General features: G+C 57.4%; 49 protein-coding genes, 1 tRNA gene, 1 pseudogene and 1 riboswitch. Of the genes and pseudogenes, 27 read left to right on the top strand and 24 right to left on the bottom strand.

Translation table 11 applies throughout. The features are described from left to right. On the top strand, window positions 1–330 hold a 330-nt coding region (locus tag AC2FLD_RS20590), incomplete at its 5' end, for a hypothetical protein (protein ID WP_496673498.1). A gap of 63 nt (window positions 331–393) precedes the next feature. On the opposite strand, the gene AC2FLD_RS20585 is transcribed toward AC2FLD_RS20590, so the two are convergent. Genes AC2FLD_RS20585 through AC2FLD_RS20575 form a run of 3 tightly spaced genes read right to left on the bottom strand, consistent with a single transcriptional unit; the run spans window position 394 to window position 5015 of the window. Beyond that, complete coding sequence (locus AC2FLD_RS20585) at window positions 394–2037, bottom strand: sulfatase-like hydrolase/transferase (protein ID WP_496673495.1); 1644 nt, start codon at window positions 2035–2037, stop codon at window positions 394–396. Between the two features lie 58 nt (window positions 2038–2095). Next, window positions 2096–3127 (bottom strand): TAXI family TRAP transporter solute-binding subunit, encoded by a 1032-nt coding sequence (locus AC2FLD_RS20580; RefSeq protein ID WP_496673492.1) that lies wholly within the window; start codon window positions 3125–3127, stop codon window positions 2096–2098. 19 nt (window positions 3128–3146) lie between these two features. Further along, entirely contained in the window at window positions 3147–5015 is a 1869-nt protein-coding gene (locus AC2FLD_RS20575) for a TRAP transporter permease (protein WP_496673489.1), read from the bottom strand. Between the two features lie 127 nt (window positions 5016–5142). Between AC2FLD_RS20575 and AC2FLD_RS20570 the strand changes: the two genes are divergently transcribed. Further along, window positions 5143–5925 carry a helix-turn-helix domain-containing protein gene (locus AC2FLD_RS20570; RefSeq protein WP_496673486.1) on the top strand — a complete coding sequence of 261 codons (783 nt, stop codon included), beginning with the start codon at window positions 5143–5145 and terminating at the stop codon, window positions 5923–5925. Window positions 5926–6324: 399 nt separating this feature from the next. Here AC2FLD_RS20570 and AC2FLD_RS20565 read toward each other — a convergent pair whose 3' ends face one another. Together AC2FLD_RS20565 and AC2FLD_RS20560 are read right to left on the bottom strand one after the other, a co-directional pair. Beyond that, window positions 6325–7086 (bottom strand): FG-GAP repeat domain-containing protein, encoded by a 762-nt coding sequence (locus AC2FLD_RS20565; RefSeq protein ID WP_050602628.1) that lies wholly within the window; start codon window positions 7084–7086, stop codon window positions 6325–6327. Beyond that, window positions 7086–7409 (bottom strand): 2Fe-2S iron-sulfur cluster-binding protein, encoded by a 324-nt coding sequence (locus AC2FLD_RS20560; protein WP_050602627.1) that lies wholly within the window; start codon window positions 7407–7409, stop codon window positions 7086–7088. Before AC2FLD_RS20560 ends, AC2FLD_RS20565 begins: the two co-directional genes overlap by 1 nt. Before the next feature lie 127 nt (window positions 7410–7536). Here AC2FLD_RS20560 and AC2FLD_RS20555 point away from each other — a divergent pair, with 127 nt between their 5' ends. From AC2FLD_RS20555 to AC2FLD_RS20545, 3 genes are all read left to right on the top strand, one after another. Continuing rightward, window positions 7537–7911 carry an OB-fold nucleic acid binding domain-containing protein gene (locus AC2FLD_RS20555; protein ID WP_050602626.1) on the top strand — a complete coding sequence of 125 codons (375 nt, stop codon included), beginning with the start codon at window positions 7537–7539 and terminating at the stop codon, window positions 7909–7911. A gap of 85 nt (window positions 7912–7996) precedes the next feature. Then, window positions 7997–9025: a VOC family protein gene (locus AC2FLD_RS20550; RefSeq protein WP_496673484.1), complete on the top strand. Its 1029-nt coding sequence runs from the start codon at window positions 7997–7999 to the stop codon at window positions 9023–9025. A 262-nt stretch (window positions 9026–9287) separates the two neighbouring features. After that, a complete protein-coding gene (locus AC2FLD_RS20545) occupies window positions 9288–9779 on the top strand; it encodes a hypothetical protein (RefSeq protein ID WP_496673482.1) in 492 nt (163 codons plus the stop codon). 316 nt (window positions 9780–10095) lie between these two features. Here the strand turns inward: AC2FLD_RS20545 and AC2FLD_RS20540 are convergent, their stop codons facing one another. The 3 genes from AC2FLD_RS20540 to AC2FLD_RS20530 are packed head-to-tail and all read right to left on the bottom strand — an operon-like array spanning window position 10096 to window position 11719. Continuing rightward, on the bottom strand, window positions 10096–10785 hold the full coding sequence (locus tag AC2FLD_RS20540; protein ID WP_496673479.1) for a glutathione S-transferase N-terminal domain-containing protein: 690 nt from the start codon (window positions 10783–10785) through the stop codon (window positions 10096–10098). A gap of 23 nt (window positions 10786–10808) precedes the next feature. Then, window positions 10809–11405: an alpha/beta hydrolase gene (locus AC2FLD_RS20535; protein WP_496673476.1), complete on the bottom strand. Its 597-nt coding sequence runs from the start codon at window positions 11403–11405 to the stop codon at window positions 10809–10811. After that, a complete protein-coding gene (locus AC2FLD_RS20530; RefSeq protein ID WP_496673474.1) occupies window positions 11405–11719 on the bottom strand; it encodes a hypothetical protein in 315 nt (104 codons plus the stop codon). Before AC2FLD_RS20530 ends, AC2FLD_RS20535 begins: the two co-directional genes overlap by 1 nt. A gap of 137 nt (window positions 11720–11856) precedes the next feature. Beyond that, window positions 11857–11934, top strand: a riboswitch (SAM riboswitch). A 61-nt stretch (window positions 11935–11995) separates the two neighbouring features. Here AC2FLD_RS20530 and metZ point away from each other — a divergent pair. The 5 genes from metZ (at window position 11996) to AC2FLD_RS20505 (ending at window position 18677) form a co-directional block, all read left to right on the top strand. After that, the gene (gene metZ / locus AC2FLD_RS20525) at window positions 11996–13186 is read left to right on the top strand and encodes an O-succinylhomoserine sulfhydrylase (RefSeq protein WP_496673471.1); all 1191 of its coding nucleotides are present in this window, start codon (window positions 11996–11998) and stop codon (window positions 13184–13186) included. Window positions 13187–13437: 251 nt separating this feature from the next. Beyond that, window positions 13438–14541 carry a GTP cyclohydrolase FolE2 gene (folE2, locus tag AC2FLD_RS20520; RefSeq protein ID WP_496673468.1) on the top strand — a complete coding sequence of 368 codons (1104 nt, stop codon included), beginning with the start codon at window positions 13438–13440 and terminating at the stop codon, window positions 14539–14541. A gap of 285 nt (window positions 14542–14826) precedes the next feature. After that, window positions 14827–15603 carry a hypothetical protein gene (locus tag AC2FLD_RS20515; RefSeq protein WP_496673465.1) on the top strand — a complete coding sequence of 259 codons (777 nt, stop codon included), beginning with the start codon at window positions 14827–14829 and terminating at the stop codon, window positions 15601–15603. Between the two features lie 51 nt (window positions 15604–15654). Continuing rightward, a complete protein-coding gene (locus AC2FLD_RS20510) occupies window positions 15655–17103 on the top strand; it encodes a TrkH family potassium uptake protein (RefSeq protein ID WP_050602620.1) in 1449 nt (482 codons plus the stop codon). Next, on the top strand, window positions 17103–18677 hold the full coding sequence (locus AC2FLD_RS20505; RefSeq protein ID WP_496673462.1) for a thiamine pyrophosphate-binding protein: 1575 nt from the start codon (window positions 17103–17105) through the stop codon (window positions 18675–18677). Before AC2FLD_RS20510 ends, AC2FLD_RS20505 begins: the two co-directional genes overlap by 1 nt. Window positions 18678–18730: 53 nt before the next feature. Here the strand turns inward: AC2FLD_RS20505 and AC2FLD_RS20500 are convergent, their stop codons facing one another. Next, window positions 18731–20470 carry a serine protease gene (locus AC2FLD_RS20500; RefSeq protein ID WP_496673459.1) on the bottom strand — a complete coding sequence of 580 codons (1740 nt, stop codon included), beginning with the start codon at window positions 20468–20470 and terminating at the stop codon, window positions 18731–18733. A gap of 207 nt (window positions 20471–20677) precedes the next feature. Between AC2FLD_RS20500 and AC2FLD_RS20495 the strand changes: the two genes are divergently transcribed. Beyond that, entirely contained in the window at window positions 20678–21607 is a 930-nt protein-coding gene (locus tag AC2FLD_RS20495) for a glycine--tRNA ligase subunit alpha (protein ID WP_496673456.1), read from the top strand. Window positions 21608–21615: 8 nt separating this feature from the next. Here AC2FLD_RS20495 and AC2FLD_RS20490 read toward each other — a convergent pair whose 3' ends face one another. Next, window positions 21616–22248, bottom strand: a complete 633-nt coding sequence (locus tag AC2FLD_RS20490; RefSeq protein ID WP_496673453.1) for a MarC family protein — start codon at window positions 22246–22248, stop codon at window positions 21616–21618. A 91-nt stretch (window positions 22249–22339) separates the two neighbouring features. Here AC2FLD_RS20490 and AC2FLD_RS20485 point away from each other — a divergent pair, with 91 nt between their 5' ends. From AC2FLD_RS20485 to glmM, 9 genes are all read left to right on the top strand, one after another. Then, window positions 22340–22864, top strand: coding sequence for a DUF6446 family protein (locus AC2FLD_RS20485; protein WP_496673451.1), 525 nt, complete (start codon window positions 22340–22342; stop codon window positions 22862–22864). Window positions 22865–22874: 10 nt separating this feature from the next. Continuing rightward, entirely contained in the window at window positions 22875–24083 is a 1209-nt protein-coding gene (gene gltS, locus AC2FLD_RS20480; protein ID WP_496673448.1) for a sodium/glutamate symporter, read from the top strand. Between the two features lie 9 nt (window positions 24084–24092). Then, window positions 24093–26312 (top strand): glycine--tRNA ligase subunit beta, encoded by a 2220-nt coding sequence (gene glyS / locus AC2FLD_RS20475; RefSeq protein WP_496673445.1) that lies wholly within the window; start codon window positions 24093–24095, stop codon window positions 26310–26312. A gap of 90 nt (window positions 26313–26402) precedes the next feature. Next, complete coding sequence (locus AC2FLD_RS20470; RefSeq protein WP_050602613.1) at window positions 26403–28943, top strand: putative PEP-binding protein; 2541 nt, start codon at window positions 26403–26405, stop codon at window positions 28941–28943. A 154-nt stretch (window positions 28944–29097) separates the two neighbouring features. Then, window positions 29098–29772, top strand: a complete 675-nt coding sequence (locus AC2FLD_RS20465; protein WP_496673442.1) for a cell wall hydrolase — start codon at window positions 29098–29100, stop codon at window positions 29770–29772. A 73-nt stretch (window positions 29773–29845) separates the two neighbouring features. Then, window positions 29846–31219, top strand: a complete 1374-nt coding sequence (locus AC2FLD_RS20460) for a multicopper oxidase family protein (protein WP_496673439.1) — start codon at window positions 29846–29848, stop codon at window positions 31217–31219. A 101-nt stretch (window positions 31220–31320) separates the two neighbouring features. Continuing rightward, a complete protein-coding gene (locus tag AC2FLD_RS20455) occupies window positions 31321–32241 on the top strand; it encodes a dihydroneopterin aldolase (protein WP_050602611.1) in 921 nt (306 codons plus the stop codon). Then, complete coding sequence (folP, locus tag AC2FLD_RS20450) at window positions 32238–33236, top strand: dihydropteroate synthase (RefSeq protein WP_496673436.1); 999 nt, start codon at window positions 32238–32240, stop codon at window positions 33234–33236. The genes AC2FLD_RS20455 and folP overlap by 4 nt, the downstream gene beginning before the upstream one ends. 33 nt (window positions 33237–33269) lie before the next feature. Continuing rightward, the gene (gene glmM, locus AC2FLD_RS20445) at window positions 33270–34613 is read left to right on the top strand and encodes a phosphoglucosamine mutase (protein ID WP_496673433.1); all 1344 of its coding nucleotides are present in this window, start codon (window positions 33270–33272) and stop codon (window positions 34611–34613) included. Here the strand turns inward: glmM and AC2FLD_RS20440 are convergent. Continuing rightward, window positions 34610–35512, bottom strand: a complete 903-nt coding sequence (locus tag AC2FLD_RS20440; RefSeq protein WP_496673430.1) for a DMT family transporter — start codon at window positions 35510–35512, stop codon at window positions 34610–34612. The two genes, glmM and AC2FLD_RS20440, sit on opposite strands and share 4 nt — an antisense overlap. 134 nt (window positions 35513–35646) lie before the next feature. Continuing rightward, the gene (gene ilvC / locus AC2FLD_RS20435; RefSeq protein ID WP_050602607.1) at window positions 35647–36669 is read right to left on the bottom strand and encodes a ketol-acid reductoisomerase; all 1023 of its coding nucleotides are present in this window, start codon (window positions 36667–36669) and stop codon (window positions 35647–35649) included. Window positions 36670–36800: 131 nt separating this feature from the next. On the opposite strand from ilvC, the gene AC2FLD_RS20430 reads away from it, so the two are divergent. Both AC2FLD_RS20430 and AC2FLD_RS20425 read left to right on the top strand, forming a co-directional pair. Beyond that, window positions 36801–37256 (top strand): Lrp/AsnC family transcriptional regulator, encoded by a 456-nt coding sequence (locus tag AC2FLD_RS20430; RefSeq protein ID WP_050602606.1) that lies wholly within the window; start codon window positions 36801–36803, stop codon window positions 37254–37256. After that, a complete protein-coding gene (locus AC2FLD_RS20425) occupies window positions 37253–37711 on the top strand; it encodes an Lrp/AsnC family transcriptional regulator (RefSeq protein WP_496673427.1) in 459 nt (152 codons plus the stop codon). Before AC2FLD_RS20430 ends, AC2FLD_RS20425 begins: the two co-directional genes overlap by 4 nt. A 7-nt stretch (window positions 37712–37718) precedes the next feature. Here the strand turns inward: AC2FLD_RS20425 and hutC are convergent, their stop codons facing one another. After that, the gene (gene hutC, locus AC2FLD_RS20420; protein WP_496673424.1) at window positions 37719–38420 is read right to left on the bottom strand and encodes a histidine utilization transcriptional repressor HutC; all 702 of its coding nucleotides are present in this window, start codon (window positions 38418–38420) and stop codon (window positions 37719–37721) included. A 220-nt stretch (window positions 38421–38640) separates the two neighbouring features. On the opposite strand from hutC, the gene AC2FLD_RS20415 reads away from it, so the two are divergent. After that, window positions 38641–39768 (top strand): aminotransferase class V-fold PLP-dependent enzyme, encoded by a 1128-nt coding sequence (locus tag AC2FLD_RS20415; RefSeq protein WP_496673421.1) that lies wholly within the window; start codon window positions 38641–38643, stop codon window positions 39766–39768. Window positions 39769–39780: 12 nt separating this feature from the next. On the opposite strand, the gene AC2FLD_RS20410 is transcribed toward AC2FLD_RS20415, so the two are convergent. The 3 genes from AC2FLD_RS20410 to AC2FLD_RS20400 all read right to left on the bottom strand — a co-directional run bounded on the left by AC2FLD_RS20410 (window position 39781) and on the right by AC2FLD_RS20400 (window position 42031). After that, the gene (locus tag AC2FLD_RS20410) at window positions 39781–40977 is read right to left on the bottom strand and encodes a UbiH/UbiF family hydroxylase (protein ID WP_496673418.1); all 1197 of its coding nucleotides are present in this window, start codon (window positions 40975–40977) and stop codon (window positions 39781–39783) included. A 74-nt stretch (window positions 40978–41051) separates the two neighbouring features. Then, entirely contained in the window at window positions 41052–41300 is a 249-nt protein-coding gene (locus AC2FLD_RS20405; RefSeq protein ID WP_496673416.1) for a hypothetical protein, read from the bottom strand. 86 nt (window positions 41301–41386) lie between these two features. After that, entirely contained in the window at window positions 41387–42031 is a 645-nt protein-coding gene (locus tag AC2FLD_RS20400) for a pyrimidine 5'-nucleotidase (protein WP_496673413.1), read from the bottom strand. A gap of 100 nt (window positions 42032–42131) precedes the next feature. Between AC2FLD_RS20400 and AC2FLD_RS20395 the strand changes: the two genes are divergently transcribed. After that, complete coding sequence (locus AC2FLD_RS20395) at window positions 42132–42779, top strand: GntR family transcriptional regulator (RefSeq protein WP_050602600.1); 648 nt, start codon at window positions 42132–42134, stop codon at window positions 42777–42779. A 3-nt stretch (window positions 42780–42782) separates the two neighbouring features. Here AC2FLD_RS20395 and AC2FLD_RS20390 read toward each other — a convergent pair whose 3' ends face one another. Further along, window positions 42783–44660, bottom strand: a complete 1878-nt coding sequence (locus tag AC2FLD_RS20390) for a glycosyltransferase (protein ID WP_496673410.1) — start codon at window positions 44658–44660, stop codon at window positions 42783–42785. 82 nt (window positions 44661–44742) lie between these two features. Beyond that, complete coding sequence (carA, locus tag AC2FLD_RS20385; RefSeq protein ID WP_496673407.1) at window positions 44743–45909, bottom strand: glutamine-hydrolyzing carbamoyl-phosphate synthase small subunit; 1167 nt, start codon at window positions 45907–45909, stop codon at window positions 44743–44745. Between the two features lie 183 nt (window positions 45910–46092). Between carA and AC2FLD_RS20380 the strand changes: the two genes are divergently transcribed. Next, entirely contained in the window at window positions 46093–46578 is a 486-nt protein-coding gene (locus AC2FLD_RS20380; RefSeq protein WP_496673404.1) for a GatB/YqeY domain-containing protein, read from the top strand. Window positions 46579–46599: 21 nt separating this feature from the next. Here the strand turns inward: AC2FLD_RS20380 and AC2FLD_RS20375 are convergent, their stop codons facing one another. The 3 genes from AC2FLD_RS20375 to ctaD all read right to left on the bottom strand — a co-directional run bounded on the left by AC2FLD_RS20375 (window position 46600) and on the right by ctaD (window position 49516). Beyond that, window positions 46600–47091: a DUF2244 domain-containing protein gene (locus AC2FLD_RS20375; RefSeq protein WP_496673401.1), complete on the bottom strand. Its 492-nt coding sequence runs from the start codon at window positions 47089–47091 to the stop codon at window positions 46600–46602. A 44-nt stretch (window positions 47092–47135) separates the two neighbouring features. After that, complete coding sequence (locus AC2FLD_RS20370; protein WP_496673398.1) at window positions 47136–47735, bottom strand: 2-hydroxychromene-2-carboxylate isomerase; 600 nt, start codon at window positions 47733–47735, stop codon at window positions 47136–47138. 122 nt (window positions 47736–47857) lie between these two features. Beyond that, window positions 47858–49516: a cytochrome c oxidase subunit I gene (ctaD, locus tag AC2FLD_RS20365; RefSeq protein WP_050602595.1), complete on the bottom strand. Its 1659-nt coding sequence runs from the start codon at window positions 49514–49516 to the stop codon at window positions 47858–47860. A gap of 303 nt (window positions 49517–49819) precedes the next feature. Between ctaD and AC2FLD_RS20360 the strand changes: the two genes are divergently transcribed. Beyond that, window positions 49820–50236 carry an HIT family protein gene (locus AC2FLD_RS20360; RefSeq protein ID WP_496673396.1) on the top strand — a complete coding sequence of 139 codons (417 nt, stop codon included), beginning with the start codon at window positions 49820–49822 and terminating at the stop codon, window positions 50234–50236. Between the two features lie 391 nt (window positions 50237–50627). On the opposite strand, the gene lipB is transcribed toward AC2FLD_RS20360, so the two are convergent. Further along, window positions 50628–51284 carry a lipoyl(octanoyl) transferase LipB gene (lipB, locus tag AC2FLD_RS20355; RefSeq protein ID WP_496673393.1) on the bottom strand — a complete coding sequence of 219 codons (657 nt, stop codon included), beginning with the start codon at window positions 51282–51284 and terminating at the stop codon, window positions 50628–50630. A gap of 39 nt (window positions 51285–51323) precedes the next feature. Beyond that, entirely contained in the window at window positions 51324–51983 is a 660-nt protein-coding gene (locus AC2FLD_RS20350; protein WP_496673390.1) for a DsbA family oxidoreductase, read from the bottom strand. 141 nt (window positions 51984–52124) lie between these two features. Here AC2FLD_RS20350 and AC2FLD_RS20345 point away from each other — a divergent pair. Continuing rightward, window positions 52125–52211 (top strand) — tRNA-Leu (locus tag AC2FLD_RS20345). Window positions 52212–52421: 210 nt separating this feature from the next. On the opposite strand, the pseudogene AC2FLD_RS20340 reads toward AC2FLD_RS20345, so the two are convergent. Then, a pseudogene (locus tag AC2FLD_RS20340) lies at window positions 52422–52507 on the bottom strand (IS5/IS1182 family transposase); the annotation flags it as partial.

Raw genomic sequence — 52507 nt, 5'->3', positions numbered from 1 at the left:
GCGCTGAAGACGAAACCGTTGTTGTCCCCTGTTGAGCGTGAGGGCGAGGAAACGGGCGAGAAGCAGAAGTTCGCTGCGATATGCACAGAAGACTGCTTTGAGGGAAAACGTTCCTTTGCCGCACAAGTCCCAATGCCCGTCCCCAACTCGCTATGCACTGAGCGCTGCTGGACTCTGATCGCCGCGATGATTGTGACAACGGTTGCAGCGAACAAACCGTATTTTGGCGGCATCCTGGCGAAGATCGCAAAGGTTACCCCCTGGGCAAGACGATCCGTTGCATTGCTCAGCCTCGCCAACATATCGGCCTTGACCGAAGGGGCGGTCTGATACCGGAACCAAGGCCGAATCGGCGATAGCCTTCGCCACATCAAGTTTGCTCAGATCATTGCCTCAGGACGTCTTGCGAGCGGGATTTACCCCGTTTTCCGCCTGGTCCATGACCTCGCGCAACTCGTTTTCGTTGCGATAGCCAATCAGGATCCCTGCCATGGCTTCGCCCAAACCAGGATTGCGCCCGGCGATCTGCGCGTCTGACATAGTTGTGCGCTGGGATGTCCTCCGGGCCCAGCCAAAGAAAAGTAGCTCCAGCCGTGCCCGCTCCTCTGAAAAAGCCGGGTCGGTGCCCAGATCGGTAAATTCGTCGGGGTCTGTAGCGACGTCAAAAAGCATGGGCCGGAACCCTTCCGCAAATATGTATTTCCATCGTCCGTCGAACAGCATTGTTAACTTGGCATCTTTGACTTCGACCCCAAGACGCCTGCGCACATCGCGCATCGAGTAGTCGTATTCGGACACCGCAAAATCCCGCACGTTGTCTGCCTGTCCGTGTAGTATCGGTAGCAGCGACCGGCCTTCGATGATATGGGGCACCGACGCGCCGCCAAAGTAGTCGAGGATCGTGGGCACGACATCGATCGCCTCGATCAAGGCCGAAGATTTTAGACCGCGGGTCGTGTTGGCCTCAGGGCTGGGATCGACGACGATCAGTGGGATGCGGGCCGAGGCGTCATGAAACAGCTCTTTCTCGCCCATCCAGTGATCACCCAGATAGTCGCCATGGTCGGAAGTGAAGATGATCATCGTATCGTCCGCAATCCCCTGTTCTTCGACAAACTCCATCAGTCGGCCGATCTGATCGTCCAGTTGTTTGATCAGGCCCATATAGGCTGTCAGAACCCGAGTCCGGGCGGTGTCGTCGCAAAAGGCCCGCGAAACGCGCTCTTGCATGAATGCGCCGTAGACGGGATGGGGATCGGCCTTTTCGGCCTCGCTGCGCACCGGGTCCCGATGGGTCTCTGGACCGTACATCTCATGGTAAGGGGGCGGGACGATATAGGGCCAATGTGGTTTGATATAGCTAAGGTGCAGACACCACGGGGTGTCGCCCGCTTCGCGGATGAAATCCATCGCTCGCCCGGTTATATAGGGCGTTTCGCTGTCCTCGTCGGCGGCGCGCGCGGGCTTATCGACGTTGTCAAGGAACCAGCCGCTGAGGATATTTCCCTCTGCGTCCTCGGCGCTGTTGGCGACGCTCTGCCAAGGATTCTCGTCTGGCCAGCCGCGCTCTTTCATGTGGGTGTCATAGGCTGTGTTGCGCGGATATCGGAGGCCGTCCGGATGCAGCCCGTCTTCCCGCTCAAAGGGTTCAAATCCACATTCCGACACCAGCACACCAATCTCGCTGTCAGGCGACAGGCCAAGGCGACGCATCCCCTCGACATCGGCGGTCATGTGTGTTTTGCCGCAAAGTGCGGCGCGAACACCCAATGGGCGCAGGTGATCACCCAGGGTCATCTCGCCGACTTTCAGCGGTATGTTGTTCCAGGTCGACCCGTGAGAACTGGCATAGCGCCCAGTGTAAAACGACATGCGAGATGGGCCGCAAATCGGCGATTGCACATAAGCGCGGTCGAACAACACGCCACGCTTGGCAAGCCCGTCAATATTAGGCGTGTGCAGATGGGGATGCCCAGTGCAGGAGAGGTAATCCCACCGAAGCTGATCGCACATGATAAAAAGAACGTTCTTGGGCATGATACCGGACCACCTGATTATTAGGTCGGGACCTTTCCGCCCCGACAGTTTTTTGGGGTTACATACGAGCGGCGTCGGGGATCGCCACGCCCAGCTCCTCAAGCGCGCGCAGCGCACCTGGGTGCAACGGCATGTTGATATCGGCCACTGCTGCTTCCGGATTGACGGCCTCTAACCATGGCGCACTCTCGCCCATCTCGGCAACTCCAGCGAAGAAAGACTTGGTCATTTCGTAGACCATCGTCTCGTCAGCGTCTTCGTTGGTGACGATTCCGACGGTAACACGCAGCGTGGTCACGTCGCCCTCGTTTTGCTGGTTGTCACCATACACACCGGCAGGAAGAGTGCCCAAGCCAAAGCCGGGACGGTTTGCCAACGCCTTGACACCATCGGTTTCCAATTTGTCTTTCGGGATGCCCAGGAATCGGATCGGATTGGTCACGGCGATTTGCGTCAGTACCGGGCTTGGCGCGTTTGTCGGGTTGCAATAGACATCGAGATTGCCATCCTGGAACGACGCCGCTGCCGCATCCCAGCCGAGCTTCACAGCTTCGTAGTCCGTGCCTTCTTCCAGATCAGCCACCGCTTTGAACAGGCGCTTCATCGTGGCGAAAGCCGCACCTCCCGGAGGGCCGAGGAAGACCCGTTTGCCACGGACCTCGTCCAGCGATTTGATACCCGAGGATTCGTAGACCGCGATATGGTAGACACCCATCGGGAAGTTCAGCACAGCGCGCAGTTTCTTGGACAACGCGGGGGCCTGGTCAAGCTTTGCGAACATTGCTTTCTGATTGGACATTAGCGCATGCAGTGCTGGAGATGTCATACAGAACTGGGTTTCCCCCATTGCCACTTCAAGCACGTGGCGTGTGGCTGCGCCGGTGGCGTTGATTTGGATTTCGTAGTCCGGCAATTCGCGGTTCACGATGTTTGCAAAAGTTGTCATAACCAGGTTCGGGCTGGTGCCCGGTCCGAGTGTCGACATCCGTAACAGCTCCTTGGCCATTGCTGCGCGGGGTAGAAGTGCAAGAGTAGTTGCCGCCGCTGCGTTGGCCAGTACCGCTCGGCGGTTCAGTTTGGTGGCTTTCATGGGTTGGTCCTCCTTGCCGTCATGAAAATTGATTTTTTTTTGTCATCAGACCCAACCGGTCGAAATACATCAAGCCGATGGCGCAAGCCGCGGCGATCCACGAAACGATGGGCCCGAAAAAGATAAGGCCGATTGCGAGGGCAAGCCCAATGGGCGTCATGTATCCCTTGCCTCGGCGGGGATAACAGGCGCGAGAAATCAGGATCGTGGCGAGCAAAACGAACAGGATCGCCTGTACCGATTCCACAACTGTAAACCCGGTGCCCAGCAGCAAAGCCGGTTTGTAGATAAACGCAAACGGGATCACGAAACCCGGCAGCGCCAGCCGCGACGCTTCCAGTGCCGTGCTCATGGGGGCGGACCCCGCGATTGGTGCCGCCGCGAAAGCGGCGAGCGCTACAGGTGGCGTGATTGCTGACAGGACGCCGAAATAGAGCACAAACATATGTGTATGAACGATCGGCACACCCAGCTTTTGCAGGGAAGGTCCCATGACCAGGACGATGATTAGATAAGCTGGAACCGTGGGCATGCCCATGCCCAGAAGCAGGCAAGCGATGGCCATCAGGATCAGCGACAGGATCAATTGGTCTTCGGCGAGGCTTGACAACAGCGAGGCAAAGCGCAGGCCTACTCCGGTGAGGTTGAGCACGCCAATGACGATCCCCACTGCGCCTACGATCACCACAAGCTGGGCCGAAATCAACCCAGCCGACCGGATGAACTTAAGCCAGGCCTGACCGTCGAACAGCAGGTCGGGTCGGATCGCAAAACCCATGGCTGCCGCCATCGCGACACCGACAAAACCGGCATAAGCTGGCGAGGCGCCGCCAACCATTGTCACCACGATCCCGGCCAGAGAGATAGCAAAGATCGCCATCTGTACAAGCTCGCGCCAGTTGAACTGGACTTTCTCGCGGGTCTCGTCGTCGACCAGATCCATGTTGCGTGCAGCGCTCGAGATGGCGACAAAAAGGCCGCCATAATAGAGCAACGCAGGCACGGCGGCAGCGGCACAGATGGTCAGGTAAGGTACGTTTGTTACATCGGCCATGATAAAGGCGACGGCACCCATAATCGGTGGGGTGATCTGCCCCCCGCTTGAGGCGGCTGATTCCACAGCCGCAGCGAACCGTGGCGAAAACCCACGCTTCTTAATGAGCGGAATGGTGATGACGCCAGTACCCACTACATTCGCAACCGCAGAGCCCGAGATCGTGCCAAAAAGCCCGCTGGCGACGGTCGCCGCGGCTGCAGGACCGGACCGCAGTCGCCCGGTTGCGGCCAGCGCAAGGCGCACCAGCACCAAGTCAATGGCCAGAAATTCAAGCAGCGCACCAAACAGAATGAAGATCAGAATGGTCGACACAACTGTGGCCATGGGCCGCCCAAAAACACCGTCGAAAGAGAACCACAATACAGTTAAAAGTTCGTCGGTAGAAATGCCCGCGTGCCTAAGAAAACCAGGTGCCAAATGGCCAAAAGCGCCGTAGGACAGCACGACTCCGGCGACCAGTGCCATGACCAACCCGACAGATCTGCGTGTCAGTTCTACGACCGCAATCAAACCAAAAAGACCCATCCAGATATCCTTGGATGTCAGGAAATACAGCCCGGTTTCGATCTCTTCGGCAGCCCGGAAGTACTGATAGACGCCAAGCGAAAGCGCGACAGCGGTGAGAGTCAAAAAAAAGCGATTCCAGGGACTGTCCGACTTTCCGAAACTCGAAAGGATTACAAGCAGACCGCCGACCAACAGCATGCCGACCCGCAAAAAGGAATCTGAAAAGACGCCGAATACCGAAACGTAAAGGACGACGCTGACCACGATCAGAGACAATAGCAAGATGACATAGTCCGCGAGCGCGGACGTGTTGAGGTTTGGCACGGTGTCCTCCCTTTTGCGTCTACTCCGGCATTCCCCGCTCTCCCTTCGAGGTGCGCGACGCATGGAGAGAAAGTATTGGACAGCTACATTCTTGTCGAATAACCGTTCCACCAGGTGGAACGAAGTAATGGCAAAACTAAACCGCTCAATCAACCGTGGCCTGGCTGTGCTTGAGGTCGTCCATACGTCTGGCACGGTTTCGCTGGCCGTTCTCGCAGCTCAGACAGCCCTGCCCAAACCGACTTTGTTGCGTATTTGTGCAACGCTCGAAGCGCGTCGCTGGTTGTTGCGCCGAAGCAGCGACGGTAATTACCAGCTTGGCTCGGCCTTTCCGCTGGGCGACGGCTCACCGAACCTTACCGACCGCGTTGTTGCGGTCGGTAAGGATGTGATTGTGCAGCTAAGCCGTGAAACGGGGCTGGGCGTTGATTTGGCTGCTGGGATCGGTGGCGGACGGATTGAGATCGTCGACACCACTCGAGTATTCAATATGCATGGTGTTCACCCGGACAGCGTAGGTTTCCGTCCATCGCCTATCCTGTCAGCGTTAGGCACAGCCTTCTTGTTTGCGCTTTCGGGTGCCGATCGAGCGCAGGCGCTACAAGATCTTGCCGACCGGTTGCCCCGTGAAGACCTCCAAGCATTGCCCAGGCTCGCAACAATTCTAAAAAGCATTGAAGAACGAGGATATGCAATCCGAGCGGAAGGGCATTGGGGCCGGGCGGTGGATTACGGTGCATTGCCAGGCGCCGTCGCTGTACCCATTCTCGCCGACAAAAACCCTATCGGCGCCGTTAATCTGGTATGGAACGCCAGTGAGCGTTCGGTGGACGCTGTCGTAAGAGATCACCACGCTCAGCTTCAATCAGCTGCGCGCATTATTGGCCGAAATTATGCCGAACTGGGCTGACAGGGTGTGGGCTTGTGATGCTTCTGCACAGGTCCGCAAAGTTTGCAGTTCCACTACTGACGATTTGAAGCTTTCTGCAATATGCTTGAATGGCCGCAAATTCTGCTGTGTTGCATGGCGGCTTTTCTTGATGCTATGGCGAAAGATCTGCTGCGCGCGTATAGCGCAATTTCATCGCTTCCGGGATGCGCTCGATTCGGACTTTCGCCGCAGCCTATACCGATGTCCACTATGGGCCGATTTTGACGTTCGCGCTTGGGCAATGCCCCTGGGATCACAGTCAGAGGTGAAAACTTCTCGACCACAACTGAAAGTACAACTAACGAACGGGCTAAGGGCGCTGCCCCCTCGCCCTTGCGGCCTCACCCCCAGGATATTTTGGGCTAGATGAAGAGCGGATCAGCAATTCAGGGCTGATGAGAGGTTATCCCGACGTTTGAGCGGGCCAAGGTCGGTCACGTGCCAGCCATCCTTATAGGAAACACTAATGATCCGTGCCCAGTCCGCGCTGGCGACGATCAGTTCGGGATGGTCGTCGCATATGCGTAGCCCGCCGGAAATGAAGTCCTCACCGATCTTGTGATTGGTCAAACCGGGCAGAGCAGCGATTTCGGTCAGGCCACCGTCTTTGAAGCGCCAGATGCGCAGTGTTTTGGCGAGGTGCGGACGGTCGATATAGGCGATTTCGACATGGCCATCGCCATCCAGATCGGCGGCGCCGATTGGGGCGAGCCAGCGGAAACGGGTGCCGATATGGGGCGTGGCGGCGACTTTTTTGCCGCTTGCGTCGTAGATGGAGAGCTGTGCGCCAAGTTGGTCCTGAGATTCGACGACAATCGCCTCGGGCGTGCCGTCCGCACCAATGTCCAAAAGCCGTGGTGCGAGATCTTCAAAAACGCGATCTTCGGATAGGCGAATGGTTACGGTCTTTAGGTTTGAATCGGTATTTTGAACACGGAGTTCCAATGCACCATATTCAACATTGTCGCCCAAGACCCCATGCGCATAGCGTGTGGTTGGTTCTGTAAATTTGGCCGCTTTAATTTGATCGGCAGCTGTTGCTGTGCCAAAGGCCGATGCCCAAAGGCACAGAGCTGTCAGTGCGCCGCGTGCCCGGGTTCGCCACAGGCGGGCGGACAGGCGCGGCGCCTTGGAGATCATCAGATCTGTTTTTCCGGCATCTGCACGACCAGACCGTCCAGCGCGTCGGTGACCTTGATCTGGCACGTCAGGCGAGAGCGGGCCGGGTCGGGCTCATAGGCAAAGTCCAGCATGTCTTCTTCCATGTCATCCTTGGCCGGGATCTTCTCGACCCAGTCGGCGTGGATATAGACATGGCAGGTCGAGCAGGCGCAGGCGCCGCCGCAATCGGCCTCGATGCCGGGAATGTTGTTGTCACGGGCCCCTTCCATGACGGTCAGTCCGTTGGCGACCTCGACAGTGTGTTCGGTACCGCCGTGCTCGACATAGGTGATCTTTGCCATTGCGTGCGTCTTCCTTTTGCGATGTTCGAATTCTTCCTTAGTCAAGGCATTTAGGTCTTTCCAGCCTCATTTGCGACTCCTGAGGCCGTGTCTGGACTTTCTTGGCGTTTGTTCTATTTTTGTTCTCATGCTTGTTACCTCTTTTCATCCTGTGGTTTCCAACCAGAACTGGCCACGTCCGCCATCTTGTTTGCCGTCAAACCAGTTGACTGCACCGCCCGAGGGCGCGCGCGTGGCCGTGGCCGGGCTGGTTATCCTGCGGCAGAGGCCGGGGACGGCCAAGGGGGTGATCTTTCTGACGCTCGAGGATGAGACCGGGATCGTGAATGTGGTGGTGTGGCGCAAAATTTACGAGCAATTCCGCCGCGCGGTGATTTCAGGGCGATTGCTGAAGGTGACGGGCCGGATGCAGCGGGCGCATTCGGTGACTCATGTGATTGCGGAAGAGATCGAAGATATCTCGGGCATGCTGGATGTGCTGGTGCGGGGTGAGGGGCATTAAAGCAATCTGCGTATAGTCTGGCCTCTGGACAGGGCGCTTTGCCGGTCATAGCTCGGACAGGTATCGAAGCGGATAAGAGGGTGCGATGGCAAACGGACATTTTCTGTGGACGGACCTGTCCACCTACGACATGCGTGCTGCCAGAGCGGACTATGCCGAGTTATTCGATTGGTCATTTGGCAAAGAAGATACCTATGACTTTGCCACCATCGGCGGGCAGGAAGTCGCGGCGGTTTTCCCGATGCCGGATCGCTTGGCAAAAATAAACATGCCGTCTTTTTGGATGTCTTATGTCCATGTCGATGATCTGGACGCGAAAGTTGAAAGCGCCCGGACACATGAGGGCGTCATCATCGAGGTAGAACCTCAACCCTTCGGCGACGCAGCGCGTATCGCGCTGGTTCGGGATCCATCTGGCGCAGGCTTTACGATGTATGAAGGGCCGGACATCCAGACCGGAGCGCCGGGAATAGGCAAGGTTATAAGCCGATTTCACCACGTTCCTGACATCACGCTGATCGCACCGTTTTATGCGGACCTGTTTGGGTGGCGCTTTGAGAAAAGCTCAGCAAGCCCATGGCCATGCTATGAAATACGCCATCCCAACGGAGCAGTTATCGCACAGGCCGAAGAGGTGCCCGAGGCCATCCGTGGAAAGTTTCGCTATTGGATGCCGTGTTTTGGTGTCAGGTCGGTTGGTGATACCCTTCGGCAAATCGAGGCGCGGGATGGGCATCATCACAATGACTTGCCAGAGGGGCGCGTTTTGGTGTCAGACCGGCAAGGGGCTCATTTCATGATCCAGAATGCGGGTCAGAATGCCGCTGCGGTCGGTGAAACCCCGCATGCGACCGAAAGAAATAGGACCGATGGAATAGCCTGGAAGTCGCTGGTCGCATTGGCTTGTGTCTGGCTGGCCGTGATCATGGATTTACAGGTGTTCTGGGGTGTCCTGTTTTTGATCTGGACATGGCTGGCGCTAAAATCCGGGCGCGCCGACTTTGTTGAACCAATTGACCGCGCGACTCGACCTTTGATATTTTGGCTGATCACCGGAACATGGATAGTTCTGAGTTCTTGGGTGATACTCGGGTCGGTTTTCGGCGGCTGGTGATCCCCTTCGAGGTTGAAAGGGGACCGGCGATAGATCAGTTGATTTTCAATCGCTTGCACCCATGCGAAAATTTCCGTTCAGGCAGGAAGAAATCCTCATTTTTAACCCACCTAAGTGCATAAAGCGCTTTTCCGCCAATCTGGCGTCCGTTGGTCGACTCTCAGAAGTAGGGCAGGTATCTGAATGCGTCTTTGCGCGTCGGCCTGTGTCCGGGATTAGGTTTGATCATGCAATACTCAACATCTTCTCAGAGTCAGTCGGGATGACCAACGTAACACAACATAAATCGCTCGATGAAACCACCGATCTTGAGGAAAACCACCTCCGTAACCGCCTTGCTGAACTCGTAAAACTCACGCGGTCAAAGGGGTGTGTACACACCGCCAGAATGATCGAAGAGGCGTTAAGCGCATACGTCTTCGAGTGTAAACACCTTGGGGTCGCTGAAGAATACCGTTCAGAGTTGCAGCATCTGAAGGGCACGGAATTTTCACGGTCGATAGGGGACACGGACCGGAAACAGCGTGGGGTTCCGAATTTCAGTTCGAGGCGCTCCAGACTGCCGGATAGTTTCCCCTTCGATGCCACCAGCACATCAGTCGACCCGGTGCGGAAGACAACGTCAAAGCAATCAGCACTTGTCTTGACGACCGGGATGCGTGTTGACCGCAGGAACATAACAAAGTTGCGCAGCGGGCATTGGACAGGCAAACCGATGCGCTTTCCTGCGGAACCTGAATTCCAGTTTCGTTGACAAACTGCGCCGCGCTCAAAGCCTTGAATGGGCTTCATCGTGTTCTAAGGTAGGGAAGCTTTGCTGTAGAGCAGAATCAAATCTGCTATGGCGTGGTTATGAAAGCATCAGGGCCGATGCAGGCCAATATGGCTTTTCGGGGAATGCGCCTGCGTTCAGAACATGAGGCCATGTAAATATCTTCGTGCGTGTCGGCGATGTCCCATCAGACGATAGCGCGTAAGTTTGCAAAAGTACTTCTGTCCTGAAACGCGGTATCAAAGCCTGCGGTTGGCACGTTCATTTCACACGGATCGTTGCCGGTTTCTACTCGCATTCAACGTTTGAACAAAACCCCTTGCGATTGCTTGTCCCGGTGATCCCCACGCAGGTCAGCGTGCAATGCACGGCCAGCCTGGACGCCGGGGCGGGCGCTGACGGTTTCAAGCCATCGGGCGAAATGAGGCGTGTTTTCAAGTACATGCTGCTGCCCTTCCCACAGGCTGGCCCAGCCCCAGATTGACATATCGGCGATGGAGTAAAAATCGCCCGCGACGTACTCGTTCCCTGCCAATCGGCGATCCAGCACGCCGTATAGACGGGCGACCTCGGTGCGGTAGCGGTCCTTGGCATAAGGCAGGTCCTGTGGCGGGTCCAGCTGAGGGGCATATTTCAGAAAGTGATGCGCCTGACCGGCCATGGGGCCGACGCCGCCCATCTGCCACATCAGCCATTCCTCGACCGCAATCCGTTCACGTTCGGTCTTGCCATAAAACCGCCCGGTCTTGCGGGCCAGATACATCAGGATCGCACCGCTTTCGAACACGGAAACGGGCGCACCATCAGGACCATCGGGATCGACGATGGCAGGCATTCGGTTGTTGGGGGCGATCTTCAGAAACTTCGGGTCGAATTGATCGCCCTTGCCGATATTGATCAGGTGAGTGGTGTAAGGCAGTTCCATCTCTTCCAGGGCGATGGAAACTTTCCAGCCGTTTGGCGTGGGCCAGAAATACAGGTCGATCATGGTATCTCCTCAGGTTGCAGAGATCATGAGGCTTTCTGGGCAAACGGCAAGAGGGCTTGAGGCCGAGGAAGAGCAAAAAGCCGTGACCAGCGACGATGCGATCGGGCGGGGACTCCAACGCGCAATGAAGTCAGGCTGAGGACATTCGGATCTCGTAACAAGGCGTTGTAGACCTGCAGGATACCCGGGCGGGTATAGCTGGACCAATGGCATACGCGGCGTTCCGGAACTGTAATCGGAAAGATCAGTTTGGACAGATGATCCAGCGTTGCCGGGCAATCGATCTGCAAGGTGACCGCGTTTACCGCTTCAAGACCATTGCCAATGCTGCGATCCCCTTTTTGGGGTGGTTGAATCAGCAACTCGTATAAGGCGTCGAACAGGTCGTTCTCGCGGTTTATGACATTGATGAATTCGACGTGTTGCCCCGCAGGGGTGGCTAGCGCTTGAATGGTTCGGCTGTGATACGCAGCACCGGTCATCGAAATGATTCGGATCAGCGCTTTGGGAGGAATGTGTTGCAACGCCTCCAGCACCAGTTCAGTACCCATCGAGTGGCCCAGGAAATGGATAGGGCGACTTGGGTTCAGGCTGTGCAGTTCGGTTATGGTTTCAGCCATTACGCGCCCGGCCTCAATGGCACGGCGATGTGCCACCCGAACGCGATGGCCAGACCTTCGTCTTCGAACCCGGCCCCAAAGCCCAGTTGTTGCGGCCCGCTTGGGCTGTACCAGGGCGCGGCCCCGGGTTGCCAAGACAGAATATGCCGGTGAGGGCAGTCGTTCACATCGTCCGGTCGGTATTTGTAGCCGTGGGTCATGATGACAACCGGGCCGTCTGTACCGCTGGCTTGTCGCTGAACCTCCATCACGGGACGGGACCTACCGTGCAGATGGGCCTGATCGTCTACAGCATTGATCCTGATAATTGGCATTGGCTCTGCCTCACACAAGATGTTGTGGTGCCGATCTGTCATAACGCTATGACGTTTTGGTGAATGCTTGGTTACAGAACCGTGACGATGCGCCTGCCGGGGTTGACGAATTTGCGAGTGCGGCGTAAGGGCAACATCACAGACCACGTGGCGATTTGTTACCGGATTGCGGGCCACGCTAAACAACACCGCTAAAAGGTCAGGATGAAAGACCCCTTTCGCTTGGCCGCGTCTGGGGTTTTTTGTTTGCCTCCGCCGGAGGCTGAAAGGAAAGAGATGAGCGAGAACTGGAACAAACGCACCCAAGCCGTCCATGGCGGCATCCGCCGCAGTCAGTATAACGAAGTGAGCGAGGCGATTTTCCTGACGCAGGGCTTTGTTTATGAAAATGCTGAACAGGCCGAGGCCCGGTTTCTGGAATGCGGCCCCGATGAGTTCATCTATGCCCGTTATGGCAACCCCACCGTGTCGATGTTCGAACAGCGCATCGCGGCGCTGGAAGGGGCCGAAGACGCCTTTGCGACGGCATCGGGCATGGCGGCTGTCAACGGTGCGTTGACCTCGATGCTGAAAGCTGGCGACCATATCGTGTCCGCCAAAGCCTTGTTTGGGTCCTGCCTGTACATTGTCGAAAACATCCTGACCCGATTTGGCGTTGATGTGACCTTTGTTGACGGTACTGATCTTGAGCAATGGAAAGCTGCGATCCGGCCCAACACCAAGGCGGTGTTCTTCGAATCCATGTCGAACCCGACACTGGAAGTGATCGATATCGCATCGGTGGCAAAGCTGGCCCATGCCGTTGGCGCCCTTGTCGTGGTGGACAACGTCTTCTCGACACCAGTCTTTTCGCGCGCGATCGAACAGGGAGCTGATGTCGTCATCTATTCGGCGACCAAACACATTGACGGTCAGGGCCGCGCGCTGGGCGGTGTGATCATCGGCACCCGGGATTTCATCCGCGGTACGGTCGAGCCGTACCTGAAGCACACCGGTGGTGCGCTTAGCCCGTTCAACGCCTGGGTCATGCTGAAAGGTCTGGAAACCATGGCTCTGCGCGTAAATGCGCAGGCTGAAAGCGCGCAAAAGATCGCTGAGGCCCTGGAAGGGAACCCAGCGCTGGAGCGTACCATGTATCCCGGCCTGAAAACCCATGCGCAGAATGCGCTGGTGCAGACGCAGCTTGGCGGCAAGGGCGGCACGGTTCTGTCGCTGGACATCAAGGGCGGCAAGGACGCGGCCTTTGCCTTTTTGAACGCGATGACAATCCCTGTGATTTCCAACAATCTGGGCGATGCCAAATCCATCGCAACGCACCCGGCCACAACCACGCACCAACGTCTGAGCGATGAGCAGAAAGACGAGTTGGGCATTGCACCAGGACTGGTTCGTTTTTCTGTTGGTCTGGAAGACGTCAATGATCTTTTGGCCGATATTCAGCAGGCTTTGGAAGCCTCGCAGAAATAACCCGTATTAGCGCGCGCACTTTTTTGTCGGGCTGTTACCTGACATCGGAGTGCCGCTTGAAAATCTATCCGGATGGGTTGCTTCTTGGGCTGCATCCCGCTGATAGAACCAAAAAGGGCGCAAACCGTTTCAAATTGACGGTTTGGCGCCGCTTTTTTCGATCCGGACTGCTATTGCAAACGTATCGAGATAGACTGGAAAAGGAACTTCAGTCGTATATAGTTCGACGATCAATTGAGGAACCGCATTCGATGAACGTTCACCCGCGCGACATTGATGAGACACCTGACCGCGAAAAGGCTGCCGAGGCCCTGAAAGTGCTGCGACAGTGGGCGAAATCGGCTTCCGCGTCCGAGATCAGCCAGTTGGACCCGGCGATCGCGCGTCTGGTGCCGGGGCTGGATGCGGTGAATTATCCTTCGCTCTCGCGCGAGTATCCAGAAGATTTCGCAGTAGATGCCGCTTATCGGGCGTCGTTGCCGGACTTGCAGAATGGTCCATCCAGCCTGATCCGCGGGGCCAAGCAGCAAATCCAGCATGTGGGCATTTCGAATTTCCGCCTGCCGATCCGTTTTCACCGGAAAGAGGGTGATGATCTGTCGCTTGAGACATCGATCACAGGTACCGTCAGTCTGGAGGCCGAGAAGAAGGGCATCAACATGTCCCGGATCATGCGATCGTTCTACAAACATGCGGAACGCACCTTTAGCTTCGAGGTTATGGAAGCAGCACTTGACGACTACATGACTGATCTGGACAGCTTTGATGCCCGCATTCAGATGCGTTTTTCCTACCCGGACAAGGTAGAGAGCCTGCGCTCGGGTCTGGAGGGTTATCAGTACTACGACATTGCGTTGGAACTGGTCGAACAAAACGGTGTGCGTCAGAAGATCATGCATCTGGATTATGTGTACTCCTCGACCTGTCCATGCTCGCTGGAACTAAGTGAACACGCCCGTTCCATGCGCGGGCAACTTGCAACGCCGCATTCACAGCGCTCGGTGGCGCGTATTTCGGTTGTGGTGGATTGCGATGCTGATTGCCTGTGGTTTGAAGACCTGATTGCGCTATGTCGTCGGGCCGTTCCGACCGAAACGCAGGTCATGGTCAAACGCGAGGACGAACAGGCATTTGCCGAGCTGAACGCCGCCAACCCGATTTTCGTCGAAGACGCCGCGCGCCTGTTCTGTGCCGAGCTGTTGGCGGATCACCACGTGGGCGATTTCCGCGTCGTTGCCAGCCACCAAGAGAGTTTGCACAGCCATGACGCCGTGTCGATTCTGACCGAAGGCCCAACGTTTGAAACGCCTAGCTTGGACCCTCGATTGTTCACAACCCTGTTTCATGTTGGGTGAGTTCCCCTTCGTAAGCGGTTAGAATTTAATCAGGGATTGCATCGACCAGCGTTTTTTTGCCGCAATGCAGCAAAAATGCTGCACTTGCGCATTGTTTGCCTGTATATTCGAAGAGAATGCAGCAGACGTACGCCTGCCTTCGGGAAGGTGTGCGTCCCCGAAAGGATACCGAGACGTGACACGCCTTGGACTGCAAGACCCCGACCACCGCGCGGCAAATCTGTGCGGGCGGGGTACCTTACCCCAAAAATTCGGGCTGCATCGTTTTTACAGGAGAAACATGTAATGAATCCGATTACCCATTCGCTGGAGCTTCAGGCTGCGGCGTTCCGAGTGGCAGGCTACGCGATGGCCAACCAGATGAAGATCATGCAGATCGTGGCCCGGTCCGCAATCGAGCTTCCGATGGCCCCTGTTCAAGCGCTGCACCTGGCCGCGCCTGCTCCGGCATCCGTTGCTGAGAAGCCGGTCAAGAAACCGACGGTCAAGGCAAAACCAGTTGCGCCGCGTGTGCAAAAACCGGTGGCAAAAAAGGCTGTTGCTGCGAAAAAACCTGTAAAGAAGACTGTTGCAACTACACCCGAGCCCAAACCGGTAGAGTTTTCTGCCAAGCCGCGTGCTACGGCCTCGGCAAAGGCCGAGCCTGCTGTGAAAACCAAACCTGCACCCGCGCCAAAACCGGCCGCTCAGCCCAAGCCGGTCGCAAAATCAGCTGCAACCGTTGCAACACCCGCAAAAAAGGTTGCACGAAAGCCCGCCCCCCGCGCGGCTTCCACCGTCAAGGCGGCCCCGTCCAAACAAACCCCGGCCCAGCCCGTTGAGCCCGCTGCCAAGGCGCTCGAAGCTCAGCCCAAAACCGTTACACCTGTAGAAAAAGCGGTGTCGACCCGGGCGAAACCAGCGCCCCGCACGCGCAAGGCCGCACCGTCGAAACCTGCGCCTTCTGTCGCTCAGTCAAAACCGGCACCGGCGGTCGAGCAGCCCAATCCGCAGACGCGCAGAACCCGTGCGCCGTCCACCCCCCCCGCGATGCCCGGGGCAGGTACGAAATCCGACGCGTAACTCGGATCATCTGCTTGACACGGTCGGGTTGGCGCGCCAACGCTGCGCGTCATGATGGATCTTCGCCCGGTCGGATATGTGATTGGCTTGCTGGTCGCCATTCTTGGGGCGACCATGCTGTTTCCTATGCTCGCCGACATGATCGAGGGGCGGGGGGAATGGCATGTGTTCCTGGAAAGCGCAATCATCACGATGCTGACCGGGTCAGTTCTGGCGATGAGCTGCTCCAACGGCGTGGGCGAGGGGCTGACCATCCGGCAGACCTTTTTGCTGACAACCGGCGTATGGGTCGCGCTGCCGGTATTTGGTGCAATCCCATTCCTGTTTGGTGAAACCGAACTGCGCTTTGTCGATGCCTATTTCGAGGCGATGTCGGGGCTTACAACAACCGGCTCGACCGTCATAACCGGGCTCGACTCGCTGCCACGGGGACTTTTGTTGTGGCGCGGTATTCTGCAATGGTTGGGGGGCATTGGCATAATCGTGGTTGCGATGGTGTTCCTGCCAGAATTGCGGGTGGGTGGCATGCAAATCTTCCGCTCGGAAGGATTTGAAACCATGGGGAAAATCCTTCCACGCGCGCAAGAGATCGCCGGTCAGATATCCCTGATTTACGTGTTCCTGACCGTTGTGTGCGCGTTGGTCTACGCCGGGCTCGGGATGGGCTTTTTTGATGCCACCGTCCATTCGATGACCACCATCGCGACAGGTGGGTTTGCCAACTACGACGCGTCATTCGCAACCTTCTCGGGGCCAGTGGAATATGCGGCCGCGGTGTTCATGGTATTGGCGGCGCTGCCCTTCGTGCGATATGTTCAGCTCGCCAACGGCCACACCAGTTCTTTGTGGGAGGACAGCCAGATCCGCGTCTTTCTGGCGACTGTTCTGGTGCTGGTCTTGATCATGACCGTCTTTCTGACATCGGTTTTCCCACGCCACTGGGAACAGGCGTTTCGCGAATCCTTGTTTAACATCACCTCGATCATCTCGGGGACCGGATATGCCAGCGTCGACTATATGGGGTGGGGCAGTTTTCCGGTCATGTTGTTTTTCCTGATCGGGCTGATTGGCGGCTGCGCCGGATCCACGGCATGTTCGATCAAGATCTTCCGTTACCAACTGTTGCTGGCGTCGATCAAAACTCAGATCAAGCGGATCAGGTCCCCGCATGGGGTTTTTGTGCCGCTTTATGACGGACGGCCCGTGGGGCGCGATGTTCTGACGTCGGTGATGAGCTTTTTCATGTTCTTCGTCCTGTCGATGGGCGTTTTGTCCTGGGCTTTGGCACTGACTGGTCTTGATTTCATCACGTCCGTGTCCGGGGCAGCGACCGCATTGGCCAATGTGGGTCCCGGCCTGGGCAGCCAGATCGGACCGGCAGGTAATTTCGCAGGTCTCAACGATACGGCCAAATGGCTGCTGACAATCGGAATGCTGGTTGGGCGGCTTGAACTTCTGGCCGTTTACGCAATCTTCACAACTCAATTCTGGAGAAACTGATGCAAAGACCCCTTGGCGCACAGTTGTCGCATATGCTCAAGGATCGTGGCGTGGATATGATTTTCGGCATTCCCGGCGTCCATAATCAGGAAATGTATCGTGGCATCGAAGAGGCCGGTATTACCCATGTACTGGCTCGACACGAGCAAGGGGCCGGGTTCATGGCCGATGGCTATGCGCGGGCAACCGGCAAGCCCGGTGTCGCCTATGTCATCACCGGCCCTGGCCTGTGCAACATCATGACACCGATCGGTCAAGCCTATAGCGATTCCGTCCCGATGTTGGTGTTGTCTTCGTGTCTTGACGAAAAGCAAGCTATGCGCGGTCAGCTGCACCAGATGAAAGATCAGCGCGCTGCGGCCGGGACGGTTGCAGATTGGTCGGTGCAGGCGGACACTGCCGCTGCAGCATACAGTCTGGTAGAACGCGCCTTTGAAGAATTCGAGCTGTCGCGACCGCGGCCCAAACACATTCAGGTGCCGATTGCACAGTTAGAGGCTGATGCTGAACCGGCGCCATTCCCCAACCAGCCTGCGCTGCGCACCAAAGCGTTGCCGCCTGACGTGTCTTCGGTTGTCTCGATGCTGAACCTGTCACGCAAGCCCTTGTTCATCTTGGGTGGAGGGTGCAAATCCAACGACTGGCGACAGATTTTGACGCAGCTGGGGGCTGCCTGCTTTACCACCTATGCCGGGCGTGGGTTGACGGGTGTGAACTATCCGCTGGATTTCGGGCCCATGCTGCCGCGCCCCGGAAGCGCCGAGGTCATTGCCTCGGCAGATCTTGTAATTGCCGTTGGCGCAGAGCTTGGAGAGGTCGATTTGTGGCGACATGAGTTGGGGCACAAGGCGACGCTGATCCGTGTGGATCTGGACCCTGAGGTTCTGTCTGACCGCCACCGTGCCGCAATCAAGCTTCAGACCGACAGTCAGAGCTTTGCCCGCGCCTTGTGGCAGGCGACCGAGAACATGAAGCCAGCGACTGGCTGGTCGCCCGACGAAGTGGCCGAGGCGCGCGCACGCTGGCGCGCCGAGGTGGACGCGGAACGACCCGGAATCGTGCCGATCGCGGACGCATTGCGTGAAGCGATGCCGGCCGACACCATGATTTATTCTGATATGACCCAGTTCGCCTATGTCGCGAAAGAGATTTGGGATGTGGCCTATCCTCATCATTGGCATCATCCAACGGGGTTTGGCACACTTGGTTACGGGTTGCCTGCCGGAATAGGCGGGGCAGTTGCACGGCGTGGAAAGCCAACGGCAGTTATCGCCGGGGATTATGGGTTTCACTACACGATGCAGGAATTGGGTGTCGCGGTTGAGCTGGGTCTGTCTCTGCCGATCATCTTGTGGGACAACGGCAAGCTGAAAGAGATTGAAGACAGCATGGTGCGCAGCCAGATCGCGCCTAATGCCGTGGTGGCTCGAAACCCGGATTTCTGTAAACTCGCCGAGGCCTTTGGTGCGCGTTCCGTGGCACCTGAGACATTGGATGAGATGCAGGGCGCAGCTCGTGCGGCTTTTGACGCGCCGGGCCCAACTCTGATCCACGTGACGCCGGATATTCTGTAACAAAAAGCGCCGCGTGGATGCGCGGCGCCTTGGGCTTTTCAAGTAGGAACGAGTCAATCCCAGCAGTGCACCAGAACCGTCATGCCTGTCGCGCGGCGGTTCAGTTCGTTGGGTGAGATTTGCGTGGTTTCTTCGCTTGACTGACCGGACACGCCAGCCTTCGCTAGGATTTCCGTCAACCGCTCACCGGTGGCCGCCAAACTGACCGAAGCAGGCAGGCTGCGCCCTTCAGACGGTGTGGGCAACAGCATCCCGACAACGTTGCCGCTGTCATTGAAAACCGGGCCGCCCGCATCGCCGGGCTGCGCGTTCAGGGCCAGGCGTTTAACACCTGTCTCGCCATTCAGGCCACGCACATCGGCAACTTGTCCGTATGTCAGTGTCGGGGCACCCAGGGCACCCTGATAAGAAAAACCTGAGACCGCAACGTCAGATTGAAGACTCGGCAGAGCCGGGCTGAAAGCGGCCACGCTCATGGGGGCCAGTGCATTGGATGGGCGCAGAACCGCGACTCCTACTTCGTCATCGGCCATGGCAAGCTGCACCTCCTGATCCCCGTCCAGAGTGATCCGGGTGCAGTTCTCGACGGCTTCCGAAACTGTCAAAACGGTTCCCTTCTCATCGGCAAAGAAACCAGAGCGGGACAGGCGCGGTTTGCGGATTTGCAAGCCGGACACCAGATCGATGTTTTGCGCGGCATCTGCACCTGCGGCGGCATCGAGCACCGCGTCGGTGGTGGTAAAACTGGAGGCCATAGCCGAAAGAACTCGCACGCGGCGTGCCTCGTCGCCTTCGGGCCAGACCAGTGAATACCCTTTGATTTTGCCGTCTGTCAGGCGTGCCCGTGTAAAGGACACCACGCCATTTCCACGCCCTTCAAGGGTGAAGCGGTCTCCTCGCAGCTCACGCGGGCCGTTCAGCGGAACGATTTCCAGCGACTGCATGACCTCATACAGGGCGCGCAGGGTGCGCTTGTCACCGTCCTGGCTGATCAAGAGGGCTTTGGCGTTCAGCTCGGATGCGCTGTTGAAGTGGGCAAACGGAGCTTCATAGCGATCAAAGCGGACAGCATCCAAAGGCAAGTCCATCGTGATCCCAGCCGCGTCATCGGAATATCGGGCCATCCCAACGCTGGTCAGCGGCGCGTTATAGTCGTCCATCAAGGCTTTGCGCTGCGACGTGGTTAGCACGCCGGTTGCCTCAAACCCGTTAAAACGTTGCCAATCACCCATTGAACGGCGCGTTCCCTGACCAAAGGCCCCGTCGATGGTAGAGTTGTAAAACCCGGCCGCCTGCAACGCCGTTTGCAGATCCTTGCGGTCCTGCGCGGTCAGCAGGCGTTCGGATTGCAGGGCCTGTGCGCGGGTTTCATCCACGTCCTGAGTGGGCGCGATTGTCAGAGTGTCTTCGGCCTCAGCAACCGGCGCAACGGGTGCCGCGACAGAGCCACGGTTCAGCACATTTGCACCGATAGGCCAGAACTGTTGCCCGAGCCCGCCGGAAAAGGCGATGAAGCTGTCACGGGGAATCTGACCTTCGGATCGATACACCCGCAGCACCTGTTCGGCGTCCTGGCGCGCATAGGGGCCGATAACGATTGCGTACCAGCCGCTGTTCAGGCGAAAGCCGTTCACGTCGGGCAGAGCACCGGCGTAGGCTTGCGCGCGATCCTGTGCTTCGCGCAAGGACGGTTGCGCCTCGACCTGCACCCAGACGCCCTGATCTTGTTGAGCGGACGCGGCGCGCAGCCCGACCAATAGAAACAATAGAATTGCTGTGAATACGCGTTTCATAATCTGCCCGTTTATTTGCAGTGTTTGTGCTTTGGCGCAGAGTACGCGATTTCAGGTGTCAATTGCCATGCCGCGAATACGGGGAATTTGCGGTGTGGCCGCGCAGATACAGCCGTGGGCCAAAGCCCCGTTGACGCCCCTTGGCCCCTTGCATAGGAAGGGCCAAACCGACCGGAACCGGGCGCAAGGATGCCCAGAGGGAATGCCATGACCGAACCGAACAGCGCACCGCGTTCATTCCAGGAGATTATCCTGCGGCTTCAGACCTATTGGGCCTCGAAAGGTTGCGCGATTCTGCAACCTTATGACATGGAAGTCGGGGCAGGGACGTTTCATCCCGCGACCACTCTGCGTGCGCTGGGATCCAAGGCTTGGGCCGCAGCCTATGTTCAGCCCTCGCGCCGTCCGACGGATGGTCGTTATGGCGAGAATCCAAACCGGTTGCAACATTACTATCAGTATCAGGTGCTGATCAAACCAAGCCCGCCCGATCTGCAGGAACTGTACCTGGGCAGCCTTGAGGCTATCGGCATCGACATGGAACTGCATGATATCCGGTTTGTCGAGGATGACTGGGAAAGCCCCACGCTGGGCGCCTGGGGTCTGGGCTGGGAAGTCTGGTGTGACGGTATGGAAGTCAGCCAGTTCACCTATTTCCAACAGGTGGGTGGCCATGATTGTGCACCCGTCTCGGGTGAGCTGACCTATGGTCTGGAGCGTCTGGCCATGTATGTGCTGGGCGTCGATCACGTTATGGACATGCCGTTCAACGACCCGCAATCGCCCAGCCCGTTGAAATACGGTGACATCTTCAAACAAACCGAAGAGGAATACGCCCGCTGGAACTTTGATGTTGCCAACACCGAAGTTCTGCTGCGTCATTTCGAAGAGGCCGAGGTCGAATGCGCCGCCATTCTGGCACAAGAGCACGACGATCCAAAAACCGGCAAGCGCATTATCATGGCTCACCCGGCTTATGATCAGTGCATCAAGGCCAGCCACATCTTCAACTTGCTGGACGCGCGAGGGGTGATCTCGGTGACCGAGCGACAGGCTTATATCGGCCGCGTGCGGGCGCTAGCAAAGCAATGCGCGGATGCGTTTGTTCAGACCGAGGCGGCCGGGTTCCAAGCCTGATGGGCCAATCAGGCCAGCCCCGGCAACAGTGTTTTCAGGCCGTCCGCGATCATGCCGATCGCGATGGCCGACAAGATCATGCCCATAAAGCGGCTCATAATCACGCGCGCGTTGCCCGAAAGGCGCTCGGCCAGCCATGCCGCATTCCAGAACGTGATCAACAAAAGGGCAACGACCGACAAGAAAATGCCCGCGAAAACAACTGCTTCAATGGGATTTTTCACGTGATGCGCATACAGGATCAAGGTCGTGATAGTTCCGGGGCCGACAAGTATGGGAAAGGCCAGAGGATAAAAGGCAACTGTCTCAGCCGCGAGGTATTCTTCTTTCTCGTCATCCGTTCCGTGGTGCGAACTGCTTTCGTTGCCGTTCAGCATGTTCAAGCCGATCATCAGGACGACCAGACCGCCGGCAACTCTCAGGTGATCGACGGTTATGCCAAACAAGCCAAGCGCCTGACTGCCGACGGCTGCAAACGCTCCGCCAAGGATAAGACAGTAGAGGGACGTCTTGATCGCAACCTTGCGTTGGTCGGTTGCCGAAAGACTCTGCGTCACGCTCAGAAAAACGGGCAGGTTCGTCACCGGGTTCATAATGGCAAAAAGCGCGCCGAAAAATCCAACGGCAAGAGTGGTATCCATACGGTTCACCTCGGGTCGTTCTGTTCTGCGGTGAAACGTGGCCTATTTCTGAAGCACTTGGAAGTACCTGCATAAAGGGAAGCATCGAAAGATGACTGGAAAAATTCTGGCACTCATCCTGCTCATGTCTGCAGCTATTGCAGGCGCTGGCATGTATTATCTGCAGGTCTACGGCTATTACTATGATGTTGAGCCCACTCCAGGCAGGGATGTAGTTCTGTCCGTTGACGCAACTCAGGCGCCGGTGGCCATTTCCTATTCTTCGTTTCAGGCCATTGACGCAGACAGCTCTCCGATCCGGTTCCGCGCGTGTTTTGAAACCGATGTCGCGCTGGAAGAACTGCAGGCCACCTACCTTCAAGCAGACGAGACAACGCCACTGACCGCACCCGGCTGGTTTGACTGCTACGATGCCGCGGCCCTGGCCGAGAACCTGAAATCCGATAAGGCGCAGGCATTCATCGGCCAAAAAAACGTGCATTACGGTGTTGATCGCATCGTGGCGGTTACCGAAGACGGCCGGGGCTTTATCTGGCACGTTCTGAACAATTGCGGTGAAAAGGCTTATGACGGTACGGTCGTCGGAGAGGAGTGCCCCCCGCGCCCTGAATACTGAGGAGATCGCCTTGGCCGACGCTGTAACAATCCCGGATTTCATCACCGCAACTCTGGGCTTTGCAGTCTATCTGCTGGGCGCGCGGATCAACAGCAAGGTCGTGGTGCTGCGACAGTTCAATATTCCCGAGCCCGTCACCGGTGGGCTTTTGGCATCACTTGTCGTTCTGGCCCTATATCTTTTGTTCAACCTCGAACTGTCTTTCGAACTGAACACCCGAGATTCTCTTCTGGTTCTGTTTTTTGCGGGGATCGGTCTGAATGCCCGGTTTTCTGATTTGATAGCAGGGGGTAAGCCTTTGCTAATTCTTCTGGTTTTGACGCTTTTGACGATCATCGCGCAGAACGTGATCGGGGCGGCGGGGGCGTCTTTGTTTGGCTATCCGGCGCAAGCCGGGGTCTTGTTCGGATCCGCCGCACTGATCGGCGGACATGGAACGGCAATTGCCTGGGCACCCGAAGTTGCGCGCGCGACCGGATTGGACGGCGCAACCGAACTTGGCGTTGCGGTGGCCACGCTGGGCCTGGTTCTGGCAGCTTTGGTCGGTGGCCCAATCGCGCGTCTGTTGGTCGAATCCCGCAACCTGACCCCTGATCGACCCGATGAGGAACATACGGTGGGGCTGCCCGACGACGAGCCTGGGGCCTCGGGCATAGACCATATGTCAATCATGCGAGTCCTGCTGCATCTGAACCTTGCGATCATCTTCGGCTATATACTGGGCGAGGCGATTTCGGCTGCTGGATTGAAATTGCCGTTGTTCGTGCCGTGCCTTCTGATGGGTATCGTGATTTCCAACCTGCGGACGGCTTTGGCGCCGTCCGCCCCACCCGTTGCGCGCACGCCCTCGCTGGCCCTGATCTCGGAGTTTGCACTGGGCGCGTTTCTGGCTATGTCCCTTATGAGCCTTCAGCTTTGGACAATTGCCGAATTGGGAATGGCGATTGCGGTGATCATGTCGGCGCAGACGCTGTTTACTGTTGCCTTTGTGATCTGGGTGCTGTTTCCGCTCATGGGTTCAAGCTACCGAGGGGCGGTTCTGGCAGCGGGTTTCGGGGGCTTTGCATTGGGGGCCACACCCACCGCTATTGCAAATATGACCGCCGTGACCAAGCGATATGGCCCATCGCCTATTGCCTTTATTGTGCTCCCCCTTGTATCCGCCTTCTTTGTGGATATCGCAAATGCCATCGTCATCCAGACGATCGTCAATTTCTAAGGACCGACAATGCCTGACCTGCTGATCGAACTGTTTTCCGAGGAGATTCCCGCGCGTATGCAGACCCGCGCCGGTGAGGACCTGAAAAAGCGGATTACCGACGGTTTGGTCGAGGCCGGTTTAACCTATGCCGGGGCCGCCGCCCTGACCACGCCGCGCCGTTTGACGCTGGCGGTCGAAGGGCTGCTGGCGGAAAGCCCCACCATTCGAGAAGAACGCAAAGGCCCCAAGGTTGGCGCGCCGGACAAAGCCGTCGAGGGGTTTCTGCGAGGCGCTGGCCTGACCCGCGATCAACTGGAAGAACGCGACACACCCAAAGGCGCAGTTTACTTTGCAACCATCGAAAAAGCAGGGCGCCCGGCGGCCGACATTGTGGCGGAAGTTTTGGAAGCCACCATCCGCAACTTCCCCTGGCCAAAGTCCATGCGCTGGGGCAGTGGGCATTTACGTTGGGTCCGTCCGCTGCATTCGATCCTGTGTATCCTGAGTGATGAAGCCGGGTCTCAGGTCGTACCGGTCGATGTTGAAGGCATGACATCCGGCGATACCACGGAAGGGCACCGTTTCATGGCACCCAACCGTTTTGCCGTTACATCGTTTGAAGATTATGCCGCCAAGCTCAAAACTGCGTTCGTCGTGCTTTCGCCCGAGGAACGGGCCGAGCATATTTGGAACGACGCGCAGAACATGGCTTTTGCCGCTGGTCTGGACGTGGTCGAAGACAGGGGCCTGCTGGCAGAGGTCGCCGGGCTGGTCGAATGGCCCGTGGTGCTGATGGGAAAGATCGACGACGAATTCCTCGATCTGCCGCCCGAGGTGCTGCAAACCTCGATGAAGGAACACCAGAAGTTCTTTTCCGTGAAGAACCCTAAAACGGGCCGGATCGAACGCTTCATCACCGTGGCCAACCGCGAAACCGCCGACAATGGCGCAACCATTCTGGCGGGGAACCAAAAGGTTCTTTCGGCCCGTTTGGCGGATGCGAAATTCTTCTGGGAGAACGACCTGCGTGTCGCCAAGTCGGACATCGCCCAATGGACCCGAGCGTTGGAGAACGTGACCTTCCACAACAAACTGGGCACACAGGCCGAGCGCATTGATCGCATCGCCGCGCTGGCCCGCGAACTGGCCCCGGTGGTCGGGGCAGATGCGGATCAGGCAGACAAAGCCGCGCGTCTGGCCAAGGCTGATCTGAACTCCGAGATGGTTTATGAATTCCCCGAACTTCAGGGGCTTATGGGTCGGTATTACATCGAGGCCGCAGGCGAGGACACCGCCGTGGCCGCCGTGGCGCAGGAGCATTACTCGCCGTTGGGGCCGTCGGATGATGTGCCGACCGCACCGCTGTCGGTGACCGTGGCGCTGGCCGACAAGCTGGACACGCTGACCGGGTTCTGGGCAATCGATGAGAAACCGACCGGCTCGAAAGACCCGTTTGCGCTGCGCCGTGCGGCGTTGGGGATTATTCGGCTGGTTTTGGATAACAATCTGCGTGTCAGTTTGGACCGCTTTTTTGATAGCCAGTTAGTGCGGGCAGAGAGCGCCATCAGTGAGGCGCTGCCGGACGCAAATGTCCGCGACCTTCTGGAGGAGATTGCGGATCACGGTGTATTTGGCGGGGCTTTTCAGGCTGTCAAAGAAAGAATTGGCGGATTGCCTGCGGCGGCATTTCTTGAGTTAGAGAAAAAGGTTCCTGACGCATCCGCTGATCTCCTCTCCTTCTTCCACGACCGCCTCAAAGTTTTCCTCCGCGACGAAGGCATCCGCCACGACATCATCGACGCCTGTATCGCGATGGAGGGGAATGACGACCTCAACCTGCTGGTCAAACGCGCCCGCGCGCTGAATGCGGTGATCGCGACCGAGGATGGCGAAAACCTCGTGCAGGGCTTCAAGCGTGCCAACAACATCCTCACCCAGGCCGAGGAGAAGGACGGGGTTGAGTACTCCTATGGCGCGGATGTGAAATTTGCCGAGACGGACAGCGAAAAGGAGCTGTTTGCAGCTTTGGATCAGGCGCAGACGCAGATCGATCCGGCGCTCAAGGCCGAAGATTTCCCGACCGCCATGGCCGCCATGGCCGCCTTGCGCGGGCCAGTGGACGCGTTCTTTGAGGATGTGCAGGTCAATACCGACAATGACATTCTACGCCGCAACCGCCTGAACCTGCTCAGCCAGATCCGGACGGTCTGTTCCAGTGTCGCCGATCTGACCCGTATTGAAGGGTAAATCTCCGGGCGCGCGGCCATTGCGCGCCCAGAACGCCCTTGCGCGAAGGGCGCAAGCGCTTATGCTGCACGCAAACCAAAAGGTGCTGCAGTGCAGAATAATCCGCATACCACGCTCATAACGACCGACGCGCCGGTTACGGCCAATACCCATGGTGGGCGGGCCAAGTGCCTGCAACGGCTTGTTCGTCTGGACCTGCCGGTACCCCGGACAGTGGCGCTGTCGTTTGATGCCGTCCATCAAATTGCGGAAGGCGAAGTTCCGAACCTGGCGGCGATCCTTGAACAATTTGATCCCGCCTCATTGCTTTGCGTCCGACCAAGCTCTGAGGACCCTGACTGGGGTGGGCCTGGCGCAGTTCTGAATATCGGGATGAATGATGCGCGTTACGTGGACCTGTCCGATACGATGGGCGCAGAGGCTGCCGCGGCGTTGTACCTGAGATTCGTTCAAAGCTATGCCATCCACGTTGCGCGGCTGGACGCGGATGTCTTCGATGATATCGATATGGATGGCAGCGAGGGGCTGGGCCATTCGCTGCGCGCCTATGAAGATGAAACGGACGAGGCCTTTCCCCAAGACAGGGGCGAGCAGTTGATCGGCGTTCTACGTTCGATGGCCCGTGCCTGGGATGGAACATCCGCACGCCTGTTGCGACAGGCCAAGGGTGCTCCGGCGGATGCCGGACTTGGGTTGGTCATTCAAGAAATGATCCCCGGTGTCGGGCAGGGGGAATGTGGTTCTGGTGTCCTGCAACTGGTCGATTCCACAACCGGAATGCAGCAGATCACCGGTCGTTACCTGAGCCAGAGCCAGGGCCGGGATGCGCTGGGCGAAGATGTTGCCGCGCTGTTTCTTGAAAAGGACCCGCGCGGTCCATCGCTTGAGGAAGTGGCGCCCAAAGCCTTTGCCGAACTCAAGGAACAAGCCGCCTTGATGCGTGAAAAACTGCGTGAAGAGATGCAGGTCGAATTCGTCATTCAAAACGGAAATGTGCATATCCTGGACGGCGTGCGGGTGCAGCGCAGCGCTCGTGCGGCCATGCGGATCGCGGTTCGTTTGGCCGAAGACGGGACCATACCCCAGCAAGAGGCGGTCATGCGCGTGGACCCGCATGCGCTGAACGAGCTTTTGCACCGTCAGGTGCATCCAGATGCGCGGCGTGACGTTTTAACTACGGCTATCGGGGCCAGCCCGGGTGCCTCGACCGGTAAGATCGTATTCACTTCGGCTGAGGCTCAGGCGAGCGCTGCGCGGGGGGAAGCCTGTGTTCTTGTACGCCGCGAAACTTCGCCCGAAGATGTACGTGGGATGCACGCGGCTGTTGCGGTTTTGACCGAAAAAGGCGGGATGACCAGCCATGCGGCAGTTATCGGGCGCGGGCTCGGGTTGCCCTGTATCGTTGGCGCGTCCGGCATTCGGTTTCAAACAAAGAAAAAGATGCTGACGGCTCCGGATGGGCGTGTCTTTAAAACTGGCGATGTTCTGACCATCGATGGCAGCTCGGGACAGGTGCTGGCGGGGCAACCTGCAATGCTCGAGGCTGCGCTGGACGATTGTTTTCAGACGCTGATGGCCTGGGCGGATTCCGAGCGCGACATTGATATCCGGGCCAATGCCGATACGCCTGCCGATGCGCAGACAGCCCGGAATTTCGAGGCACAGGGGATCGGTCTGTGCCGGACCGAACATATGTTCTTTGATCCCGGTCGTTTGATCGTGATGCGCGAAATGATCTTTGCGCAAACGTCATCTGGTAGGGCGGCGGTGCTGGAACGTCTGCTGCCGATGCAACGAGAAGACTTTGTGCAACTTTTCCGGATCATGGAGGGCAAGCCGGTCTGCATTCGCCTCTTCGATCCGCCACTGCACGAGTTTCTGCCCACCACCAGAACTGGCCAACGCGAACTGGCCGAAGCGCTTGACCTGCCTGTTTCAGATGTTGAACGCCGTGTCGCTGCCATGAGCGAATACAACCCGATGCTGGGTCTGCGCGGGGTGCGTCTGGGAGTGACCGTTCCGGAAATCTACGACATGCAGGCGCGCGCGATTTTCGAAGCCACGCTGGAGGCCCGGCAAAACGGTGCTGCGGTCGTGCCCGAGGTGATGATCCCTCTGGTTTCGGCAAAGCGCGAAGTCGAGCTGGTCAAATCCCGCATCGACACGGTGGCGGCTGCGGTTGCGTCCGAGCAGGGGCAGGAATTCGACTACCGACTGGGTGTTATGGTTGAGACCCCGCGTGCTTGTTTGCGCGCCGAAGAGATTGCCCCACAGACGGCGTTTATGAGTTTCGGAACAAACGACCTGACCCAGATGACCTATGGCTTGTCGCGCGATGATGCGGGTCGTTTCATGTCAGACTATGTTCGGCAGGGTGTCTTTAGCGAAGATCCATTTCACGTCCTTGATCCGGACGGAGTGGGCGAATTGCTGAAACTGGGTGCCGAACGTGGACGTTCCGCAAAACCTGACGTGACCCTGTCGGTATGCGGCGAACATGGCGGTAACCCCGAATCAATCGCGATTTGCCGGGATTTGGGGTTTGACTATGTATCCTGCTCTCCGTTCCGGGTTCCGGTCGCTCGGCTGGCTGCCGCTCAACTGGCGATTTCGTCCAGACTTGGGGGTTGACAGGGGCCTGTATCCCAAGGATTAGTGGGGTATCTGGCCACTCGTAGGCGAAGTAATTCTTCGCGACGGGCGATTTTCCACTTGCTTTTTTCAAAAGGCTGGACCTTTGCGTCTGGTTGCGTTAGATGCCTCGTCGCGCCCGCCGGGGGAGGGTATGGCGCGTGAAGTGCCTGTGCGAGGTTATCTGATGCTACGTTATATTTTGGCTGCTGCCACATTGGCGGCAACCATGCTGCCAAGTGCGTCCTTGGCCGAGAGGGAAGCAACCGAAACTGCCAAGAATGAGCTTGTGGCCCGGAATGAATTGCCGGGGCAGAGCTTCCGTGACTACTTTAAGCTGTTCCAGCCACGCAAATCCGCGGAGCCGGTCGTAGTCACCTATTCCAAAGACTGGCTTGACCAACAGCCAAAAGCAACCGGTGACGAAAACTGGAAGTGCCTTTCCGAGGCGCTGTATTTTGAGGCGCGTGGTGAAAGCGTGCGTGGACAGTTCGCTGTGGCCGAAGTCATCTTGAACCGGGTCAAAAGCGGTCGTTTCCCAGACTCACTGTGCGGTGTAATCCGTCAAGGCACCGGCAAAAAATACCAGTGCCAGTTCACATACACATGCGATGGCCGCAAGGAAGTCATCCATGAGAAGAAAGCCTATGAGCGCGTGTCGAAAGTGGCCCGTGCTGCTATGGACGGTGCGGCGAAAGAGCTGACCGAAGGGGCGACCCATTATCACACCACCGCAGTGCGCCCATCCTGGTCGCGAGTTTACAAGCAGACTGCGCGGATTGGTGTGCACATCTTCTATCGCCACAACTATCGGACAGCGAGCAACTGATTGACGCACCCGCGCTGGAAGCTTGATGGCGCGAAACAAGTTGCAGTCTATATTACGGGCCAGGAGGCCCGTAATGCTTTTCACCCGAAGACACGTTCTGAAAACTGCTGCCGCAGCTTCGTTACTGCCGCTTGCGGCCCGGGCCGCGTATCCGTTGCTCGAAGCGCGCGAGACCAAGCAACTTGTTGCGCCCGATGGGTTTCCTGAAACGACGGTTTGGAGTTTCAATGGCTCTGTCCCTGGAGCGACCATAAGGGTCGGGCAAGGTGCGCGTGTTCAGCGCAGGCTTGTGAATCAAGTTCCTCAGCCGACCTCGGTCCATTGGCACGGAATCCGAATAGACAATGCCATGGATGGCGTGCCCGGACTCACACAAGACGCAGTCAAAACGGGGAGTTCGTTTGATTACGACTTCGTTGCTCGTGATGCAGGCACGTATTGGTATCATGCGCATAACAGGTCAATGGAGCAGGTTGCGCGCGGCCTTTACGGGCCGCTGATCGTCGAAGAGGCCCGAGCGCCAGATATCGATCAGGACCTGATTTTGATGTTGGATGATTGGCGGCTCGATCCAGAAACCGCAGAGATTACAGACGATTTCGACAATGGCCATGACCTGAGCCACGCTGGCCGGCTTGGAAACCTCGTCACTGTTAACGGATCGTTTGATCCTGCGTTTTCTGTGCAAAGACATGATCGCCTTCGACTGCGATTGATCAATGCCTCCAACGCGCGGATTTATGATCTGAAACTCGACGGCCTGTCGGGATGGATCGTTGCCTTGGATGGGATGCCGCTGGAAACTCCGTTGGAGTTGTCTGGGTCGTTTCCACTGGCACCTGCGCAGCGCGCGGACCTGATTGTCGACGTCATCACCGAAGGCGACACGGCAAGCCTGGTTAGTATCGAAAGAGACGGCGCATTTGGTCTGACGCGTTTCGACGTCGCAGGCAATGCCGCCAAGGTGCAAAGGAAGGGTGTGTCTGCATTGCCACCTAATCCTCTGCCAGAAATCAAGAATCTTGAAAGCACGCCTTTGCATAAGATGGTTCTGCAGGGCGGCGCGATGCGTTGGCTGGAAAGCGCTCGGATAGGAGAAACCGAATTGTCGGGCCGCGAGTTGGCACAGTTGGGTCGGTTCTGGGCGCTGAACGGTTATGCCGAACGCCCCGATGATCCGTTCCTTAAAGCTGAAATCGGCAGTCTGCACAGGGTAGAGTTCGTGAATGAAACAGCCTTTCCACATGCAATGCATTTGCATGGCCATCATTTCCGACTGATTTTGGACGATGGGTCCCTAGGCCCCTGGCGCGACACTGTTCTGGTAGGGCGGGGCCAGACCCGCCAGATTGCGTTGATCGCGGACAATCCGGGCGACTGGCTGTTGCATTGCCATATGCTGGGACACGCCGCATCTGGGATGATGAGCTGGTTTCGGGTCGCCTAACGCCGCAATCGGCGGTTGGAATGGCGCTTGTATGAGTGTTATAGGCCCCGGCAAAGCCTATAGTAGGCAATCTACGCAACGAGCCCAAAAAGGCCTGTCCCATGAGTTCTGAAATCCGCCTGGCATTCGCACACCCGTCCGAAAGATCCGAGGCAACCTCACCCCGAGGTCCGCTGGATCGCATTTCGCTGCGCGATCACATTGTCGAAGTCGAGATCGGTGCCTTCCAGGCCGAGCGGGGAACGACCCAACGTATTTGCTTTAACATCGTGGTCGAAGTGCGTCCTCTGACCGCTGATATTGACGACGACGTGGACCGTATCTTGTCCTATGATCGCGTCACCGAAGCGATTGCCTTTGAGCTGGCGGCGGAACGTCTGAATCTGCTTGAGACGCTGGCCGACCGTGTCGCCGAGCGTATCTTACTTGAGCACCAAGCCGTAAGGGTCTTTGTTCGCATCGAAAAACTGGACCGTGGCCCTGGTGCGTTAGGTGTTGAAATTGTACGTGGAAAGGACTCGATTCATCATGAAATGGTCGAGGAAGAACGTCCACATCCGCGCCTGGTTTACCTGTCGAACGAAGCGATTGCCTCGGACAATCTGACGGGGTGGATCGACCAGTTGGAAAACCGTCAACGCCCGTTGATCCTGTGTGTTGGGGCGGCGGACCTCGCCGCCCCGCAGACCGGCCACGCGATGACGCAGAGACGGATTGATCTACTGACCATTGAACAGAACGCTTGGGTTCTGGCGGCACGGGATCACCGTTGTGTCGTGGTCTCGACCCGGACGGAACTGGATTGGGCCATGAAGAACGGCCAAATCTGCGTCTGGGCCCCGTCCAAGATCGTGTTGGATGCGGTGGACGGTCCGTCTGCCGCACCATCGAATGCTGTGGCCCTCGCTGCTTGGTTCGCGGCGACCTTTGAAGCCAGCGAAATGATGGTGATCGGCGGCGCATTGCCGAAAGAGCCCAAAACGCCGCTGCGCGCAGTGGCCGTGGATCAAGCCCAGCTGTGAGCGTTTATTTCAAGCCACTGGTTCAACATGGCTCGACCCGGCCTTCCGGTGCCCAGCCGCTGGCGGGTCAACCGCTTTGGTTCACCCATGTTGAAGCTCTGCGGCGTGGGGCTGAACCCGTGATCGTAGCGGCTTCGGACGTTCCGTCAGACCATCTGAGCCGTTTGACCCAAGCGCGGGCTGACATCGCAGGTCTGGATATGCAGGTACCGCATATCATGGGTATTCTGAATGCCACGCCGGACAGTTTCTCGGATGGCGGCGTCCATAGCTCGGCTGAGACTGCCCGCGCGGCGGCAGTTGATATGGTGGTGCAGGGGGCCGACATTCTGGATATCGGTGGCGAATCGACCCGTCCGGGTGCGGATTTTGTACCTGCAGACAAAGAAATCGCCCGCACGCGACCGGTGATCGAGGCGATCCGGGCGGAAACGGACGCTCTGATCTCGATCGACACGCGCAAGGCCAGCGTCGCCCGCGCCGCGTATGAGGCCGGAGCGGGGCTTGTGAACGATGTCTCGGGTTTTACCTATGACCCTGATCTGGCACCGTTCTGCGCGGCGCTGGGCGCACCTGTTTGTGTCATGCACATGCAGGGCGATCCCGCCACGATGCAGGACAATCCGCATTACGACAATGTCTTGCTGGATGTGTATGACTTTCTGGACAACCAGATTGCACTGCTAGAGAGGTCGGGCCTCAGTCGGGATCTGATCATCGTTGATCCGGGAATCGGGTTCGGCAAGACCGAGGATCACAATCTGACCTTGCTGCGCAATCTCAGCCTGTTCCACGGTTTGGGCTGCCCGATCCTGCTGGGCGCGTCGCGCAAAGGATTCATCGGTTCCATCGGGCAAGAGCCTCGCAAGACAGCGCGTGCGCCGGGATCAATTGCTGTTGCTCTGGCAGGATTGTCTCAGGGCGTGCAAATCATCCGTGTTCATGACGTGGCCGAGACCTCTCAGGCCTTGCGCCTATGGGCTGCTGTCCGGTAATCCGGTCTCACGACAAATCACGGAGTGACACGTATGCGCAAGCTGTTCGGAACCGACGGGGTGCGGGGCACCGCCAACACGCATCCGATGACGGCAGAAATGGCCTTGCGCATCGGCGCTGCGGTCGGGCGTTACTTTCGCCGTGACACGACAGGTGTACACCGGGTTGTCATTGGCAAGGATACACGTCTGTCCGGTTACATGCTCGAAAATGCGCTGACGGCCGGTCTGACCTCGACGGGTATGAACGTATTGCTGCTAGGCCCCGTGCCGACACCGGCGGTTGGTCTTATGACGCGGTCTATGCGCGCTGATCTTGGGGTCATGATCTCGGCCAGCCACAACCCGGCGGAAGACAACGGGATCAAATTTTTCGGGCCGGATGGCTACAAACTGTCTGATCAGGCCGAGATCGAGATCGAAAAACTGATCGACGAAGGCGTCCGGCCCGCTCAAGCCCAAAATATCGGTCGGGCGCGTCGTGTCGATGATGCACGGTTTCGCTATGGTGAACGTGTGAAATCATCGTTGCCCCGTGACGTGAGTTTGGATGGTCTGAAAGTGGTCATCGATTGCGCAAACGGCGCGGCCCACCGCACTGCACCCGAGGTTTTGTGGGAACTGGGCGCTGATGTCATTCCGGTTGGCGTTGCGCCCAACGGCAAGAACATCAACCTCAATTGCGGATCGACAAATCCGCAACTGGCCGCAGAAACGGTTGTGGCCCATGGGGCAGATGTCGGCATTTGTCTGGATGGTGATGCAGACCGGGTTGTTGTGGTCGACGAAACCGGTCAGGTGGCCGATGGCGATCAGCTTATGGCTCTGCTGGCGACGGCATGGAAAAAATCGGATCAGCTGAAAGGCGACGCTCTGGTGGCGACGGTGATGTCCAATCTGGGCCTCGAACGTCACCTGACACGGCAGGGATTGCGTCTGGAGCGCACCTCGGTCGGGGACCGCTATGTGGTCGAACGGATGCGCGAAGGCGGGTTCAACCTTGGCGGCGAACAATCCGGCCATATCGTGATGAGCGATTATGCCACCACCGGTGACGGATTGATGGCGGGCCTGCACTTTCTGGCGGAAATGGTTCTTTCGGGGCGCAAGGCGTCGGATCTGTCGAAACAGTTCGAAACGGTGCCTCAGCTTCTCAAGAACGTGCGTTATACCAGTGGGCAAACCCCGTTGGAGGTTCAGAGCGTTCAGGCTGCCATCGCGGATGCCGAAGCGCGGCTGAACGGGCAGGGCCGGTTGCTGATCCGCAAATCCGGGACCGAGCCGTTGATCCGGGTGATGGCTGAATGTGAAGACGATGGGCTGCTGACCCAGGTTGTCGACAGTATCGTGGCCGAGGTCGAAGCTGCAGCGGGCTAGTGCCCGAACAGAACCTTGCGCAGGCTGAACCACTGGCTGATGGCCATGCCGGTCAGGATCAGGGTCAGTGCGATGTAAAAGCGTAGGGGCAGGGCCTCGGACAGGATCCAAGCGCCAAACACCATCGACCAGATCGGCACTTGGTAGTTCACCAGTGTCAAGAAAACCGAACCGGCGCTGCGGGTGATCGAAACACGCAAGAGGGTGGCGAAAGCGGTTGGAAGCAATCCCAACACAATCAGAGCGATCGTCGGGCGTGGCCCTTGCCATGTTGGCAGACCTTCGGTGACCAGCATTATGGGCAGCAAAAGAACGGCCCCCACAACCAGTGTCAGGGCGGCCAACACCAATGGGTCAACCGGTGGGCAGCGTCGCGTCAGCACAGATGAGCTTGCGTAACATAGGGCTGCTGTGATGCAGGCCAGTTGCGCGATGGGTTCTGTCCCTTGGCCCAATTGTGCAAGGCCCGGGCCGATCAATACCAGAGCGCCCGAAAACCCCAGGCAAACTCCTAGAAAACGGCGCAGGTTCAGGGGCTCGTCCGAGAAGAAATGGGCAAGCGGCAAAACCATCAGCGGGATCGCCGCCATAGACAGCCCCGCGAAGGCCGAGGGCACAAATTGCTGACCCCAACTCAGCAGCATGAAAGGCACGGCGGTAGACAACACGCCGATGAGGACAATCGAAATACTGAGCGCAGGCGCCAGAACCGGCAGCTTGCGACCGGTTGCCCACATCATCAGAAGCAAGGTCACAGCGCCCAGCGTCGTCCGTGAGGTCGCAACCGTAATCGGGCCGTAGCCTTCAAGTGCCATGGCGACGACCATGAAGGTCGCGCCCCAGATCAAGCCCAGCGTGAAGACGCCGCTCCAATCCTGTTTCGTTGGCTGATGCACCATTGGTTTTCCTGTCGGGGCCACGGGAATGCGCGAAAAAGATAAATCTGACCGAGTGTTTATGTTCCGCACTGCTTTATTGTGCAAACGAAAAAGGGCGGCCACTGAGGCCGCCCTTATGCTGACAGAGGTCAGACTTAGTTCTTTTCTTTGTCGACCATTTTGCCTGCCGAAATCCACGGCATCATGCCTCGCAGTTTGGCGCCGGTTTCTTCGATCATGTGCTCGTCATTGGCACGGCGCGACGCTTTGATGGTCGGCTGGCCTACGGCGTTTTCCAGCATGAAGTCGCGAACGAACTTACCCTGCTGGATATCGTCCAGTACCGCTTTCATGCGTGCTTTGGTTTCGTCGTATTTCAGGATACGCGGGCCGGTGACGTACTGGCCGTATTCTGCGGTGTTCGAGATCGAGTAATCCATGTTGGCGATGCCGCCTTCGTAGATCAGGTCAACGATCAGCTTCACTTCGTGAAGACACTCGAAATAGGCCATTTCCGGCGCGTAGCCGGCCTCGACCAGTGTCTCAAAACCACAGCGGATCAGTTCGACCAGACCGCCACACAGGACAGCCTGTTCGCCGAACAGGTCGGTTTCGCACTCTTCACGGAAGTTGGTTTCGATGATACCCGAGCGGCCGCCACCGATGGCCGAGCAGTAGGACAAGCCAATTTCCAGCGCTTTGCCGGTTGCGTCGCTGTCCACGGCCACGAGGCAGGGTACGCCGCCGCCTTTAGTGTATTCGCCGCGCACGGTGTGGCCGGGGCCTTTGGGGGCCATCATGATAACGTCGACGCCTTCTTTCGGCTCAATCAGGCCGAAATGGACGTTCAGGCCGTGGGCAAACGCAATTGCTGAGCCCGGCTTGATGTTGTCATGGACGTATTTTTTGTAGGTCTCGGCCTGCAATTCGTCGGGCATGGTGAACATGATCAGGTCACACCATGCGGCGGCTTCCGCGATGCCCATGACTTCCAGGCCCTCGGCTTCGGCTTTCTTGGCCGATGCGGACCCTTCGCGCAGCGCGACGACCAGGTTTTTGGCGCCCGAGTCGCGCAGGTTCAGCGCATGAGCGTGACCTTGCGAGCCATAGCCCAGGATAGCCACTTTTTTGTCTTTGATCAGGTTGATGTCGCAATCGCGATCGTAATAGACGCGCATTTCGCCGGTCCTTTCTGGTTAGATTGCGGTGGTTTTACCCGCTCAATTGCGTAATGGCGATAGGGTTGGGCTTGAGTATTCGTCAAAAAGATGAAGAATAATTCGCCAAGGCCAACAAATGTGAAAAATTAATGCTTGATGACATTGACCGCCGCATCCTGCGCCATTTCCAGGCTGCCCCAAGCCTGACCACTGCGGAACTGGCCGATCTGTGCCGGATCAGCGCTGGGGTCTGTTGGCGGCGGATCGAAAAGATGCAGGCGGCCGGGATCATCGAAGGACAAGAGGCCGTGATTGACTGGACCGCCATGGGTTATGCGGTCGAAGTCTCGCTTCGGATCACGCTGGACAAGACACAGGCGCGCGCCTTTGACGAGTTTACCGAGGCCGCACGAGGCGTGGCTGAGGTGGTCGAGATCCAGACCTTTCTGGGTCGGGTGGACGTGCGGCTGTCGGTCATTGCTAAGGATATGAACCATTACCAGCAGCTGTATCGCGACCGTATTCTGACCTTGCCCCATATCGCCGATATCGAAGCGCTGATGCACATCGCGCGGGTCAAACGGGATGAGGTGTTGCCGGTATGATTGAGTTGGACGAAATTGACCGCCGTCTGCTACGTGCCCTTCAGCAGGACGCAACCCAAAGTGCAGGTGCCCTGGGACGCAGGTTTGGATTGTCCCAACCTGCCACTTGGCGGCGGATTCGGCGGCTGGAAGGGGCAGGGATCATCACGGGACGGCGGCTGCGTTTGAACGCAGAGGCGCTTGGGTTTGGCGTGACGGTTTTTTTGGGGGTAAAACTCGGACGCAAGGGTCAGATCAGTCTAGAGGATTTTGAGCGCGCCGTAAGCGCCATTCCCGAGGTGCAGACTGTGGAGCATGTTCTGGGATTGTATGACTATCGCCTGCGTGTCGTGGCGCGGGACTTGTCCGATTTCGAACGCGTGTTGCGACGACGGATCATGACTTTGCCCGGTGCAGGCGATGTCGAGGCAAACGTTTTGCTGAGCGAAGAACGTTTGCCTGGACCTTTGGGTTGAAGAAAACTCAGTATTTGGTGCGGATACAGAACCCGGGATGGTGCGTCATGCGGGCGAATGTCAGCGGTTTGTCTTCTTTCCACGTGGTACGTTCCATCTGAATCATCGATGTGCCCGTCGTGGTGCCCATGTATTCAGCCAGTTTACCGTCCGCGGAAATGGCGCAAAACGCGATCTCGGCCTTGGTGAAAGGGGCTGCGTTTAGTAGCCATTCATGTGGCCCATGTTGGCTGAGGTCCGCGTTTTCCACATCCGGAACCGCGTCGATATTGATCCAGCGTTCTTCCAGCTGAAATGGTCTGTTGTCTGCGTAGTGCATACAAGTGACATGCAATACGCGCCCATCAGGGGGCAAATCCAGCTGTGACGACAACCAGCCGGGGCTTTCCGCCACGTTCCGTTCGACCAGCGCGTAGCGATAGTTTGCGTTCTGGCTTTCGACCACTTGCCGGGCCAGCGAAAATTCTAGCTTGGCATGTTTGCTCGGCTCTTTCTTGACACGTGTGCCGCTCTTGCGTTTGCGTTCGACAAAGCCTTGTTCCGCCAACTCCCTCAGGGCCCGGTTGACCGTGGCACGTGCGCAATCGAATTCTTCTGCCAGCTGCGTTTCGGTTGGCAAAAGCGATCCTTGTGGCCAGACACGACTTTCAATACGTCGTTTAACTTCGTCTCGAACGGACTGGAAGCTGATCCGCTTTTGTATAGTCACGGGTAGAATTATCCCTTCAAGTATAAAGTGTATGCATCTGTTCAGAAGCAAGCAGAAGTGTAAAGGGGAAGGTGACACTGGTTGGCGTCATTTTACGTAATATGGCATATTTTTCACAGAGATAGCCTAATTTCCCTCACGTCAGTTTTTGCGACGTTAGCACTTTACGCGCAAAGCTAATGAGACCAAACTTCTGAGGATGTTATTGAGAGGAAATGTAATGCCAGCCTTGTTGGAAGCCGTGGACCCGAACGGGCTTGAAGAATTTTCGGTCGTCTTCACCGATCGTTCGCTGAATCACATGTCGCAGAAGTTTCAGCAAGTGATGCGCGACATCTCGGACATGTTAAAGAACGTGTACAAGGCTGACGGCGTCGCGGTCATTCCCGGGGGCGGAACCTATGCCATGGAAGCGGTGGCCCGGCAGTTTGCGCGTGGAGCAGATGTGCTAGTGGTTCGAAACGGGTGGTTCTCGTATCGCTGGAGCCAGATTGTCGAAAGCGGTGCTCTGACAAATTCGGTGACCGTCATGAAGGCGCGGGAGACAGGCAATGCCAGCCCATCACCTTTTGTGCCTGCTCCGATTGAAGAGGTTGTCGCCGCGATTCGTGAGCAGAAACCGGGAGTCGTTTTTGCGCCTCATGTCGAAACCGCGGCGGGTGTTATTCTGCCGGATGATTATGTTACTGCACTGGCAGAAGCCGCGCATGAGGTCGGTGCGCTGATGGTGCTTGATTGCATCGCATCCGGCTGCGCTTGGGTGGATATGAAGGCAACGGGCGTCGATGTCTTGATTTCTGCCCCGCAGAAGGGGTGGAGCGCGTCACCATGTGCTGGTCTGGTGATGCTGTCCGAACGGGGCGAGGCCCGGTTACAAGAGACTGAGTCAGACAGCTTTGCGGTTGATCTGAAAAAGTGGCGTCAGATCATGCAGGCTTATGAAAATGGCGGTCATGCCTATCACGCAACCATGCCGACCGACGCGTTGCTGGCCTTCCGCGATACCATGACAGAGACGCGGGACTACGGGTTTGAAAAACTGCGTACAGCGCAATGGGCGTTGGGTGACGGTGTGCGGGCAATGCTGAAGGACAAAGGTATCGTTTCAGTCGCAGCGGATGGTTTCGGAGCACCTGGCGTTGTCGTCAGCTATACCTCGGATCCCGAAATCCAGAACGGCAAGAAATTTGCGGCGCTGGGGATGCAGATTGCTGCCGGTGTGCCCCTTCAATGTGATGAGCCCGACGGGTTCTGCACCTTCCGTTTGGGTCTGTTCGGGCTCGACAAGCTTTATAATGTGGATGGCACTATTGCGCGCCTGAAACGTGTATTGGACCAGGTTCTGTAAACTGACCGGGCCTTAGCGGACGCCGAGGCCCATCTGCATCAGCGTTTTACGAACAGGCGGAAGGGAATAAAGCGCGCTCAACCCCATGGCCCGCACGTCGCGCAACGGACGCGCCTCGATCATCGAGGCGCGGTTCAACAGGTCGATGCCCTTGACCCGCATCTCAACCTCGGTGTGGCGGGCTTTGTGATAGGCGTCCAGCATCTGGGCGTCACCCAGACCATTGGGGCGGGTCTGCGCCAAATCCAGCAGACAGCGCAAATCGCCCAAAGACATGTTCAGCCCCTGAGCGCCAATCGGCGGCACGACATGTGCGGCTTCAGCCATCAAAGCAATTCGTTCACCGGCCAGCCGCTCGGCAGACTGGCTGATGATAGGCCAGATCGTCCGGCGCGACGCCAGTTTCAAGGGGCCGAACAATCCGCAGGACCGCTCGGTCATTGCGGCTTCAAAGGCTTCAGGCTCGAGGTTCAGAAGGTCGATGGCCTTCGGGCCACGCTCCATCCAGACAATGGCTGACGAAGGCTGCCCTTGCCAATCCGGCAACGGGACCAGCGTAAAGGGCCCGCCCGATCTGTGAATCTCGGTCGAGACGTTTTCATGCGGAATGGGGTGGGTGACCGCAAATGCCAGCGCTTTCTGACCATACCGCGTTGTGTGAACCGATATGCCGGCGGCCTCGCGCATGGGGGACGAGCGGCCATCGGCGGCCAGCACCAGTTTACACCGGACGCGGTTGCCGTCACTTAGCCCCACACGCGCTTCGGCGGTTCGGGTGAACAGGCTGGTCGTCCCGGTGCCGGGGCGGAAATCGACATTGGGTAGCTCGGCCAATCGCGCCACCATTTCCCGGCGCAACAGCCAGTTGGGCAGGTTCCAGCCAAATGGTTGATCGGAAATGTCGGCGGCATTGAAATCGCGCACAACGCGCGGTTCGGGCACGTCGCCACCGGCGTCAACGATGCGCATGATTTGCAATGGTGCAGCGTGGGCGCCCAGACGCGTCCAAAGCCCGCATTGCTCCAACAGACCACGGGCGGGCTGTAGAAAAGCGGTGGTGCGCAGGTCTGATCCATCCACATCCCGCTCGGTAATCGGAGGGGTCGGATCGACGCAGATCACGTCAAACCCGGCTGTTCCGAACACCGCTGCTGCGGTCAGACCGGCAATTCCGCCGCCGGAAATCAGGATGTCACAGCTGTCAGTCATGGCGCCTCTCATCGATTTGGGCAGAACCTAGTTCGGTTCCACCCCAAGCGCCAAGTGACATCCTGTCCCGTTTCTCAGCCCCTTGAAATCAGGATGAGGATCAGAAACATCACCGGCACCATCATCAGGGCAGGGATGTAGAGTCCCGGAAGACCAAACAACATGATGGAACAGCCCCACATGCTGAAAACCGCACCGATGGTATAAAACAGGTCTTCTGCCTTGGCGTTGGCCGCGTCTCGGGCCAGCCAGCCGAAAACCGGAATTGCAAAGAAAAGGCGGTGCCATATCGGCAGGCGCATCGGCATTTCGATCGCGCTCATTGGGGTCTCCATCTGTTCGTCGCTGCAGCGCATATAGGGATGCGGATGCAGGTGCAGAATGAGCGCGATCGTCGCAGTGTGACAGGCTATCGCAGGCGGGCCAGAAACGCCGTCAGATCGTCCGTGTGATGATGGATGTGATCCGCATCATGAGGGTCAGGTGCTACGTGCACGGTGCGCATTCCCATCTCGTGCGGAGCCTCCAGATTGCGCGGGTCATCCTCGAACATGGCGGCTTTTTCAGCCTGAATCCCATCCTGTTCAAAAATGGCCTCAAAGGCTGCTTTTTCGGGTTTTGGCCGATAGCCTGCATGTTCCACGCCATAGATTGCATCGAACAATCCCGAAAGGCCGCGCGCTTCCAGTACCCGTTCGGCGTAAGGGGCGCTGCCGTTGGTGTAGACAATACGCCGCCCCGGCAGGGCGCGTATGTGATCAGCCAGATCTGCATCCGGGTCCATATGGCTCATGTCCACCTGATGGACTGCGTACAGATACGGGTCCGGGTCCAGATCATGTTCGGCCATCAAACCGGCAAGCGTGGTGCCGTATTCGCACCAGTAATGCGTCCGCAAACGGTCCGCTTCTGCCTGATCCACACCAATGGCCCGCATGACATAATCGGTCATGAGCACCTCGATCTGATCGAACAGACGCATGTGCGGCGGGTACAGGGTGTTGTCCAGATCGAACACCCATTGGGTGACATGAGAAAAAGCCGGTTTGACCATAAGCAGGGTGTAGGGTGCGGGCGCGGTGTTTTCAATGCTCTACTTGATCGTGACCCCTTCGGACGGATAGACAGGTCAGAACGAGGAGACAATGAACCCCATGAGCCAGACCCGATCCCCAACCAAGGATGCTTATAACCTGATACTCGAAGCCATCGACGTGGGTATCTACAAGCCCGGTGATCGCCTGGTGGAAAGCGAACTGGCTGAACGCTTCGGGGTGTCGCGCACGCCAATCCGCGAAGCGTTGCAGCGGCTTGAGACACAGTCACTGCTGGAACGGGACGGGCGGTCGCTGATCGTGGCGTCTTTGGATCACAATCAGATGGCCGAGCTATATATCGTGCGTCGGGAACTGGAGGGGTTGGCCGCGAGCCTTGCGGCCAAACATGCGACTGAAGAAGAGGTCAAGGTTCTGCAAGAAATGGTCGTCGAAGATGACAAGCTGATTGATGATCCGTCGGCCCTGTCGCGCGCAAACCGGCGCTTTCACGAGCAGATCCATCTGGCGTCTCATAATCGTTACCTGGTGCAGCAACTTGGTCTTGTGCACCGGACAATGGCCCTGATGGCGACCACCTCGCTGGCCGTGCATGGGCGTAGTGAAATTGCCCAAAGTGAGCATAAGGGCATTGTCGAAGCCATTGCCGCAAAGGACGAAGAAGCCGCGGCACGAGCGTTGAAGGACCATATCTCGATCGCGTTCATGACCCGCCTGAAACAGGATGCAAGCCTGCGTGACAAATAAGTGTCAGGTCAGCGGCTGATCTTCGCTGGCCTGCCCATGTTGGGTTTTGTCCCAGAAGAATGGATTCGCAGCCAGCTCCCACAGGGCTTTATAGGCCGCAACCACGCCAAGCGGGTAGTACAGGGCCATTGTTGGAACCCAGGGCAACAAAAAACGCCGCTCGCGACCAGAGACTGCAAAACATCCAACGCAGAAATTTAGCGCCTCGGTCGTCAAAAACAAAAGCACCAGCGCCGTGGTGAGTTGCTGCGGCAATAGGGGCGCCAGCGGATTTGCCAGCCCCAATGTTGATAGCCAGAATATCCAAAGAACAGGGGCCAGCAGGAACTGCCCAAGCGTGCCCAGAAAGAATGCCTGAAACCCTAAAAACTGCGCAACACCCAGATCGCGCAGCAGTTTTTGCGGAGACCGCATGTGCACAAGATACGTCACCATGAAACCCTTGAGCCAGCGCGAGCGCTGTTTCACCCAGGGCCAGGCGCGAAAGTTCGCCTCTTCATAAGTCGTGGTGTCCACCAGTTCTGTCCGGTATCCGGCCCGGCACAGCCGCACGCCAAGATCAGCATCTTCGGTCACATTATGGGCATCCCAGCCACCCAACTCCAACAGCTTGTCTCGACGGAAGAAAAACGTTGTCCCACCCAGCGGGACGACAAGCCCCAAGCGTGCAATGCCTGGAAGGATGATGCGAAACCAGCTGTTATATTCGATGGTGAAGCAGCATGAGCGCCAGTTTGTGCGCGGATTATAATAATCCAGGCGGCCTTGAAGACACACCACTTCGGGCGGAGCCTGGGTGAAATGTGCGACCACCCGTTCGATCTGATCTGGCTGCGGTGCGTCTTCGGCGTCCCAGACGCCAACATAGTCGCCGCGGCAAAAATCCAACGCATAATTCATGGCGCGCGGCTTGGTGGTCAGCCCGTGCAATTCGGGCACCTCTACAATCCGCATCCAACCGGGCAGATCAACTTGCGCCAGAGTTGTACGCGTAACCTCGTCTTTTTCTTCCAGCACCAAGATGACGTCCAACAGTGCTTTGGGGTAGGTCAGGCGTTTCAGCCGTCGAACAAGCGCATCCGCAATCTCGCGCTCTTTGTATAGGGGAACCATGATAGAGACGCAGGGCTGCCGCAAAGGGATTGCCGCGTCAGAAACTTCACGCTTCTTTTGGAACCTATGGCGCAGATAGGCCAAAGTCCCGGCGACGCGCAGAACGGTGAACAGAATCAAGGTTCCCACGGCCGCGGTGAGCAGAGTCGCCAACCCAAACCACGGGAAAGTGGCGAACAAGGCAATAATTCCAAACGCTGATACACAGGGTACGATGCGCGACCCGATCGTCCAGTTTCGGCAACTCTGTTCACCATCGACCCGTGTTTCAGCAGCCTCGGCCAAAGGGCGCGAAAACTGCCGGGCAATGGTGCGATCGATCTGATCAGAGGCGGCCAGCACTGGAATGATCGTATAGTCGCAGTCCTGCATTTCGGTCGTGACAACTGAAAACCGATCCGGCCGCGCTGTGGCAACCAACAGAAGTGGACCAATTCGCATCCACGGAATGACGTTGTGTTCCAGCCAGAAGTCAACTGGTTTGAGATCGCATACCCCCGGCATGGGCGGGATTTGTTCCAGGTCCGCAATCTGCCAACCGGATTGGGTGGACAGGGCGTTTAGGACATCGCGCCGAGTGGCAAATCCTTCCCCCACCAGAATTTCGCCCAAAGGCGCGTTCTGTCGGGATTGCAGTCGCAAGGCGTGGTCCAGTTGCGACTGTGTCAGAGTTCCGGCTTCTACCAGACAGTTGCCCAGCGGTTTTCTTACTCCTGGGGCAGGGATAGGAGAAGCGGTGGTAAAATCTTGAAGGTTAAGCTCAACCATAAAAAGAACCCTGGCACAGTTACCTGCGCTCAGGGTTGTTTGATCAAGGTTAACGCGCCGTTAACACTGCGCAGTTTGAGCGTTATGCGCTCTGTTTTTTCTTTTCCATGGCATCGGTGAAACGCTCGAACAGATAGAAACTGTCCTGAGGTCCGGGGGATGCTTCCGGGTGGTATTGCACCGAATAGACAGGCCGATCGGTCATGCGGATTCCGCAGTTCGAACCGTCAAACAAAGACAGATGGGTTTCCACAACGCCTTCTGGCAGAGACTGACCATCAACCGCAAAACCATGGTTCATCGATGTGATCTCGACCTTGCCGGTGTCCAGATCCTTGACCGGGTGGTTTGCACCGTGGTGACCGTGGTTCATCTTGACTGTCTGACCGCCCAGTGCCAACGCCAGCATTTGGTGGCCAAGGCAGATGCCGAAAACAGGCAGATCGGTGGTGTCCAGAATCTCTTTGATCATCGGTACGGCGTATTCTCCGGTTGCTGCCGGATCGCCAGGGCCGTTCGACAGGAACACACCGTCGGGCTGGTGGGCCAGAACTTCGGCGGCGGTGGCTGTTGCGGGCAGAACAGTTACATCACATCCAGCTGACGCAAGGCAGCGCAGGATATTGCGTTTCGCACCGTAATCGACGGCAACGACCTTGTGCGCCGGGGCTTCCTGTCGCTTATACCCCTCGGGCCAGGCCCAACGCATTTCGTCCCAGCGATAGCTTTGAGCACAGGTCACACCCTTGGCCAGATCCATGCCTTCCAGCCCGGCAAATCCACGGGCTGCTGCAACCAGTGCTTCGATGTCGAAATTGCCTTCGGGGTCATGGGCCAGCGCGACATGCGGTGCGCCTTGCTGGCGGATGGCACGTGTCAGGCGACGGGTGTCGACGCCGCCGATCGCGATACGTCCGCGTCGGGCCAGCCAGCCTTTGAGCTCTTCGGCCGAACGCCAGTTCGAAGGCTCGGTTGGGTCCCATTTGACAACCATACCCGCAGCAACCGGATCGTTGGTTTCATCATCTTCGGGGTTCACGCCGACATTGCCGATATGAGGAAAGGTGAACGTCACGATCTGACCTGCGTAGGACGGATCTGTCATGATCTCTTGGTAGCCGGTCATGGCGGTGTTAAAGCACAGCTCGGCCACTGTCTGTCCAGTGGCTCCAAAGCCTATGCCGTAAAACAGTGTACCATCGGCCAAGGCCAGACATGCGGTGGGCTTGGACGGGGCGTTCTGGGCCATGGCGCGACTCTCCTGCAAGGTAAACCGGCGCATACCTAAGGGGGTTAGGCGCTTGGGTCAAGCCTGTTCAATTTTTCGGCTATTGTTGTTTTTCAAAGACTTAACTGTATTCGCTTCCTGTTGTATCAGGCTTTTTGTTTAGATATGTTCGGGGTTCCGTTGTCATGGGGATGGACAAACCAAATGGACATGCGATCACGGGTGAACACCGCCCTGAAGCAAGCAATGAAAGACAAAGCAGCCGAGCGTCTGTCGACGTTGCGGTTGATCAACGCGGCCATCAAGGACCGTGATATCGCCGCGCGCGCCTCGGACAATGAAGAGGCCAAAGGCTGCGGCGATGCTGAGGTGCTTGAAATCCTTGGTAAAATGACCAAGCAACGAAAAGAAAGTGCCCGCGCCTATGAAGAAGGCGGTCGTTTGGATCTGGCCGAACGCGAGATGCAGGAAGTTGCCGTTATCGAGGAGTTTCTGCCCAAGCAGCTGGATGAAGATGAAGTTTCGAAGGCGATTCAGACTGCGATCACCGCAACCGGGGCCGGGTCCATTCGTGACATGGGCAAAGTCATGGGCGAGTTGAAATCCCGTTATACCGGGCAGATGGATTTCGGCAAGGTTGGGCCGATGGTCAAGGATCATCTTTGTGCCGCGTCGAACGGCGACTGCTGAAGCATACGCTGAAACGAATGGCTACTGCGCGGCCGGATGGCGCAGTCTTTTGACCAGTTCGTCATAGAGCGATATCCGCTCATCTTCCGATAAAAACGATCCGATCTCTACCTCACGCCCATCACCGACGAGGGTGACGTAGTGAGGCACAGGGCCGCCTTTCTCGTGCATTTCAGGTCGCGCCCAATATCTGTTGCAGGACCATTTCTGTTGGTCCTTGCCCGGTGTGTGATGCACCAGATGGGCCTGGGTGTCAGACAGTGTCAAAACCTCGAAAACGCTTCGAGCGCGGTAGTTCGTCTGGATGGCCAGCCAAAGGCCAAACACTGTGATCAGGAGAAATGGCAAAAGCCCCCACAGAACAACTGACCCCAGCATGGTCAGCAACGGGATCAGGCCAAATAGGAACACCGAAAGTATGGTGATCATCGCTCCGCGCGGTGGCAATGAGTTATGCGGCCAAAGACGCAGTTCATGTTCCGTTTCGGATGTCTGATTCCATGTGTATGGCATATCGCGAAAATAGCGCAGGACCGTCTTGTGTCGATGGGTTTTGCTTAGACGACATGCCCGACACGAGCCCAGGATAGGGCGTCGTCCAATCGGTCATCTCCCCAGAACACTTCTTGCCGGACAACAAAGCTCGGTGCGCCGAATACGCCCAGTTTAATGGCTGTTTCCGTCTCCGATTCCAGCGTTGCCGAGACTTCAGCGCTGCGGGCCCGTCCCAACGCCAACCGGGGGTCTTGCTGGCACCGAAGCAGAGCCTCGGACAGGGCGCTTTCACTTCCGGCTTCGACACCTTCCTCGAACCAGATGCGGTACAGGGCTTGGGTGAATGATTTACCCCATCCATCTGCCATGCCCAGCACAGCGACCTGATTGGCCAGAGCCAGATCGGAAATCGGGTAAGGTGCGGGCAGGTTGGCATGGATGTGGTACTTGGCGCTGCGGCGTTCGATATCGCGCCACATATAAGCTGCTTTCACCGGCTTTCCCGCGAAGGGAAAGTTCTGTTGCGACGACATGACCGTGCGCACATTGAAAGGACGCCAGTTCACAGTCGTGTCGTGTTCGGCGCACCACTCGTCCAGACGCATCACGGTAAGGAAGCTGTAGGTGCTGCCGATAGAATACCAAAAATCGATCTCAGGCATAGACGACCCTCCGGCTACCTTGCTTGCATATGATACCCGATATTGTAGCGATTGGCGAACGTAAGGCCCCTGCAAAGAAAAACCCCGCCACTTGGGCGGGGTTTCTTTGGATCAGGACGCGATCAGTGCGCGTGGCCTTTGTCCCAGTCTTCCTGCTTGGGCAGCTGCTCGAACGTGTGTTCCGGCGGCGGCGAGGGCAGGGTCCATTCCAGCGTGTCCGCGTATTCGTTCCAAGGGTTTGGACGTGTCTCTTTAGCGCCACGCAGCAAAGCGTAGATTACGATGCCGAAGAACAGCAGGAACGAGGCGAAGGAGATGAACGCACCAATCGACGATACGAAGTTCCACTGCGCGAAAGCTTCGGGGTAGTCGATGTAGCGGCGCGGCATGCCCTGACGGCCCAGGAAGTGCTGCGGGAAGAAGGTCAGGTTGGCGCCAATGAAGAACAGCCAGAAGTGAACCTTGCCCCAGAACTCTGAATACTGACGACCTGTCATCTTCGAGAAATAGAAGTAGACACCTGCGAAGATCGCGAAGACGGCACCAAGCGACATCACATAGTGGAAGTGCGCAACCACGTAATAGGTGTCGTGATAGGCACGGTCGACACCAGCCTGCGACAGAACCACACCAGTCACACCGCCAACGGTGAACAGGAACAGGAAGCCGAAGGCAAACAGCATCGGAGTTTTGAACTCGATCGAGCCGCCCCACATGGTTGCGATCCATGAGAAGACCTTAACGCCTGTCGGAACCGCGATGACCATTGTGGCCAGCATGAAATACGCCTGCTGACGCAACGACAGGCCAACGGTGTACATGTGGTGCGCCCACACGACAAAGCCCAGAACACCAATCGCGATGATCGCCCAGACCATCGGCAGGTAGCCGAAGATCGGCTTGCGCGAGAAAGTGGCGATCACGTGGCTGATGATGCCGAAACCGGGCAGGATCACGATATACACTTCCGGGTGGCCAAAGAACCACAGGATGTGCTGATACAGGATCGGATCGCCGCCACCGGCCGGATCAAAGAAGGTGAAGCCAAAGTTCCGGTCCATCAGCAACATGGTGATCGCGCCTGCCAGAACCGGCAGTGACAGCAGAATCAGCCATGCAGTGACGAAGATCGACCAGCTGAACAGCGGTACCTTGAACAGGGTCATGCCCGGGGCACGCATGTTCAGGAAGGTGGTGATCATATTGATCGCGCCGAGGATTGAGGAGGCGCCCGATACGTGCACGGCGAAGATCGCAAGGTCCATGGACATGCCGCCCTCGGTCGTCGACAGCGGTGGATACAGAACCCAGCCAACGCCCGAACCGAGCTGGTCGTTACCACCGGGGCTGAGCAGCGAGGCCACGCCCAGCGAGGTGCCGGCGACGTACAGCCAGAAGGACAGGTTGTTCATCCGCGGGAACGCCATATCCGGCGCGCCAATCTGCAACGGCATGAAATAGTTGCCAAATCCGCCGAAAAGCGCCGGGATGACCACGAAGAACATCATCAGAACACCGTGATAGGTGATCATAACGTTCCACAGATGTCCGTTGGGGGTACATGGATCGGCCATGAAACCTTCGAGGCACATGTACTGGACACCGGGGTGCATCAGTTCGAGCCGCATATAGACGGTCATCAGAACCGAGATCAGACCGGCAAGGGCCGAGACGATCAGGTACAGAATCCCGATGTCCTTGTGGTTGGTCGACATGAACCAGCGCTGGAAAAAGCTGCGCTCGTCTTCATGATCGTGACCATGAATGGCTGCGTCTGCCATTAGGTGCCTCCTGTTGCAACTACACCGCGCTGTCGGACCTCTCCAACGCGCGGGATTCCTGCTGGTTTTAGATTGCGAGGGGGCGACCTTCAATGGCCGAGTTTGATCTGGATCAAGATTAATTGTCGCGGGCAGGGGGCCGCCGCGCGATTTTTGTGCCTCGAACGGGGTTTATCTGGGGATGTCCGCTCTGTTTTCAAGCCGTAGGAGACAACCTGAAACGGCCTTCGGCAGAGTTCCGCCTTGACCGTCATGTGCAGGCGTCTCAGAACTACGCCAGCACCCGCAATCCGGAGACTTGATATGGCTAATTACGATCCCGAAAACATCTTTGCCAAGATCCTGCGCAACGAGATCCCCTCGACTCGTGTGTTTGAGGATGATGAGACGTTGGCCTTCATGGATATCATGCCGCGAACGGACGGTCATTTGCTTGTGATTCCCAAAACGCCATGCCGCAATGTCCTGGATGCCACGCCGGAACAACTGGCAACCGTGATGAAGACGGTCCAGAAAATGGCGCAGGCCGCGAAATCGGCATTTGATGCGGACGGTGTGACGATCCAACAGTTCAACGAAGCCGCGGGCGGGCAGGAGGTGTTCCACCTGCATTTTCACGTCCTGCCTCGTCACGAAGGCGTGTCTATGCGGCCGCCGGGAAACATGGGTGATTTCGACCAGATCGCGCAGCATGCCGAAAAGATCAAAGCCGCTTTGTGAAGCTGGGTTTCAATTGCCCACCTGCGACGGGTATTCGGCCTTCACCCCATCAATGGGCGCAGTGTCCATGCACGTATCAGGTAGAGGAAAATGAATTGCCGTTCCGATTTGGGGTCGGAACGGCAGACTCGTAACCAAACACTTCTCGGATTTCGAGGGCGAGCCCTGGATCACCGGTTAACATACCACTCACTCTTGATTGGCAGTTTCATACTACTCGTTAACGACACCTTTGTATCTAATTGGGTTAAAAAATGTCTAAAGAAACCGATAAACCCGGTATAAGCACGGTTAATTGCTTCAGGCTTCGGAAACAGAGCCAATCGCATGAGCGCATTGTTTTAAGGCTTGCACGCTAACACCGATTCGTTTCGCGGCGATACAGGGTGTTTCAGGCGTCCGCCGAACCGAAGACATCCACAAATGTCTTCTCTAACGCGGCATCAAGGTCTGCCATGGTAACTGGAAGTCCCAAATCGACCAAAGAGGTTACGCCGAATTCGCTGATTCCACAGGGCACGATGCCAGAAAAGTGGTCCAGATCCGGTTCAACGTTGATCGAGATGCCGTGAAAGCTGACCCATTTGCGCAGGCGCAGGCCGATGGCTGCAATCTTGTCTTCGGCCGGTTTGCCCGTCACCGTTAGCGGCTTGTCGTCCCGCCGGACCCAAACACCCACGCGCCCGTCGCGAATCTCGCCATGTACATTGAATTCCGCGAGGGCTGAGATCACCCAGGTTTCCAGCTGCTTTACAAACTGACGCACATCGCGTCCGCGCTTGTTGAGATCAAGCATCACATAGGCCACGCGCTGACCCGGCCCGTGATAGGTGTATTCGCCACCGCGTTTGCTTTCATAGACCGGAAACCGATCCGGGTCGGTCAGACCCTCGATCTTGGCTGACGTGCCTGCGGTATACAGGGGCGGATGTTCCAGCAGCCAGACGCATTCCTCGGCGTCGCCACGTGCGATATCGGCAACACGAGCCTCCATAAAGGCTACGGCGTCGTCATAGCTGGTCAGACCATCAGTGATTTTCCATTCCATGTCGGCCTCATATCCGCCCACAGTCGTCAGGGAAAGGGGTCAGGCGGCCTCGGACAGGCATCGTTGCAAAACCTGCGCATAGGTTTCGCTCCCCTGTGCTCCGGTCAGCAGGTATTTCCCGCCAAACACCATGGACGGAACACCGGAAATGCCTTGGCTGGTCCAGAATTGCTGCTTCTCGCGCACTGCGGCTTTGTGTTCCCCGCTTTCAAGCGCTTGTTGCGCGGCTTCCACATCCAGTCCAGCCGATCGAGCCGCGTTCAGCAAGACCTCAGTGTCAGATACATCCTTATGCTGGGTGAAATAGGCGTCGAACAGCGCCAGTTTCAGCGGGTGCTGACGGCTTTGTCCTTCCGCCCAATCCAGCAGCTGATGTGCTGCAAACGTATTCACCATCCTGCTGTCATCGTCGAAGTTGAAGGTAAACCCCAACTCAGCACCCATCGAGGTCAGCCGATCCCGCGTCTGCTGGCTCTGCTCTGCCGTTGAGCCATATTTTTCCATGATGTGCTCGCGCAGGTTTTGACCTTCTGGCGGCATATTCGGGTTCAATTCGAACGGATGCCAGCGTAACCGGGCCAGAACACCCATTTGCTGCAAGGCCGTGTCCAGTTGCTTGAAACCAACAATGCACCAGGGGCAAACCACGTCAGAGACGATGTCGATCTGAACAATAGGGCGGTTCTCGGTTGAAGTCATTTGCGGCTCCTGTCAGATCGGATGTGTGGTGATCACTCAGCTAGATAGGTCTGCTGCAGAGTAATTTAAACCAGAGCGTTTTTGCCTCTTCACATCGCGCGCGCCACCGTCTATACGCCGCTCTACCAAGTCACAGGCAGTGCGGTCGTGGCGGAATTGGTAGACGCGCAGCGTTGAGGTCGCTGTGGGGTAACACCCGTGGAAGTTCGAGTCTTCTCGACCGCACCAGAGCCTTGTGCAAGGTATCCCCCTGATATATAAGAAATTCCTGAAAAATAAGGCTTTCTGGCAGGGTCCGATATTGGATTTTGTGCACAGACTTTGCACAAACGGGGTTTTGCCAATGGAGAAAAATCAGGATGATGTGCTCAAAATAGAGGGCGCTAAGCTCGTCGGCAGCACTTGGCATTACTATAAACGAGTGCCTAAGGTCAGGACTCATAGCCGGTAAATGACGAGAGCGGCCAGCGCGATTGCTGATAGGAAGACCTTCGTGCATCTGTCATATCGGGTTGCGACACGCC

Source organism: Ruegeria sp. CDSA021, assembly GCF_059612325.1.
Note: the sequence above shows the minus strand (reverse complement) of the source record. Positions and strands in the feature narration are given on the sequence as shown.

Bases quoted from the DNA above. Each gene is read 5' to 3' on its own strand.
- AC2FLD_RS20380 (WP_496673404.1), top strand. From the start codon at position 46,093: ATGGACATGCGATCACGGGTGAACACCGCCCTGAAGCAAGCAATGAAA.
- AC2FLD_RS20360 (WP_496673396.1), top strand. From the start codon at position 49,820: ATGGCTAATTACGATCCCGAAAACATCTTTGCCAAGATCCTGCGCAAC.
- AC2FLD_RS20585 (WP_496673495.1), bottom strand. From the start codon at position 2,037: ATGCCCAAGAACGTTCTTTTTATCATGTGCGATCAGCTTCGGTGGGAT.
- AC2FLD_RS20390 (WP_496673410.1), bottom strand. From the start codon at position 44,660: ATGGTTGAGCTTAACCTTCAAGATTTTACCACCGCTTCTCCTATCCCT.
- AC2FLD_RS20500 (WP_496673459.1), bottom strand. From the start codon at position 20,470: ATGAAACGCGTATTCACAGCAATTCTATTGTTTCTATTGGTCGGGCTG.
- AC2FLD_RS20460 (WP_496673439.1), top strand. From the start codon at position 29,846: ATGCTTTTCACCCGAAGACACGTTCTGAAAACTGCTGCCGCAGCTTCG.
- AC2FLD_RS20440 (WP_496673430.1), bottom strand. From the start codon at position 35,512: ATGGTGCATCAGCCAACGAAACAGGATTGGAGCGGCGTCTTCACGCTG.
- AC2FLD_RS20540 (WP_496673479.1), bottom strand. From the start codon at position 10,785: ATGATCGACCTGTATTTCTGGCCCACGCCAAACGGCTGGAAAGTTTCC.
- AC2FLD_RS20560 (WP_050602627.1), bottom strand. From the start codon at position 7,409: ATGGCAAAGATCACCTATGTCGAGCACGGCGGTACCGAACACACTGTC.
- carA (WP_496673407.1), bottom strand. From the start codon at position 45,909: ATGGCCCAGAACGCCCCGTCCAAGCCCACCGCATGTCTGGCCTTGGCC.
- AC2FLD_RS20395 (WP_050602600.1), top strand. From the start codon at position 42,132: ATGAGCCAGACCCGATCCCCAACCAAGGATGCTTATAACCTGATACTC.
- AC2FLD_RS20485 (WP_496673451.1), top strand. From the start codon at position 22,340: ATGACTGGAAAAATTCTGGCACTCATCCTGCTCATGTCTGCAGCTATT.
- AC2FLD_RS20555 (WP_050602626.1), top strand. From the start codon at position 7,537: ATGCTTGTTACCTCTTTTCATCCTGTGGTTTCCAACCAGAACTGGCCA.
- AC2FLD_RS20570 (WP_496673486.1), top strand. From the start codon at position 5,143: ATGGCAAAACTAAACCGCTCAATCAACCGTGGCCTGGCTGTGCTTGAG.
- AC2FLD_RS20350 (WP_496673390.1), bottom strand. From the start codon at position 51,983: ATGACTTCAACCGAGAACCGCCCTATTGTTCAGATCGACATCGTCTCT.
- AC2FLD_RS20530 (WP_496673474.1), bottom strand. From the start codon at position 11,719: ATGCCAATTATCAGGATCAATGCTGTAGACGATCAGGCCCATCTGCAC.
- AC2FLD_RS20400 (WP_496673413.1), bottom strand. From the start codon at position 42,031: ATGGTCAAACCGGCTTTTTCTCATGTCACCCAATGGGTGTTCGATCTG.
- AC2FLD_RS20410 (WP_496673418.1), bottom strand. From the start codon at position 40,977: ATGACTGACAGCTGTGACATCCTGATTTCCGGCGGCGGAATTGCCGGT.
- AC2FLD_RS20405 (WP_496673416.1), bottom strand. From the start codon at position 41,300: ATGAGCGCGATCGAAATGCCGATGCGCCTGCCGATATGGCACCGCCTT.
- AC2FLD_RS20510 (WP_050602620.1), top strand. From the start codon at position 15,655: ATGATGGATCTTCGCCCGGTCGGATATGTGATTGGCTTGCTGGTCGCC.
- AC2FLD_RS20505 (WP_496673462.1), top strand. From the start codon at position 17,103: ATGCAAAGACCCCTTGGCGCACAGTTGTCGCATATGCTCAAGGATCGT.
- glmM (WP_496673433.1), top strand. From the start codon at position 33,270: ATGCGCAAGCTGTTCGGAACCGACGGGGTGCGGGGCACCGCCAACACG.
- AC2FLD_RS20535 (WP_496673476.1), bottom strand. From the start codon at position 11,405: ATGGCTGAAACCATAACCGAACTGCACAGCCTGAACCCAAGTCGCCCT.
- metZ (WP_496673471.1), top strand. From the start codon at position 11,996: ATGAGCGAGAACTGGAACAAACGCACCCAAGCCGTCCATGGCGGCATC.
- AC2FLD_RS20425 (WP_496673427.1), top strand. From the start codon at position 37,253: ATGATTGAGTTGGACGAAATTGACCGCCGTCTGCTACGTGCCCTTCAG.
- AC2FLD_RS20550 (WP_496673484.1), top strand. From the start codon at position 7,997: ATGGCAAACGGACATTTTCTGTGGACGGACCTGTCCACCTACGACATG.
- AC2FLD_RS20375 (WP_496673401.1), bottom strand. From the start codon at position 47,091: ATGCCATACACATGGAATCAGACATCCGAAACGGAACATGAACTGCGT.
- AC2FLD_RS20495 (WP_496673456.1), top strand. From the start codon at position 20,678: ATGACCGAACCGAACAGCGCACCGCGTTCATTCCAGGAGATTATCCTG.
- folE2 (WP_496673468.1), top strand. From the start codon at position 13,438: ATGAACGTTCACCCGCGCGACATTGATGAGACACCTGACCGCGAAAAG.
- AC2FLD_RS20455 (WP_050602611.1), top strand. From the start codon at position 31,321: ATGAGTTCTGAAATCCGCCTGGCATTCGCACACCCGTCCGAAAGATCC.
- glyS (WP_496673445.1), top strand. From the start codon at position 24,093: ATGCCTGACCTGCTGATCGAACTGTTTTCCGAGGAGATTCCCGCGCGT.
- AC2FLD_RS20430 (WP_050602606.1), top strand. From the start codon at position 36,801: ATGCTTGATGACATTGACCGCCGCATCCTGCGCCATTTCCAGGCTGCC.
- AC2FLD_RS20580 (WP_496673492.1), bottom strand. From the start codon at position 3,127: ATGAAAGCCACCAAACTGAACCGCCGAGCGGTACTGGCCAACGCAGCG.
- AC2FLD_RS20490 (WP_496673453.1), bottom strand. From the start codon at position 22,248: ATGGATACCACTCTTGCCGTTGGATTTTTCGGCGCGCTTTTTGCCATT.
- AC2FLD_RS20515 (WP_496673465.1), top strand. From the start codon at position 14,827: ATGAATCCGATTACCCATTCGCTGGAGCTTCAGGCTGCGGCGTTCCGA.
- ilvC (WP_050602607.1), bottom strand. From the start codon at position 36,669: ATGCGCGTCTATTACGATCGCGATTGCGACATCAACCTGATCAAAGAC.
- AC2FLD_RS20370 (WP_496673398.1), bottom strand. From the start codon at position 47,735: ATGCCTGAGATCGATTTTTGGTATTCTATCGGCAGCACCTACAGCTTC.
- AC2FLD_RS20465 (WP_496673442.1), top strand. From the start codon at position 29,098: ATGGCGCGTGAAGTGCCTGTGCGAGGTTATCTGATGCTACGTTATATT.
- lipB (WP_496673393.1), bottom strand. From the start codon at position 51,284: ATGGAATGGAAAATCACTGATGGTCTGACCAGCTATGACGACGCCGTA.
- AC2FLD_RS20545 (WP_496673482.1), top strand. From the start codon at position 9,288: ATGACCAACGTAACACAACATAAATCGCTCGATGAAACCACCGATCTT.
- AC2FLD_RS20415 (WP_496673421.1), top strand. From the start codon at position 38,641: ATGCCAGCCTTGTTGGAAGCCGTGGACCCGAACGGGCTTGAAGAATTT.
- AC2FLD_RS20565 (WP_050602628.1), bottom strand. From the start codon at position 7,086: ATGATCTCCAAGGCGCCGCGCCTGTCCGCCCGCCTGTGGCGAACCCGG.
- ctaD (WP_050602595.1), bottom strand. From the start codon at position 49,516: ATGGCAGACGCAGCCATTCATGGTCACGATCATGAAGACGAGCGCAGC.